This is a genomic window from Amycolatopsis sp. NPDC004378, from assembly GCF_053602455.1.
This window is the reverse complement of the sequence record NZ_JBSGDR010000043.1, coordinates 1-42,840: the sequence shown is the minus strand read 5'-3', so window position 1 is coordinate 42,840 and position 42,840 is coordinate 1. Positions and strand designations below refer to the sequence as shown.

The 42,840-nt window shown below is 72.4% G+C and carries 41 protein-coding genes and 1 pseudogene; 24 read left to right on the top strand and 18 right to left on the bottom strand.

From position 1 onward, the window contains the following. Window positions 1-96 precede the first annotated feature (96 nt). Window positions 97-2,955 carry an AAA family ATPase gene (locus ACWEN0_RS48775; RefSeq protein WP_451988580.1) on the bottom strand — a complete coding sequence of 953 codons (2,859 nt, stop codon included), beginning with the start codon at window positions 2,953-2,955 and terminating at the stop codon, window positions 97-99. Between the two features lie 634 nt (window positions 2,956-3,589). Between ACWEN0_RS48775 and ACWEN0_RS48770 the strand changes: the two genes are divergently transcribed. The 7 genes from ACWEN0_RS48770 to ACWEN0_RS48740 are packed head-to-tail and all read left to right on the top strand — an operon-like array spanning window position 3,590 to window position 12,771. Then, entirely contained in the window at window positions 3,590-4,450 is an 861-nt protein-coding gene (locus ACWEN0_RS48770) for a 3-hydroxybutyryl-CoA dehydrogenase (RefSeq protein ID WP_451988579.1), read from the top strand. Between the two features lie 16 nt (window positions 4,451-4,466). Then, window positions 4,467-5,675: an 8-amino-7-oxononanoate synthase family protein gene (locus ACWEN0_RS48765; protein ID WP_451988578.1), complete on the top strand. Its 1,209-nt coding sequence runs from the start codon at window positions 4,467-4,469 to the stop codon at window positions 5,673-5,675. Continuing rightward, entirely contained in the window at window positions 5,672-7,276 is a 1,605-nt protein-coding gene (locus ACWEN0_RS48760; RefSeq protein WP_451988577.1) for a carboxyl transferase domain-containing protein, read from the top strand. The genes ACWEN0_RS48765 and ACWEN0_RS48760 overlap by 4 nt, the downstream gene beginning before the upstream one ends. A 7-nt stretch (window positions 7,277-7,283) precedes the next feature. Continuing rightward, the gene (locus ACWEN0_RS48755) at window positions 7,284-9,230 is read left to right on the top strand and encodes an acetyl/propionyl/methylcrotonyl-CoA carboxylase subunit alpha (RefSeq protein ID WP_451988576.1); all 1,947 of its coding nucleotides are present in this window, start codon (window positions 7,284-7,286) and stop codon (window positions 9,228-9,230) included. 11 nt (window positions 9,231-9,241) lie between these two features. After that, complete coding sequence (locus ACWEN0_RS48750) at window positions 9,242-10,495, top strand: ATP-grasp domain-containing protein (RefSeq protein WP_451988575.1); 1,254 nt, start codon at window positions 9,242-9,244, stop codon at window positions 10,493-10,495. A gap of 11 nt (window positions 10,496-10,506) precedes the next feature. After that, on the top strand, window positions 10,507-11,544 hold the full coding sequence (locus tag ACWEN0_RS48745) for a 3-oxoacyl-ACP synthase III family protein (RefSeq protein WP_451988574.1): 1,038 nt from the start codon (window positions 10,507-10,509) through the stop codon (window positions 11,542-11,544). Window positions 11,545-11,556: 12 nt separating this feature from the next. After that, window positions 11,557-12,771, top strand: a complete 1,215-nt coding sequence (locus ACWEN0_RS48740) for an MFS transporter (protein ID WP_451988573.1) — start codon at window positions 11,557-11,559, stop codon at window positions 12,769-12,771. On the opposite strand, the gene ACWEN0_RS48735 is transcribed toward ACWEN0_RS48740, so the two are convergent. Beyond that, on the bottom strand, window positions 12,772-13,743 hold the full coding sequence (locus tag ACWEN0_RS48735; protein WP_451988572.1) for a helix-turn-helix transcriptional regulator: 972 nt from the start codon (window positions 13,741-13,743) through the stop codon (window positions 12,772-12,774). 91 nt (window positions 13,744-13,834) lie between these two features. Between ACWEN0_RS48735 and ACWEN0_RS48730 the strand changes: the two genes are divergently transcribed. Continuing rightward, window positions 13,835-14,239, top strand: a complete 405-nt coding sequence (locus ACWEN0_RS48730) for a VOC family protein (RefSeq protein ID WP_451988571.1) — start codon at window positions 13,835-13,837, stop codon at window positions 14,237-14,239. A 264-nt stretch (window positions 14,240-14,503) separates the two neighbouring features. Here the strand turns inward: ACWEN0_RS48730 and ACWEN0_RS48725 are convergent, their stop codons facing one another. The 7 genes from ACWEN0_RS48725 to ACWEN0_RS48695 all read right to left on the bottom strand — a co-directional run bounded on the left by ACWEN0_RS48725 (window position 14,504) and on the right by ACWEN0_RS48695 (window position 17,928). Beyond that, on the bottom strand, window positions 14,504-14,923 hold the full coding sequence (locus ACWEN0_RS48725; RefSeq protein WP_451988570.1) for an arsenate reductase ArsC: 420 nt from the start codon (window positions 14,921-14,923) through the stop codon (window positions 14,504-14,506). Between the two features lie 636 nt (window positions 14,924-15,559). Then, window positions 15,560-16,117, bottom strand: a complete 558-nt coding sequence (locus tag ACWEN0_RS48720; RefSeq protein ID WP_451988569.1) for an alkaline shock response membrane anchor protein AmaP — start codon at window positions 16,115-16,117, stop codon at window positions 15,560-15,562. Next, window positions 16,114-16,641, bottom strand: coding sequence for a DUF6286 domain-containing protein (locus tag ACWEN0_RS48715; RefSeq protein ID WP_451988568.1), 528 nt, complete (start codon window positions 16,639-16,641; stop codon window positions 16,114-16,116). Before ACWEN0_RS48715 ends, ACWEN0_RS48720 begins: the two co-directional genes overlap by 4 nt. Then, window positions 16,638-17,012: an Asp23/Gls24 family envelope stress response protein gene (locus ACWEN0_RS48710; protein WP_451988567.1), complete on the bottom strand. Its 375-nt coding sequence runs from the start codon at window positions 17,010-17,012 to the stop codon at window positions 16,638-16,640. The genes ACWEN0_RS48715 and ACWEN0_RS48710 overlap by 4 nt, the downstream gene beginning before the upstream one ends. A 3-nt stretch (window positions 17,013-17,015) precedes the next feature. Then, window positions 17,016-17,192 (bottom strand): hypothetical protein, encoded by a 177-nt coding sequence (locus ACWEN0_RS48705; protein ID WP_451988566.1) that lies wholly within the window; start codon window positions 17,190-17,192, stop codon window positions 17,016-17,018. A gap of 11 nt (window positions 17,193-17,203) precedes the next feature. Further along, window positions 17,204-17,479, bottom strand: coding sequence for a hypothetical protein (locus tag ACWEN0_RS48700; protein WP_451988565.1), 276 nt, complete (start codon window positions 17,477-17,479; stop codon window positions 17,204-17,206). Then, window positions 17,476-17,928, bottom strand: coding sequence for an Asp23/Gls24 family envelope stress response protein (locus tag ACWEN0_RS48695; RefSeq protein ID WP_451988564.1), 453 nt, complete (start codon window positions 17,926-17,928; stop codon window positions 17,476-17,478). Before ACWEN0_RS48695 ends, ACWEN0_RS48700 begins: the two co-directional genes overlap by 4 nt. A 183-nt stretch (window positions 17,929-18,111) precedes the next feature. Here ACWEN0_RS48695 and ACWEN0_RS48690 point away from each other — a divergent pair, with 183 nt between their 5' ends. Next, window positions 18,112-18,321: a CsbD family protein gene (locus ACWEN0_RS48690; protein ID WP_451988563.1), complete on the top strand. Its 210-nt coding sequence runs from the start codon at window positions 18,112-18,114 to the stop codon at window positions 18,319-18,321. Between the two features lie 142 nt (window positions 18,322-18,463). Beyond that, a complete protein-coding gene (locus ACWEN0_RS48685) occupies window positions 18,464-22,504 on the top strand; it encodes a DUF7507 domain-containing protein (protein ID WP_451988562.1) in 4,041 nt (1,346 codons plus the stop codon). 42 nt (window positions 22,505-22,546) lie between these two features. On the opposite strand, the gene ACWEN0_RS48680 is transcribed toward ACWEN0_RS48685, so the two are convergent. Further along, entirely contained in the window at window positions 22,547-23,380 is an 834-nt protein-coding gene (locus ACWEN0_RS48680; RefSeq protein WP_451988561.1) for a TIGR03620 family F420-dependent LLM class oxidoreductase, read from the bottom strand. A 98-nt stretch (window positions 23,381-23,478) separates the two neighbouring features. Between ACWEN0_RS48680 and ACWEN0_RS48675 the strand changes: the two genes are divergently transcribed. The 5 genes from ACWEN0_RS48675 to ACWEN0_RS48655 all read left to right on the top strand — a co-directional run bounded on the left by ACWEN0_RS48675 (window position 23,479) and on the right by ACWEN0_RS48655 (window position 28,775). Further along, on the top strand, window positions 23,479-24,360 hold the full coding sequence (locus ACWEN0_RS48675; protein ID WP_451988560.1) for a LysR family transcriptional regulator: 882 nt from the start codon (window positions 23,479-23,481) through the stop codon (window positions 24,358-24,360). Between the two features lie 64 nt (window positions 24,361-24,424). Then, window positions 24,425-25,207, top strand: a complete 783-nt coding sequence (locus ACWEN0_RS48670; protein WP_451988559.1) for an SDR family NAD(P)-dependent oxidoreductase — start codon at window positions 24,425-24,427, stop codon at window positions 25,205-25,207. A gap of 86 nt (window positions 25,208-25,293) precedes the next feature. Beyond that, window positions 25,294-26,163: a helix-turn-helix domain-containing protein gene (locus ACWEN0_RS48665; protein ID WP_451988558.1), complete on the top strand. Its 870-nt coding sequence runs from the start codon at window positions 25,294-25,296 to the stop codon at window positions 26,161-26,163. After that, window positions 26,160-27,059: an aldo/keto reductase gene (locus ACWEN0_RS48660; RefSeq protein ID WP_451988557.1), complete on the top strand. Its 900-nt coding sequence runs from the start codon at window positions 26,160-26,162 to the stop codon at window positions 27,057-27,059. The genes ACWEN0_RS48665 and ACWEN0_RS48660 overlap by 4 nt, the downstream gene beginning before the upstream one ends. 288 nt (window positions 27,060-27,347) lie before the next feature. Then, window positions 27,348-28,775 (top strand): MFS transporter, encoded by a 1,428-nt coding sequence (locus ACWEN0_RS48655; RefSeq protein ID WP_451988556.1) that lies wholly within the window; start codon window positions 27,348-27,350, stop codon window positions 28,773-28,775. Window positions 28,776-28,783: 8 nt separating this feature from the next. Here the strand turns inward: ACWEN0_RS48655 and ACWEN0_RS48650 are convergent, their stop codons facing one another. The 5 genes from ACWEN0_RS48650 to ACWEN0_RS48630 all read right to left on the bottom strand — a co-directional run bounded on the left by ACWEN0_RS48650 (window position 28,784) and on the right by ACWEN0_RS48630 (window position 33,194). Then, complete coding sequence (locus ACWEN0_RS48650) at window positions 28,784-29,494, bottom strand: DJ-1/PfpI family protein (RefSeq protein WP_451988555.1); 711 nt, start codon at window positions 29,492-29,494, stop codon at window positions 28,784-28,786. 207 nt (window positions 29,495-29,701) lie between these two features. Continuing rightward, window positions 29,702-30,511, bottom strand: a complete 810-nt coding sequence (locus tag ACWEN0_RS48645) for an alpha/beta fold hydrolase (RefSeq protein WP_451988554.1) — start codon at window positions 30,509-30,511, stop codon at window positions 29,702-29,704. A 146-nt stretch (window positions 30,512-30,657) separates the two neighbouring features. Next, a complete protein-coding gene (locus ACWEN0_RS48640) occupies window positions 30,658-31,461 on the bottom strand; it encodes an IclR family transcriptional regulator (protein ID WP_451988553.1) in 804 nt (267 codons plus the stop codon). 168 nt (window positions 31,462-31,629) lie between these two features. Continuing rightward, window positions 31,630-32,385: an MBL fold metallo-hydrolase gene (locus ACWEN0_RS48635; protein WP_451988552.1), complete on the bottom strand. Its 756-nt coding sequence runs from the start codon at window positions 32,383-32,385 to the stop codon at window positions 31,630-31,632. Between the two features lie 26 nt (window positions 32,386-32,411). Continuing rightward, the gene (locus ACWEN0_RS48630; protein ID WP_451988551.1) at window positions 32,412-33,194 is read right to left on the bottom strand and encodes an alpha/beta fold hydrolase; all 783 of its coding nucleotides are present in this window, start codon (window positions 33,192-33,194) and stop codon (window positions 32,412-32,414) included. Between the two features lie 100 nt (window positions 33,195-33,294). Here ACWEN0_RS48630 and ACWEN0_RS48625 point away from each other — a divergent pair, with 100 nt between their 5' ends. Continuing rightward, on the top strand, window positions 33,295-33,708 hold the full coding sequence (locus tag ACWEN0_RS48625; protein WP_451988550.1) for a MarR family winged helix-turn-helix transcriptional regulator: 414 nt from the start codon (window positions 33,295-33,297) through the stop codon (window positions 33,706-33,708). A 144-nt stretch (window positions 33,709-33,852) separates the two neighbouring features. Here ACWEN0_RS48625 and ACWEN0_RS48620 read toward each other — a convergent pair whose 3' ends face one another. Together ACWEN0_RS48620 and ACWEN0_RS48615 are read right to left on the bottom strand one after the other, a co-directional pair. Beyond that, window positions 33,853-34,461 (bottom strand): chorismate mutase, encoded by a 609-nt coding sequence (locus ACWEN0_RS48620; RefSeq protein ID WP_451988549.1) that lies wholly within the window; start codon window positions 34,459-34,461, stop codon window positions 33,853-33,855. Continuing rightward, window positions 34,458-35,408, bottom strand: coding sequence for an oxidoreductase (locus ACWEN0_RS48615; RefSeq protein ID WP_451988548.1), 951 nt, complete (start codon window positions 35,406-35,408; stop codon window positions 34,458-34,460). Before ACWEN0_RS48615 ends, ACWEN0_RS48620 begins: the two co-directional genes overlap by 4 nt. A gap of 151 nt (window positions 35,409-35,559) precedes the next feature. On the opposite strand from ACWEN0_RS48615, the gene ACWEN0_RS48610 reads away from it, so the two are divergent. The 5 genes from ACWEN0_RS48610 to ACWEN0_RS48590 all read left to right on the top strand — a co-directional run bounded on the left by ACWEN0_RS48610 (window position 35,560) and on the right by ACWEN0_RS48590 (window position 39,211). Next, a complete protein-coding gene (locus tag ACWEN0_RS48610; protein WP_451988547.1) occupies window positions 35,560-35,988 on the top strand; it encodes an organic hydroperoxide resistance protein in 429 nt (142 codons plus the stop codon). A gap of 84 nt (window positions 35,989-36,072) precedes the next feature. After that, entirely contained in the window at window positions 36,073-36,711 is a 639-nt protein-coding gene (locus ACWEN0_RS48605) for a TetR/AcrR family transcriptional regulator (RefSeq protein WP_451988546.1), read from the top strand. A 75-nt stretch (window positions 36,712-36,786) separates the two neighbouring features. Then, window positions 36,787-37,602 (top strand): alpha/beta fold hydrolase, encoded by an 816-nt coding sequence (locus tag ACWEN0_RS48600; protein WP_451988545.1) that lies wholly within the window; start codon window positions 36,787-36,789, stop codon window positions 37,600-37,602. A 2-nt stretch (window positions 37,603-37,604) separates the two neighbouring features. Next, window positions 37,605-38,324 (top strand): VOC family protein, encoded by a 720-nt coding sequence (locus ACWEN0_RS48595; protein WP_451988544.1) that lies wholly within the window; start codon window positions 37,605-37,607, stop codon window positions 38,322-38,324. Between the two features lie 143 nt (window positions 38,325-38,467). Continuing rightward, the gene (locus tag ACWEN0_RS48590; RefSeq protein ID WP_451988543.1) at window positions 38,468-39,211 is read left to right on the top strand and encodes a 3-hydroxybutyrate dehydrogenase; all 744 of its coding nucleotides are present in this window, start codon (window positions 38,468-38,470) and stop codon (window positions 39,209-39,211) included. A 21-nt stretch (window positions 39,212-39,232) separates the two neighbouring features. Here ACWEN0_RS48590 and ACWEN0_RS48585 read toward each other — a convergent pair whose 3' ends face one another. Continuing rightward, window positions 39,233-40,594 carry an FAD-binding oxidoreductase gene (locus tag ACWEN0_RS48585; protein WP_451988542.1) on the bottom strand — a complete coding sequence of 454 codons (1,362 nt, stop codon included), beginning with the start codon at window positions 40,592-40,594 and terminating at the stop codon, window positions 39,233-39,235. 161 nt (window positions 40,595-40,755) lie between these two features. Between ACWEN0_RS48585 and ACWEN0_RS48580 the strand changes: the two genes are divergently transcribed. The 3 genes and pseudogenes from ACWEN0_RS48580 to ACWEN0_RS48570 form a co-directional block, all read left to right on the top strand. Further along, on the top strand, window positions 40,756-41,325 hold the full coding sequence (locus ACWEN0_RS48580; protein WP_451988581.1) for a TetR/AcrR family transcriptional regulator: 570 nt from the start codon (window positions 40,756-40,758) through the stop codon (window positions 41,323-41,325). 136 nt (window positions 41,326-41,461) lie between these two features. Next, the gene (locus tag ACWEN0_RS48575) at window positions 41,462-42,028 is read left to right on the top strand and encodes a hypothetical protein (protein ID WP_451988541.1); all 567 of its coding nucleotides are present in this window, start codon (window positions 41,462-41,464) and stop codon (window positions 42,026-42,028) included. A gap of 5 nt (window positions 42,029-42,033) precedes the next feature. Continuing rightward, a pseudogene (locus ACWEN0_RS48570) lies at window positions 42,034-42,840 on the top strand (type VII secretion protein EccC); the annotation flags it as partial.

Below are 42,840 nucleotides of genomic sequence, written 5' to 3'. Positions count from 1 at the left end.
CGGGACGAGTTGGTCGCACTTCTCATCCTGCCGCCGAAAGACCCGTCCCTCGTCTCAGGCCCTCGCCCGCGTCACCAACGTCATGACCCGCAACAGCTAGCGGCTGATCGCCGCCGCATAGTCGAAGAGGGTCACGCGGTCGGGGAGCTTCGTCTTCGCCATCAGGCTGGAGACGTGCTTCTCGACCGTCTTCGGCGAGATCAGCAGGCGCCGGGCGATGTCGGTGTTGCCGAGGCGGTGCGCGAGCAGACGGAACACGTCGTACTCGCGCACCGTCACGCCCGCGTCGCGCAGCTCCCGGGGGAGCAGCTGGAGGCCGGGCCGTCGCTGGCGGACGGACTCGCCGGCCCGCCGCAGCAGCGCCCGGCACGCCCCGGCGACGGCCGGGACCGCGGCGTCGTGGAAGTACTCCTCCGCCGCGCGCAGCCACGGGACCGGGTCGCCCCAGCCGTCGGCCAGGGCGGCTTCGGCGACGAGCCGGGCACCGAGGTGCGCGGCCATCCGATAGGGACGCGCGGCTTCCCGCGCCTCCCGCACCGCGGCTTCCGCCCCGGCGACGTCACCCCGGCGGCCGCACGCCACCGCCCGCGCCAGTGCGGTGAACTGCCGGTTCCAGCGCACCCGGCCCGCGGGCGGCGCAGCCGGATCTTCCTCGCCCGCCAAGACGTCGAGCAGGATCCGGAGCCCGTGGTGCCCGGCCAGCGGCGCGCCGCCGGCGCGTTTCAGGTCGCGGCGGGCCTGGTCGCGGTCTTCCTCCATCACCGCGCAGAACGCCTGGCCCAGGCCGAGGCACCGGGCGAGGTCCGGGTGGTGGCCGCCCCCGGCGGCGCGCGCGTCGGCGATCGCCTCCGCCATGCCACCGCGGTCGGCCCGGTGCGCGGCGGAGATCGCGCGGAGGGCGTGGGTGTGCCGGACGACCGCGTCGAGCCCGTGGTGCGCGGCGCTCTCCGCGAGCCGCGCGAGTCGCGGCCCGGCGGCGTGCAGGTCACCACCGAGGATCAGCCCGTGCAGGATGAGCCCGGCTTCGGCCGCATGGGACGCGGCCACCGCCCCGACGCGTTCCGCTTGCTGCCTGGCCAACGCGAGCCCGCCGGTGTCGCCGTCGGCGAGGGCCGCCTGCTCGCCCATTCCGAGCAGGACGTGCGTGCGCCACAACGGGATCCGGTGCGTCTCGGTCAGGTGCCAGGCCCGTTCGAAGTGCCCGGTCGCCGCCGCCGGGTCCCGGTCCCGGGCGAGGATGCCCAACGCGAGGGCCGCCTGGCAGGCGGCGACCGGGTCGTCGTGCCGCCCGGCCTGCTCCAGCGCGCCGGTGGCGAGCCGGCCCGCGTCGTCCTCGTGGCCCGGGAGGCCGAGCAGCAGGTGCGCGTGGACGGCATCGACCGCCGCGCGCTGCCGGTCGCCGCCGGAGGATCCGTGGCGGGCGCGGGCCGCGGCCACCTGGACCAGCCCGTCTTCGGTCCGGCCGGCGAGGTGCGCGGCCCAGGCCACCCGCGCGTGCAGGACGGCGGCCCGCTCGGACAAGCCGACTTCGGAGAAGCGGCCCGTCAAGGCGAACGCGCGATCGGTCCGCCCCGTTTCGCCGAGGGCCTGGACCAGCGACTCGAGCACGGCGCCCCGCAGCGGCAGGTCGGGACTGTCGGTCAGCAGCGCGTCCGCGCGCTCCAGCAAGGTGACCGCGGACCCGGCGTCCGCCGTCTCGAGCGCGCGGTGCCCGGCGTCGGCGAACAGCCGCCCGGCCACGGCGCGGTCGCCCGCGAGCTGCCGCAGGCGCGCCACCTGCGCGCACCAGTCACCGGGCAGGCCCGGGAGCAGCAGCTCGGCGGCGTCGGCGGCCAGCCGGGCGAGGTCCGCGTGCCGCGTCGGCCCGAGCTGGGCGAGCACGGCCTCGACCGTCAACGGGTGCCGGAAGGCGTACCACCCGACCGCGGCCGGATCCGGCTCGAGGAGCTGCGCTTCGACTGCCGCGTCGAGGAAGACCGCCACCGTCCGGTCGTCGGCTCCGGCCGCCCGCTGCACCACCGGCGCGGCGAACCGGAGCCCGGACACCGCCGCGGCGGCCAGCAGTTCGGCCCCCTCGGGGCCGAGCCGGGCCATCCGGGCGGCGACGCTGCCGACCAGGGCCGCGGGCACCGCACCGGCGGACGTCTCCGCCAGGTGCCATCCGTCGGCGCGCTCGGTCAGCAACCGGTCGTGGACGAGCTCGTGCAGCAGCTCCTCGACCAGGAACGGGATCCCGGCGCTGAGCTGCCCCAGGTGGTCCGCGGTTGTGGCGGGCACCCGGGTCCGGTCCGTCCCGAGGCAGCCCGCCACGACGTCGTGCACCTCGCCAGGGCCGAGCCGGGGCAGCGTGCGGAGGGCGCAGACCCCGCGCCGGGCGGCCGAACGGGCGATCTCGCGGGCCGCGGACGGCTCGTCGCCGATCGTGCCGATCAGCAGCACCCGCGTCGACTCCAGGTTCCCGACCAGGTACTCCAGCACGAACAGGGTCTCCGCGTCGGCGTCGTGCAGGTCGTCGAGAACCAGCACGCAGCCGCCGGCGCGGCCGACCACGGCCAGCAGCCGCAGCACCGCCTCGGCGACGACCAGCAGCGGCGGCGCGGGGTCGTCCGCCGGGGTGTCGCGCCAGTCGGGCACGAGCACACCGAGGGCCGGCCGGTACGGGCCGAGTTCGCCCACGTCGACCGGTTCCGCCTCCCGCGTCAGCGAAAACAGCGCCTCGGCCAGCGGGCGGAACGGCACCACCGGGCCGACCGAGCTGCCCTGCCCGCGCAGGACCCGGGCGCCGCGCCCGGCCGCCCGCGCCGCGGCCTCGCGCGCGAGGCGTGACTTGCCGATCCCGCTCTCCCCGGCGAGGAAGACCGCTCTGCCCCGCCCGGCCAGCGCGGTGTCGAACGCCGTGGCCAGTTCGCGCAGCTGCGCGTCCCGGCCGACCAGCTCCGGCGACCGGATCAGCATGCGCGGCGAGCGGCCGCGAAAAAGGAATAATCGTATTCACGCATCGAATTGAGCCCCCAGCTCTCCGGCCCCTCCGGACAGGCTCTCCCTTGGATACACGAAGGCCCGGTCCGCGCCAAGGCGGACCGAATACTGGAATGGTGGTACCGCGATACCGGCCGGTCTGGGGAAGGTTCCCCCGGATTCGCCCGGACGGGCCGCGGGGCCGGCGGGCCCGTCGCTGGTCCGTTCGGTGGTTTACAGGACCCGGGGCGTTTGCGTCCCGGGTCGTCGCGACGTGACGCTTGCCGCACAAGTGGTCCGGACCTTCGGTATCTACCACGAGGTAGTGCCCGGTTTCAGCTGGTCACGGCGAAGGCGGGACTTCCGGCCGAGCGTCCGCGGAGAAAGGTGGGGGAGTTGCCCCTCTAGCGCCGCCGCGCTCGCGATGTGCAGACTGGCGAAGGCCGCGGACTGGGGTGAAGTAACCGGGGCTCGGGGGTACCACAGCGGAACGCGACGCGGGGTGAGCCGCGCCCGGTATCCGCTCGACCACGTTTCCCTCGATGGGCGAAGTGCCCTGAAGGGTGCGCGATCGGACATTCGGTTCGGGAAAAGAACCGGTCATTCACGCGAAAGAATGCGGGGAATACAAGTGGGTGCGAACGGAATCACCCGGGTCGGCGTGGTCGGCTCGGGCACGATGGGCGCGGGGATCGCCGAGCTCTGCGCGACCCGCGGGCTCGACGTCCGGCTGGCCGTCTCGCGGGAGTCGTCGCTGACCTCGGCCCCGGCTCGGATCGCGGCCTCGCTCGGCCGGCGCGTCGACAAGGGAAAGCTGACGCCGGCCGAGCGTGACGCCGCGCTGGCCCGGATCAGCATCGGCACGGACCTCGCCGAACTTGGCGACCGCCAGCTCGTCATCGAGGCGATCCCCGAAGACGAGCAGCTCAAACTCGGCCTTTTCGCCACCCTGGACAAGATCGCCGGCGACGACACCGTGCTGGCCAGCACCACCTCGGCGATCGCGATCACCCGGCTCGCCGCGGCGACCACGCGCCCGGAGCGCGTGCTGGGCCTGCACTTCTTCAACCCGGTCACCGCGATGCGGCTCGTCGAGATCGTCCCGGCGCTGGCGACGGACCCCCAGGTGACCGGCCAGGTGACGGCCTTCGCGGAGCGCACTCTGGACCGGCAGCCGGTCACCGTCGCCGACCAGAGCGGCTTCGTCGTCAACGCCCTGCTGATCCCGTACGTGCTCGCCGCGATCCGCATGGTCGACACCGGCTACTGCCCGGCCGAGCAGGTCGACCTCGCGATGGAACTGGGCTGCGCGCACCCGATGGGGCCGCTGCGGCTGGCCGACCTGATCGGCCTCGACGTCGTCGCCGCCATCGCGGCGGCGCTGCACGACGAGTTCAAGCAGCCCCTCTACGCCGCCCCGCCGTCGCTTTCCCGGCTGGTCGAAGCCGGCCACCTCGGCCGCAAGACCGGCCGCGGCTTCCACACCTACTGAGCTCGAGGAGAAAACTGTGCACTCGTTCCTGAACATCAAGAAGTCGGCCCGGATCAGCGACGACTTCTGGGACGTCACCGACAAGGCCGGCCTGTTCGACGTCGTCGTCGCCGGCCTCGGCGACGGCCGCCACCGGGCCCTCGCCGACGGCCACGAGTTCGTCAACATGTCGTCCTATTCGTACCTGGGCCTCGACACGCACCCGAAGCTGGTGCGGGCCGCGGCCGACGCCGTGCTCGCCGAAGGCGCGCTCAACACGTCGACGTCCCGGATGCGCGTCCGCTTCGGTGCCCTGAAGGACGCCGAGGCCGCCCTGTCCGAGCTGTTCGACGTCGAGGCCGTGACGCTCAACTCGTGCGCCGCCGCCGCGTGGGCCGCGCTGCCGCTGGTCGCCTCCGGGATCTTCACCGAGGGCGAGCCGCCGCTGATGGTGTTCGACAAGAACGCGCACTTCTGCCTCAACGCGATGAAGCCGAGCGTCGCCGACGAGACCGAGGTCGCCGTGGTGCCGCACAACGACGTCGAGGCCCTGGAAGCGTTGTGCAAGCAGCACAAGCGCGTCGCCTACGTCGCCGACGGCGTCTACAGCACCGGCGGCCAGGCCCCGGTGAAGGAACTCCTCGCCCTGCAGGAGAAGTACGGCCTGTTCCTGGTCTTCGACGAAGCCCACGGCATCTCGACGGTCGGCCACCGCGGCCGCGGTGTCGTTCTCGGGGAACTGGGCCAGATCAACGACCGCACGATCATCATCACCTCGCTGAACAAGGGCTTCGGCGCGTCCGGCGGCGCGATCTTCCTCGGCAAGCGGGGCTCCCAGTGGCGGCTGGACACCGCCCAGCGCAACGGCGGCCCGCTGATGTGGTCGCAGCGCATCAACACCGCGGGCCTGGGCGGGCTGCTCGCGTCCGCGGAGCTGCACCGCACCGACGAGCTGACCGCGTTGCAACAGCGGCTGCAGGACAACATCGCGCTCTTCGACCGCCTGGTGGAGACCGGCGAGCGCGGCGACGGCCTGCCGATCCGGTTCGTCCGGGTGGGGTCGGAGGACGCGACCGTCCGGCTCGCGCAGGACCTGTTCCGCAACGGCTTCTACGTCTCGCCGATCTTCTTCCCGATCATCGGCCGCGGCAAGGCGGGCCTGCGGGTCATGCTGCGCGCCAGCATGACCACCGCCGAGATCGAGCAGTTCGCGGGACTGCTGACCTCGCTGAGCGCAGCGGCATGACCGCGCTGCTCTCGCACGTCGACATCCGGTCGGACGCGTTCCGCCGCAACACCGAAGACTTCGCGGCCAACCGGGACGTCATCGCCGCGGCCCGGGCCAAGGCGATCGCCGGCGGCACCGAGAAAGCGCACCGCAAGCACGCCGAACGCGGCAAACTGACCGCGCGGCAGCGCATCGCGCGGCTGCTCGACCCCGGTACGCCGCTGCTGGAGGTCGGCCAGCTCGCCGCACACGACGTCTACGACGAGCCGGTGCCCTCGGCCGCGCTCGTCGTGGGCGTCGGGATCGTCGCCGGACGCCCGTTCATGGTCTTCGCCAACGACGCCACGGTGAAGGGCGGCACGTACTTCCCGCTCGGCGTCCGCAAGCACCTGCGCGGCCAGAAGATCGCGCGGGAGAACGGCCTCGGCTGCATCTACCTCGTCGACTCCGGCGGTGTTTTCCTGCCACTGCAAGAAGATCTGTTCCCGGATGAAGACCACCTGGGCCGGATCTTCCGCAACATCGCCGAACTGTCCGCCGAAGGACTGCCGCAGCTGGCGGCGGTGATGGGGTCGTGCACCGCGGGTGGCGCCTACATCCCGGCGATGTGCGACGAGACGGTGATGGTCCGCGGCACCGGCACGGTCTTCCTCGGCGGCCCGCAGCTCGTGCGGGCGGCGACCGGCGAGATCGTCGACGCTGAGACGCTCGGCGGCGCGGACCTGCACACCCGCGTCACCGGCGTCGCCGACCACCTCGCCGAGAACGACGACCACGCCCTCGACATCCTGCGCGACCTCGCCGCGCGCAGCCCGCGGCCGCCGCTGGCCGCGCCGTCCCGCCCGCCGCGTCCGCCGAAGTACGACCCGGCCGAGCTGGCCGGCGTCGTCAGCGCCGGGCTGAAGGAGCACATCCCGGCGCGGGAGATCCTGGCGCGGCTGCTCGACGACAGCGAGTTCACCGAATACCGCGCCCGCTTCGGCCCGACGATCGTCTGCGGGACCGGGCACGTCGGCGGCTACCCGGTCGGCGTGCTGATCAACGACGGCGTGCTGTTCTCCGAAAGCACGCAGAAGGCCGCGAACTTCATCGAGGTCTGCGCGCAGCGCGACATCCCGCTGCTGTTCCTGCACAACATCAACGGGTTCATGGTCGGCGCCGAGTACGAGGCCGGCGGTATCACCAAGCACGGCGCCAAGCTCGTCAACGCCGTCTCGTGCGCGAAGGTGCCGAAGTTCAGCCTGGTCGTCGGCGGCAGTTACGGCGCGGGCAACTTCGCGATGTGCGGGCGGTCGATGGGCTCGCAGCTGATGGCCATGTGGCCGAGTGCTCGGTCCACTGTGGTCGGTGCCGAGCAGACGGCGAAGGTGATGACGCAGATCCGCGCCGACCAGCTCGCCAAGGAGGGCCGCGAGCTGACGCCCGAGGAGGAGGCAGCGATCCGCGAACCGATCCTCAGCTCCTACGAGCGGCAGGCGCAGCCGCTGTACTACGCGGCCCGGCTGTGGGTCGACGCCGTCGTGGACCCGGTCGAGACGCGGGACTGGCTGACGTTGTGCCTGGCCATGGGCGCCGACGCGCCGAAGCGGGAGACCCGCTTCGGGGTCTTCAGGATGTGAGGGGACGATGCCGAAACGTGTGCTGATCGCCAACCGCGGGGAGATCGCCCGCCGGATCGCGCGCACCTGCCGCCGGCTGGGCGTCGACCCCGTGGCCGTGTATTCGGACGCCGACGCCGGCGCGGCCCACCTGGACGACGCGGTCGAGTCCGTCTACATCGGACCGTCGGCGGCGCGCGAGAGCTACCTCGACATCGACGCCGTCGTCGACGCGGCCCTGCGCACCGACTGCGACGCCGTCCACCCGGGGTATGGCTTCCTGTCGGAGAACCCGGAATTCGCGGCCCGCGTCACCGAAGCCGGGCTGGTCTACATCGGACCGGACGCCGTGACGATCGAAGCCATGGGGGACAAGGCCCGTGCCCGGGAGCTGATGGCCGCGGCCGGCGTCCCGGTCCTGCCGGGCTCCGAGCACGCCACCGAGTCGGCGGACATCCTGCTCGCCGACGCCCGCCGGATCGGCTTCCCGGTGATCCTGAAGCCGGTTGCCGGCGGCGGCGGCAAGGGCATGCGGGTGGTGCACACCGAGACCGCGCTGCCCGAAGCGGTCGAGGAGGCCGTGCGGCTGGGCCGCGCCGGGTTCGGCGACGGGCGGCTGCTGGCCGAGCGGTACGTGGCCGCGCCTCGGCACATCGAGGTCCAGGTCTTCGGCGACCGCCACGGGAACGTCGTCCACCTCTTCGAGCGCGAGTGCTCGCTGCAGCGGCGGCACCAGAAGATCGTCGAGGAGGCCCCTGCGCCGCACCTCCCGGCGACGACCCGCCGGGCGCTGCTGGAGGCGGCGGTCCGCGGCGCCACCGCGCTCGGCTACGTCGGCGCGGGCACGTTCGAGTTCATCCTCGACGGCGACGGGCGGTTCTTCTTCCTCGAGGTCAACACCCGGCTGCAGGTCGAGCACCCGGTCACGGAAGAGATCACGGGCCTCGACCTGGTCGAATGGCAACTGCTCGTCGCCGACGGCGAGCCGCTCCCGCTGCCGCAGTGGCAGATCCGCGCCACCGGGCACGCGATCGAGTGCCGCGTCTACGCCGAAGACCCCGAGCACGGGTTCCGGCCCGCGCCGGGCCACGCCGAAGTCGTCCGCTGGCCGGCGGGCGTCCGCGTCGAGGCCGCGTTCGACGAGTCCGGCGCGGTGCCGGGGTTCTACGACCCGATGGTCGCGAAGCTGGTCGCCGCCGGTCCGGACCGCGCCACGGCGCTCGCCGGCCTCCGCGCGGCGATCGAGGAGACCACGCTCGTCGGGCTGACCACGAACCTCGGCTTCCTCGCCGAGCTGCTCGCCGAACCGCGGGTGGTCGAGGGCCGGGCGGACACCCACCTCGTCGACGCCTTCACCGCCCGGCCGGCGCCCCACTGCCGGGACGCCCAGGCGCTCGCGTGCGCGGCGGCCATGGCCGTGCCTCTCCAAGGAGCTTCGCCGTGGACCGGCACGCTCGGTGCGTTCGACCGGGCGGCGCTCGACCCGGAGGCGCCGCTCGGGCGCATCGTCCTGCGCTACGACGGACGCGACCGCGAAGCCCGGCTGCTGGCCCGCGACCGGGCCGGGCTGCACGTCGAGACCGACGGCCGCCGGTACGCCGTCCTCGCCGAGCGCGGGCCGGACGGGCTGGTCCACGGCCGGATCGGGACCACCCGCTGGACGGGGTTGCCCACCGCGGACGGGTACGAGATCGTGCTCGGCGGCCACCGGGTCGCCCTGGCGCGCCGCACCTTCGACGAAGGCGGCGGCGACGCCTCCGACGGCGCGGTGCGCACGCCGATGCCGGGGGTCGTCGTCGGCGTCGCGTGCGAACCCGGGGCCCGGGTCGAACCGGGGGAGCTGCTGGTGGTCGTCGAGGCGATGAAGATGGAGAACCGCATCGTCGCGCCGTTCGCCGGGACCGTCGACCGGCTTTCCTGTGCGCTCAATGCAAGCGTCACCGCCGACCAGGTCCTGGTCACCCTGAAACCGTGAAGGAGACACCCATGCCCGAAACCCTGCTGTTCGTCGGCGGCGCCCGGCCGCTGAGCTTCAGCCTCGACATGGCGGCCGAGGCGCTGGCCCAGGCGGCGGCGCGCGGCCTGCGCGTGCACGTCACCAATACGGCCGAAGTCCTCGCCGCCACCGAAGACGTCATCGGGAAGGCGTCGGAAAAGTCCACTGTGGACGTTCTCAAGCCCGGGGAGTCCGCGGCGTGGGCGAAGGCGCAGGACGAGCACTTCGACGCCGTCTACGCGCTCCAGGAGCTGGCCCAGGTCGCCGTCGCCGAAACCGCCGAAGCGGTCGGCGCCCCGGGCAACCCGCCCGAGGCCGTCCATCGCGTCCGGACCAAGGACGCCTGCCGGGAAGCCCTGGCCGCCGCCGGGTTCCCGCAGCCGGTCGTACGGTTGTGCGCTGACGAAGCCGCGGCCGAGGCGTTCCTCGGCGAGTACGCCGGGCCGTGGATCGTGAAGCCACGCGACGCCATGGGCAGCACCGGCGTGAGCCTGGTGACCGAGCCCGGGCAGCTGCCGGCGGCGATCGCCCTGCTGCCGGATGCGAAGCCGTTCCTCGTCGAACAGTTCGTCGAGGGCCCGGAGTTCAGCGTCGAAGGAGTCTTCCTCGGTGGTGAGCCGAAGATCCTCGCCGTGACGGCCAAGGAAAAGGTGCCGCCGCCGTTCTTCGTCGAGACCGGGCACGTGCTGCCCGCGCCGCTGCCGGACGCCCGGCGCCGGGAGATCGAAGAACAGGTGTCGAGCGCCCTGAAGACGCTCGGGCTGCGCGTCGGCGGCTTCCACGTCGAGCTGTGGCTCACCGCGAGCGGTGTGGTGCTCGGCGAAGTGCACGGCCGCTTCGGCGGCGACTGGATCCACCGCATGCTCGCCCACGCCATCCCCGGCCTCGAGCTGTACGGCCTGGTCTTCGACGACATGCTCGGCCGTCCGGGCAGCGGCGTCCCGCTGACGCCGAGCCGCGGCGCCGCCGTCCGGTACCTGACGCCGCCGCCCGGGCGCTTGGCCGCGGTCGAAGGCTGGGACGAGGTGCTCGCGCACCCGGCCGTCCTGCACGCCGAGCTCGGTGTCGGACCCGGGGACGAAATCAAGCCCCTGCATCGCTCCGGCGACCGCGTCGGCCTGATCGTCGTCGGCGCCGACACGCCCGAGGCCGCGAGCGCGCTGGCCGCCGACCTCGTGGGCTCGGTGAAGTTCGTGCCCGAGTCCGAACCCGACCGCCTGCCGGGCCTGTGGGCCCTGCGCTGACCGAGGACGACATGACCCACATCGGCATTCTCAGCACCGGCTCCTACCTGCCCGACCGCGTCGTCCCGAACGCCGAGATCGCCCCGGCGGCCGGCGTCGACGCGGCGTGGATCGAACGCAAGACCGGCATCCGCGAACGCCGCCACGCCGCACCCGGCCAGGCGACGTCCAACCTCGCGGCGATCGCGGCCGACCGGGCCCTGCTCGCCGCGGGCCTGAGCCCGGACGACGTCGACCACATCGTCGTCGCCACCTCCACCCCGGACCACCCGCAACCCGCGACGGCCAGCCTCGTCCAGCACCTGATCGGCGCCCGCTCGGCTTCGGCGGTCGACGTCAACGCGGTGTGCAGCGGGTTCGTCTACGCGCTGGCGATGGCTCAGGGCCTGGTGCGCGACGGCGGGCACGCGCTGGTGATCGGCGCCGACATCTACTCCCGCATCCTGGACGTGCGTGACCGCAGGACCGCGATCCTGTTCGGTGACGGAGCGGGGGCGGTCGTGCTCGGCCCCGTTCCGGCGGGAGGGGGCGTCATCGGCACGCGGCTGCGCGGACACGGCGACGCCCACCGCCTCATCGGGGTGCGCGCGGGCGGCAGCCGCCTCCCGGCGTCGGTGCGCTCGGTGCTGGCCGGTGAGCACTTCTTCCGCATGGACGGCCGGGGCGTGCGCGAGTTCGTCACCGGGCACGTCCCCGACGCGATCGCCGGAGCGCTGCGCGAAAGCGGCCTGCCCGCCACCGCCGTCGACCATTTCGTGCCGCACCAGGCGAACGGCGTCATGCTGCGCGAACTGGGGGAGGCGCTCGACCTGCCGAACGCGGCCCTGCACCTGACCGTCGACCGCTTCGCCAACACCGGCGCGGCGTCGGTGCCGGTCACGCTCGACGCCGCCCACCGCGCCGGCGCGCTGAACGTCGGCGACGTCGTGCTGCTGGCCGGGTTCGGCGGCGGCATGAACCTCGGCGTCGGCCTGTGCCGGTGGACCGCCACGCCGCCGCGTCCCGAAGCCGGCGTCGAGGACCGCGCCGCCACCCTGTCCCACCACTGAGAAAGGCCTGCCATGCCCGCGCTCCTGCCCCGCGGCGGACCACCCCGGCTCCTGGCCGTGGCGACCCTGGTCACGATGACCGGCTACGGCGTCTACCTGACCGCCGGCGTCCTGTACTTCACCCGCGTCGTCCAGCTGCCGGCCGGCCAGGTCGGCGCCGGGCTGACCATCGCGGGCGCGTTGTCGCTCGCGGCCGGGATCCCGTTCGGCCACCTCGCCGACCGCCACGGCGCGCGGACCGTCTACGCGCTCACGCTCGTGCTCGGCGCGATCTCCATGACCGGACTGTGCCTGGCGCAGGACTTCTGGACGTTCGTGGCCTTCGCGAGCCTCGGCGCCGCCGCGCAGACGGCCGGGCCCGCCGCTCGCAGCCCGCTGGTGCAGGAGTACGGCGGCGACCGGCCCGCCGAGTTCCGCGGCTACCTGCGCTCGGTGACCAACCTCGGCATCGCGGTGGGCGCATTGCTGGCCGGCTGGGGTGTCGCGGCCGACACGCGCAACGCGTACCTGCTGCTCATCGGCGGCAGCGCGCTGTCCTACGCGGCGAGCACGGCGATCGTGCTGTTCCTCCCGGCGGTCCCGCCCAAACCGGCGGGCGTCGGCCCGAGGTGGGTCGCGCTGCGGGACCGGCCGTACCTGGTGCTGACGCTGCTGGACGGCGTGATGGCGATCCAGTACCGGGTGCTCACGGCGGCCGTCCCGCTCTGGCTGGTCGCCCGGACGACCGCGCCGAACTGGACGGTGTCCGGCGTGATGGTGGTCAACACGGTGATCGTGGTGTTCTTCCAGGTCCGGGCGAGCCGCCGGATCGACACGACCCGCGCGGGCGCGGTGGCGTTCCGGCGCGCCGGCTTCGCGTTCTTCGCGGCTTGCGTGGCGATCGCGGCGATGGCGGGCGCCCCGACGTGGCTGGCGCTCGTCTTCCTCTTGGCCGCGGTGGTGGTGCACACGGTCGGCGAACTCTGGCAGGCGGCGGGCGGTTTCGAGCTGTCGTTCACCCTGGCGCCCCCGCACGCGGTCGGCCAGTACCAGGGCCTGTTCGGGATGGGCCTGGGACTCGGCGTCACGCTGGGACCGGCGGTGCTGATCGCGTTGTGCATCACGTGGGGAACCCCGGGCTGGTTCGTGATCGGCGGCATCTTCGCCGCCACCGGCCTGGCTGTCCCGGCGGTGGTGCGCTGGGCCGAGCGCGACCGCTCGCGGCAGGTCGAGCCGCAAATCGCGTGATCAGACGTCCGGTCGCGCTCGGGCGTAGCCGGCGAGCCGCCCGGCCAGCGCCTGCACCAGTTCGCGGAGAGCGTCGGGTTGCTCGACGACGAACGGCCGGTCGAGTGCCGCGAGCAGGGGCGGTATCCAGTCGAGCCGCTGGGCGCGGATCCGGGCCCGCACCCAGCCGGGATCGATTTCCGCCAGCGTGGCGACGGACGGCGGGAGCACGGAACGGATCTGTTCGGGCGTCGACCGGATCCGCACGGCCACCTCGTGCCGGTACGGCGCCTCGGCGATCGCCGTCAGCACCCGCTCGGCGGGGTCGAACCCGGCCGGTACGTCGAACGTCCCGGCTCGCATCACGACGGTCGTGATCCGGTCGGCCCGGAACGTGCGCACCTGCTCGCTGGCGGAGTCGAAACCGGTCAGGTACCACCGCCCGGAGTGCGCGACGATCCCGTACGGGTGGACGACGCGGTCGCTGGCCCCGCCGTGGCCGGCGACGTAACCGAGGTCGATCGGGCGGCGGTCCCGCGCCGCCTCCGCGACGGTGAGCAGGACTTCGGCCTCCGCGCTGAGGGCCGGCCGGGCGGGCGCGGTGAAGTCGGCGATCTCCAGGAGCGCGTCGAGCCGCCGGCCGAGCGCTTCGGGGAGTACCCGGCGGACTTTCGCGGCGGCGCTCTCGGCAGCCGCGACCGAGGTGCTGATCAACCCGGCGCGCCGGCCCGCGACCAGGCCGAGCAGGACGGCGAGGGCCTCCTCGTCGGTGAGCATCAACGGCGGCATCCGGTAGCCCGGGGACAGCCGGTACCCGCCGTGCCGGCCGCGCACCGAGCGGACCGGGATGTCCAGGTCGACGAGGTGGCCGACGTAGCGGCGGACGGTGCGCTCGTCGACGTCGAGCCGCTCGGCCAGCTCGGCCAGGGTCCGGGTACCGCCGCGCTGGAGGATCTCCAGCAACGCCAGCACACGAGCGATCGGCCGGGTCACGTCCGAAATTCTGACAATACCGGGCGGATCCTGTCCACTATCGCCTCTAGCGTGTCCGGTGTAGCCCCCTTCAGTGGAGAAAGGAACCACCGTGCAGCTTGTTTCCGTCCGCGTGATCACCCACGACGTCGACCGGCTCGTCGAGTTCTACGAGCTGGTGACCGGGTCCGCCGCCCGCCGGCCCGCCGAGCAGTTCGCCGAGTTCGTGAGCCCGTCGTGCACGCTGGCCATCGGCAGTGCCGAGACGATGGCGCTGTTCAGCGCCGGGGCGGCCGTCCCCGAGTCGAACCGGTCGGCGATCCTCGAGTTCCTCGTCGAGGACGTCGACCGCGAGCACGACCGGCTGACGAGCCTGGCACCCGGCTTGGAGGTGGTGCAGAAGCCGACGACGATGCCGTGGGGCAACCGCTCCCTGCTGGTCCGCGACCCCGACGGCAACCTGGTCAACTTCTTCACCCCGCTCACCGACGAGGCCCGGGCGAGGCTCGCCCGCTGACCGGAGCGCGGCGCCGACGCCCGCGAAAGCCACCGCGCCGCCCGGCGAGGAAGAGGGGCACCGAGGCCGGGGCGATACCGGCGAAGGTGTCGCTGAACATGCGGCCGATCGTGATGGCGGGGTTGGCGAATCTGGTCGAGCAGGTGAACCAGCAGGCGCCGACCGCGGCCGGAGCGGGAGAGGATCACCAGGATCAGTTCCGCGGCGGGTGGCGCTGACGCTGCCGACGAACTCCGCGACCAGCTGGCGACAACGGCTGCTTCATCAACGCTCCAGTGCGCCGAGCTCGTCGAGCAGGCCCCGGACGCGTCGCTCGATTTCGTCGCGCACCGGGCGGACGTCCTCGACGCTCTTGCCCGCCGGGTCGTCGAGTTCCCAGTCCAGGTAACGCTTTCCGGGGAAGATCGGGCAGGCATCGCCGCAGCCCATGGTGATCACGACGTCGGCGGCGCGGACGATCTCGTCGGTCCACCGCTGCGGGGATTCGGCGGCGATGTCGATCCCGCGTTCGCGCATCGCGGCGACTGCCGACGGGTTGACTTCGTGGCCGGGTTCGGAGCCGCCGGAGAAGGCGAGTGCCCGGTCGCCGGCGAGGTGCCGGAAGAAGCCCATGGCCATCTGGCTGCGCCCGGCGTTGTGCACGCAGAGGAACAGCACCGTCGGCTTGCCGGGGAGGTCGGTCATCGGTCAGTACTCCGGGGAGGTAGGCGGCAGGTGCCAGCCGGGTGGTCCGGTCGGAGAGGTCGTCGAACGCGGCGCCGAACACGGCGTCGGTGCCGGCGCGGGCCGGGTCGGGGATCGACCTGTGCAGCCGGTCCCCGGCCGCGAATTCTACAATCCGCGGTGTTGTCTACGCCACCTGAGTGAGGTGGGCCGTCAGCTGTTCGGGATAGAGGGCGAAAATCCCCCGGATTCCCCTTCGATGTTCAAGGGAATAGTGCTGATTATATCAACCTTTTCCGAAGGAGTCGGCGAATATCACGTACGGGTACGCGCTCGAGATTCGCTTCGCCTCGATTCTTAGTTGCTCTAACGGGTAAGGGACTGCAGCGGAAGATATTCTGTCGGCAAGGGTGTCTCGCCGTGCCAGAACACGGTCGCGCCCTGTGATTTCGAGTCTATTGAGGCCTGAACAAAGCTACCCAGGTCAGCCCGCCCAGGTCTGCGCGCCACTACGGCTGACGCGATCGTGCCCACCGCCGAAAACCCCATCGACTACGCGCCCGGAGGCGGCGAGGTCTGCACCAGGGTAAGCGGTCAGGAGTGCGCCGGGGTACTGGAAACCATCGCATCGGGTCTGCTACCCCGCGCGCAGGACCGTCAGGCGACGCGGGACCGTTCTGCGGTGGTGAAGCGCAGCTCGACGCGGGTGGGCAGCGAGTCGAGGTCGAGTGCCTGGCACAGGCGCGGCACACCCTCGTCGCGGATGCGGTCCCGGATCCCGGCGGGGTCGCCGTCCTGCTCGACCGAGACGACCGCGAGCAGCTCGGGGCGCTCGCGGTTCCCCGTGAGCGACGCGGACGCGGTGCGCACGCCGGGGTAGCCGCGCAGCTCCTCGGTGAACGGGCCGACGGCTGCGCTGGTGGCCAGTTCGGTGCTGCCCGCATCGGCTTCCCAGCGCCAGGTGCGGTTGCCCGGCTTGCGGACCAGCTGGGCGGCCAGCCAGCGCAGCCCGGCCAGCGCGACGACGATTCCGGCGGCCGCGATCACGTACCGCACCCAGGTCGGGGGCAGCTCGGTGCCCGGCACGAGCGGCCGGTCCGGGCCGAGTGCCGGGAGCCAGTGGAAGCGGATCGCGGCCGGGAGCGCGCCGGCGGCGAGCAGCAGCAGTCCGAAGACCGCGAGCAGGGTCCGGTTGAGACCGGCGGGACGGTTCACGACGTGCTCCTCACTGCGCGAAGACGGACCTTGACCTCGGGACGGCGGACCGGGTCGATCCGGTCCAGCCGGGCCGCGACCGCGACGCGGACCGCGTCGGCGATCCCGTCGGGATGGGTGCGGCGGGTCTGCACCCGGACCCGGACGCTGCGGCGCCGCAGTTTCAGCCGCACTTTCTCCACGCCGTCGACCCGCGCCGCGGCCGCCCGGAGGGTGGAACCGAAGCTGCGGCGCGAGGCACCTGAGTCCAGTTCACCGCGCAGCGGAAGCACTGTGAGCCTGCCCGGCAGCACGGCCGCGAGCACCAGGACCAGGCCGAGCAGGGCGACGACCCCGCCGGTGATGACGACGGGGAGGTCGGCCCAGCGGACGTCGTGCAGCCGCCGGGCGGTGGCGCCGTAGTCCAGCCACGGGCGCTCGCCGAGGATCAGCTGGATGGCGACGACGGCGGCGAGCGCACCGGCGGCGGTCACGACGAGCGCGGTCAGGACGGCCGGGGTGCTGCGGCGGGGGCGGCGTTTCACGAGACCCTCCTCGAGGACGTGGCCGGCGGGTGCAGCGCGGTGACGGTGATGTCGACTCGGTCGACGTCGAGTCCGGTCAGTTCGCCCACCCGCGTGCGCAGGTGGGCCCGGGCGCGTTCGGTGGTGCGCGCGACCGAGGCCGGGTAGGTGATGGACAGCCGGGTGGCCAGCCGCACCCGGTCGCCGTCGACGTCGGCGTCGACCTTCACCGGGCGGTCGGCGTCTTCGCCGCCGAGCGCGACCCCCAGCACGCGCCCGGCGGCGCCGCCGACGTCACCGATTTCGCGGGCGGCGTGCGCGGCGATCCGTTCGACCGCGTGGCCGGAGATGACCAGTTCACCCCGCTCTTCGGCGGGCACGGTGGCGGTCACGGGTCAGCCCCGGTCCCGGCCGAACAACTGCGCGAGGTCGATCTTGCCGTCGAGGTGACGGCCGATCAGGAAGCCGATCGCGCCGAGGACGAGGACGGCGAGGAACGCGCCGAACCCGCCGAAAGCGAGGGCGAGGCCGAGCACGAGACCGGTCAGCAAACCTGTCCTGGTGGCATTCATGGGTACCTCCGTCAAGAAGTGGTGGGTGTGGCCACGTCGCCGATGAACACGCGGACGGGCCGGTCGAGGGGGCCGACCGCGGCGCGGACCGCGGCCGCCGCCGCGGACGCGGTCACCGGGTAGCGGAGCACGACTCCGACGGTCACTTCGTCGTCGCCGACGCGGACCCCGGCGACGCGCCGGCCGGGCAGCAGCGTCGCGATTTCCCCGATCCGGCCGCCGTGCGGGCCCGCCACTTCCGGCAGGCCCGCCACGGCAGCGGCGATCGCGACCGCGTCGGGTGTCACTGCACCCGGCCGGTGTCGGAGCCCTGGTCGTCGCCGTCGTCGCCGGGCAGGTTGAGGTCGCCCACGGCGATGTTGACCTCGACCACTTCCAGGCCGGTCATCCGCTCGACCGCGGTGATCACGTTGCGCCGCACCGACCGGGAGAGGTCGGCGATGGACACGCCGTACTCCACGACGAGCTGCAGGTCGACCGCGGCCTGCTTTTCGCCCACCTCGACCGACACGCCCTGGCCCGCCGAGGCGGTCGCACCCGGGATGCGTTCCCGGATCGCGGAAAAGGCGCGGGCGGCGCCGCCGCCGAGGGAGTGGACGCCGGGCACCTCGCGGGTGGCCAGGCCGGCGATCTTCTGCACCACGGTGTCCGCGATCGTGGTCGCGCCCTGGCTGGTGACGAGGGCGCCGGTCGTCTCCGCGGCGGTGGCGGGGGTCTTCGTGGTCGTCTCGGCCATGGTGTTCCTCCTGCGTCGAGTGGACGGTTGTGCCGGGAGGACCCGGGGTGGGCCGGAATCGTCACGGCCCCGTTCGTGTGAACAGGGTCACGCGGACGTGGCAATGACGAACGGGGCACCGGGGTGTCCTGATGAACAGAACCGTCCACGAAGGACGGTGACCGACACCGGAGGTGCAGGAAGATGTCGTTGGGCGACAAGATCGAGAACAAGGCCGAAGACTTCGGCGGCAAGGCCAAGGAGACGGCGGGCAAGGTCACCGGGGACGACCAGCTGCGCGCCGAGGGCCAGGCCGACCAGGCCAAGGCAGGACTGAAGGCCGCGGCCGAGAACGTCAAGGACGCGGTCGGTGACGCGGTCGGCAAGGTCAAGAACGTCCTCAAGAAGGACTGATTCCGGTCCGTGACCGCCGTTCAGCAGTAGTTCCGCACATCCGGGCGCCACGATCGATTGAATGATCATCTTTCCGCCAGCCGTTTTGCGGTCGTCCACGCACGATGGCGTGGAGCAGCAGCCGAGGCGGAGGTATCGGTCGATGAGTGGCGTGTCGCGGCGGAAGGTGCCCGCGCTCGTGGTGATCGCGGCGATGCTCGCGCTCTTCGTGGCCGGCTTCGGACCAGCTGCGCGAGCCATCGCCGCGACCCGCGACTGCGGGTTCGCCGCGGCGGGCACCGGCACCTACGCGCGGACGTTGTGCTGGTTCGACCTGTCCGGGTACGACGCCGCGGAGGCCACTTCCGCGGCGGGCCAGCGGCTGACTTTCACGCTGCCCGGCGGTTACCGGCTCGCGGTCACCCTCAAGGTGTCCGGTGGTCCGGTGGCCGCGAACCGGCTGCCGACCTATTCCGCGGCCTACCTGGGCAACTCCGGGCACTACACGGGAGTGCCGGGACAGCCGGCGCTGTACCAGACCGCCTTCGGCACGACGACGGTCGCCGCGCTCACCGACATCGTCGCCACGGACAGCGCCGGAGCGGTGGTGCACGGCTACGGGCTCGTCGGCGCCGACGCCGAGTCGACCGACGCCGGCGAGTCGATCGAGTGGACCTCGTCCTCGCCGCTCGAATCGCTGACCGCGACCGGGTCCGATCCGGGGATCGGAAACGCCTGCGGCGGTGGGTACACCGGCATCGGCACGCGGACGGTGCGGTGCGCCGGCCGCACGGGCGCCAACAAGACCGGCACCGCGATCATCTCCGCCGAAGACCCCACGTCGTTCAGCCAGCGCATGGTCGGCGGCGGGCGCCAGGCGGTCGGCTTCGGCGTGCTGGTCTCCAGCCTCCAGCTGACCAAAAAGGTCGTTCGCGGCTTCCCCGGCGACTCCTTCGCGGTCTCGGTCGCGGCGCCGGGGGGAAGCGTGCTCGCCTCGGCCGACACCGGCGGCGGCGCTTCGGCGAGCACCGGTGAAGTCACGGTGCTGGCCGGCGCCCGCGGCGGCGACTACGCGCTGCGCGAGACGGCGACCGCGGGGCTGCAGTCCAATTACGACAGAGCGTGGTCCTGCACCCGCAACGGAAAGACGGACGGGGAACTGCCCTCCGGCGACGCCGGTGCCTCGGCACAGGTGCACGTCGACGTCGGCGACTTCGTGTCCTGCACGGTCACGAACACCGGGAAACCCGCGACGCTGAAGCTGGAGAAGCACGCCGCCGCACCGGTCGACGTCAACGGCAACAGGATCACCGACGCGGGCGACACCATCGGGTACACGTTCACCGTCACCAACACCGGCGCGCTCGAACTGCACGACATCGCCGTGACCGACGCCAAGGCCGGGCCGGTCACCTGCCCCCGCCCGAGCCTCGCACCGGGGGAGTCGCAGACCTGCACCGCGCAGGCGCCTTACGTGATCACCCCGGCCGACGAGAACGCCGGGGCGGCGGTCAACACCGCGACCGCCTCCGGGCTGCCGCCGGGCAACACCACCCGCGTGACGTCCGACCCGTCGTCGACCCGCACCCCGACCGAGAAGCCGGCCCCGGCCCTCACACTGACGAAGTCGGCCTCGCCCGACAACCCGGACGCCTACACCGCCGGCCGGCCGATCACCTACTCCTTCCTGGTGACCAACACCGGCAACGTGCCGTTGAACGGGATCGGGGTCGAGGAGACCGCGTTCTCCGGCAGTGGTGTCCTGTCCGCCGCCGTCTGCCCGGTCGCCACGCTCACGCCCGGCGCGAGCACGACCTGCACCGCCACCTACGTGCTGACCCAGGCCGACGTCGATGCCGGCCGGCTGGACAACACCGCCACCGCGCACGGCAACCAGCCCGGCTCCGCCGACCCGACCACGTCGAACCCCTCGAGCGTCTCGATCCCGACGCCCGCGCACCCGGCGATCACCCTGGTCAAGACCGCCGACCCGACGACTGTCGACCGTGCCGGCCAGGCCGTCGGCTACACGTTCGTGGTCACCAACACCGGCGACGTGACGTTGCGCGGCGTCGGCGTCGCCGAGACCCGGTTCACCGGCTCCGGCCCGGCACCCGTCGTCACCTGCCCGGCCGCGGTGCTCGCCCCCGGCGCCGCGCAGACGTGCCGCGCGACCTACGCGGTCACGCAGGCCGACATCGACGCGGGCGCGGTGGAGAACACCGCCGTCGCGCGCGGGACGCCGCCTCGCGCGACGGAACCGATCACGTCGGCGCCGTCGTCGGCGAAGGTGACCGCCACCCGCTCGGCCGGCCTGACCTTGGCGAAGTCCGCCGACCCGGCCACGGTAACGGCCGTCGGGGAGCTGGTTCGCTACTCGTTCACGGTGAAGAACACCGGAACCGTGACCCTGACCGGAGTGACGGTCACCGAGGGCGCCTTCAGCGGCAGCGGACCGCTGTCCGCGATCACCTGCCCGCCCGGCGGCGCGGTGCTGGCGCCGGAGCAAGTCGTCACCTGCACGGCGGAGTACGCGGTGACCCAGGCCGACCTCGACGCCGGCCGGCTCACCAACAGCGCCACCGCGGCGGGCACGCCGCCCCCGGGCTTGCCGAAGGTGACGACGCCGCCGGCGACGGCGGTCGTGACGGCCGGTGGCGGGGCCGAGCTCACCCTCGTCAAGTCCGTCGAACCGGCCACCGTGGCCGGCGCGGGGGAGACCGTGGCCTACCGCTTCGCCGTGACCAACACCGGAAACCGCACCCTCACCTCGGTGTCCGTGCGCGAGACGGCGTTCAGCGGCACCGGCCCGGCGCCGGTCGTCGAGTGCCCGTCGCGCACGCTGGCGCCAGGACAGGCGCAGACCTGCACCGCCACCTACACCCTGTCCCAGGCGGACGCCGACGCCGGCGCGGTGACCAACACGGCCGAGGCAACCGGAGCCGGTCCCGGCGGCGAACCGGTCACCTCCGGCCCGTCACAGGCGAAGGTGACCGTGCCCGGAAAGCCGGGGCTGTCCCTGGTCAAGTCGGCAGACCCGGCCGACGGCGGCCACTTCCGCGCCGGCCAGACGGTCACCTACTCCTTCGTGGTCACCAACACCGGAAACCGCACGCTGACCGCGGTCACGGTGCGCGAAACGGCGTTCTCGGGCACTGGCCGGCCGTCCCCGCTGTCCTGCCCGGGCGGTAGCGCGACGGTGGCCACGCTGGCGCCGGGGGAACAAGCGGTCTGCACGGCCGCTTACGTGCTCACCCAGTCCGATGTGGACGCCGGGAAGGTCGTCAACACGGCCGTCGCCACGGGGAACCCGCCCCAGGGCGAACCACCGGTCTCGGATCCGTCGACCGTAGTCGTGCCGACACCGCCGGACGCCGCGCTCACCTTGGCGAAGACGGCCTCACCGGGGACGGTTTCCGCCGCCGGGCAGGAGGTCACGTATGCGTTCGTGATCACCAACACCGGCACCGTGACGCTCACCGCGCTGTCGGTCCGCGAAACCCGCTTCACCGGCAGCGGCGGGCCGCCGGCTCCGGTGTGCCCGGCCGGATCCCTGGTGCCGGGGCAGCACGTGACGTGCACGTCGACCTACCGCGTCACCCAGTCCGATGTGGACGCCGGGCGGATCGACAACACCGCCGTGGCATCGGGAACCCCGCCGGCGGGCGGGCCACCGGCGGAGTCGGCGCCCGCGAGCGCGACCGTGCGGGTCACCGCCGCCGCGGCCCTCGCGATCACCAAGGCGGCACGGCCGGTCGACGTGAACGGCGACGGCGTGATCAGCGCCGGGGACCGGATCGAGTGGACGGTCACGGTCACCAACACCGGCGCGGTCACGGTCCGGGCGATCCGGGTCGACGACCCGTCCGCGGGCGGGGCCACCTGCCCGGCGACCGCGCTGGCGCCGGGTCAGGCGATGGCGTGCACGGTGCCCGCGCACACGGTCACCGCCGCCGACGTGGCCGCCGGGCGGGTGCGCAACGTCGCCACCGCCGCCGGAACCGGGTCCGACGGAGCGCCGGTCCCCGCCGGTCAGGCGGTCGCCGAGGTCCCGGTCGTTCCCGCACCGGCACCGACCGGCGGCCCGCACCGGCTGCCCGACACCGGCACGGACGTGGGCAGGCTCCTAGGCCTGTCGAGCGTGCTCCTCCTGGCCGGAGCGGCGCTTTGCGCGGCCGGCAGGCGACAGCACCCGACCCGGTGAGCGAGAGCGGCCCCGTCACCCCGACGTCGGCTGATCCGTCCGCTACGCCTTCACCACGCGGGCCGCGTCGGCGATCGCGCGCAGAACGCTGATGGGGTTTTCGCTCACCGCGTGCACGCCGACGTGGTCCGCCCCCGCCGCCAGCTCCGCGCCGATGCCGGTCGCGATGGCCGGTGCGTCGCCGTGCAGGACTAGCGCGTCGATCAGGCGGTCGCTGAAGGGAGCCGTCAGGTCCTGGTCGGTGTAGCCGATCCGCCGGAGGTTGCCGGCGTAGTTGGCGATGCCCAGCATGGGGCGGACGGCGGCTCGGCCGGCCGCGCGGGCACGTTCGACGTCGGCGTCCAGCACCACGCCGTGCCCGGGCATCACCAGCTTGCCCGGACCGAGGACCTGCCGGGCGAGGCGGGTGTGGTCGGGCGTCACCTGCAGGGTGAGGGTGCCCGCCGCGCGGTCGGCCGCCAGCCGGAGCATCTTGGGGCCGAGCGCGGCCAGCAGCACGCGGTCGGCGGGGACACCGGCCGCGGTCAGCGCGTCGAGGTAGCTCGCGACCTTGGCCAGCGGGGACGCGTAGCCGGCGTCGACTTCCCGGTGACCGGCCCCGATGCCGATGAGGAGCCGGCCGGCGTGCTTCCCCGCGATCCGGTGGTAGGACTCCGCGACGGTGCCCGCGTCGGACTGCCACACGTTGAGCACGCTGGTGCCGATCACGATCCGGTGCGTGGCGTCGAGCAGCCGCTCCGCCGAGCGGAGGTCCGCGGTCGGTGACGCGGCCAGCCAGATCGCGTCGTAGCCGGCTTCTTCCAGTGTGACGGCGTCCGCCGCGGTGGCCTCGGCCGCGGTCAGGTAAGCGCCGAGCGGTCCCAGTTCGATGGTCATGATCACGACCTCAGCACCGGGTGGTCGCGCGAACCAGCGCCAATCGGCACGTGCTGCGATAAGCTTTCCTTATCGTCGAGGTCAACCGGGGTGGGGCCGTGGAGCTGCGGGCACTGCGCTATTTCGTCGCCGTCGCGGACGAGCTGCACTTCGGCCGGGCGGCCGAGCGGCTGCACGTCGCGCAACCGGCCGTCAGCCAGCAGATCGCCCGGCTGGAGCGGGAGCTCGGGGTCCGGCTGCTCGACCGGTCACCCCGGCGGGTCCGGCTCACCGCGGCCGGGCAGCGCGTGCTCGCCGCGGCGCGCGGCACCCTCGCCGCGGCCGGTCAGGTGCGGATCGCGGCGCAGCAGGTCGTGCCGACCGTGCGCATCGGCACGGCCGCCGGCATGACCGCCCGGCTGGAACGTGGGATCGACGCCTTCCGCGAGCGGGCGCCGGAGTTCGAGGTCGTGCTGGCCGATCTGCCGGTCGAGGCCAGGCTCAACGCTCTGCGGCAGGGTGACCTCGACCTGGCGCTGACCCGGGGTGTGCGTTCGGTGCCCGGGCTCGAGGTGCTGCCGGCCTGGACCGAACGCCTGTACGCGGTGGTGTCCCGGCGGCACCCGGCGGCGGACCGCCGAGCCGTCGGCCGGACCGAACTGGCCGACGGCACGCTGCGCCTGCCCGCCCGCGAACACGACCCGCCGCTGCACGACGCCGTGGCCCGCGTGCTGAGCGACACGGGGTGGCAGCTGGCGGCCGGCCGCCCGACGGGCACCCTGCAGGAGACGATCGTCGAAGTCGGCTCGGAGCCCCGGAGCTGGACGGTGCTGCCGGCCGACCAGGTCGCCGAGATCCGCTCGACCCGCGTCCGCGCGATCCCGCTCGAGCCGCCGGTCACTATCGCGGGCAGCATCGTCGTCGCGCCGGACACGGCGAACGGCGCGGCCGAGTGCGCGGTGGCGGCCTTCGGTGACGAGGGTGTCCCGCACCGTCCATAGTGGACCCCGGGGTGGGGGTATCACTCCCTCCCACGCCGGCCGAAGCGCTCGTACCGTCGAGCTCATGATCAGTCAACCTCAGGCCGGTGGTCCCCTCGCCGGCACAGCAGCCCTGGTGACCGGAGCCAGCAGCGGCATTGGCGAAGGCACCGCGCTGGCACTGGCCGCGCTCGGCGCACGGGTGACCGTGGTCGCCCGCCGAGCGGACCGCCTCGACGCGCTCGTCGAAAAGATCACGAGCACCGGTGGCCACGCTCTCGCCGTGAGTGCCGACATCACGGACGAGGAACAAGCTCAGGCCGCCGTCGCCCGCGCCATCGAGGTGTACGGCCGCCTCGACACCGTGGTGGCCAACGCGGGCGTCATGATCCTCGGGCCGATCACCGGCGCGGACACGACCGACTGGCGCCGGATGATCGAGCTCAACACGCTCGGGCTCATGTACACCGCGCACGCGGCCGCCCCGCACCTGCTCGAGGCCGCGGCCGACGGTCCCCGCCGGGTGGCCGATCTCGTCCTGGTCAGCAGCACCGCGGGCCGGGTGGTGCGCGGTGGCGGCGGTGTCTACAACGCGAGCAAGCACGCCGTGACCGCGTTCGGTGAAGCTCTCCGCGGCGAAGTCACCCGACGCCATCTGCGCGTTTCGCTCGTCGAGCCCGGTTCGGTGGAAACCGAGCTGCCCCTCCAGAACCACCCCGACGTCCAGGAGCGGATGTCCGCGCGATACTCCACTATGGAGCGACTGCGTCCCGCGGACGTGGCGGACACCATCACCTTCATCGTCACCAGGCCACGCCACGTCGCCGTGAACGAGGTCTTGGTCCGGCCGACGGAGCAGCAGGATTGAGCGCCGCGACGCCGGAGCGCCGGCTCGGCCAACGTGGGTGCGCTGCACCCACGCGCCGGGTGCCGGTCCGCATTACTGTCGTCGGTGTGGACAGTGACAACGAGCTTGGTGACTACCTGCGAGCGCGACGGGCGCTGGTCCGGGTGCAGGAGGTCGGTCTGCCCGACGACGGTCCGCGGCGGGTGCCGGGGCTCCGGCGCGACGAGGTGGCGCTGCTCGCGGGAGTGAGCACGGACTACTACGTGCGGCTGGAGCAGGGCCGGGAACGGCACCCGTCCGATCAGGTGCTGCGATCGATCGCCAGTGCGCTGCAGCTGGACGACGACGCCGCGGCGCACCTGTTCCGGCTCGCCCTGCCGCTGTTCGGGGCGCGTGCGGCCACCTCGCTGACCGTCGCTCCGGAGCTGGTCCGGCTGATGGACGGCATGCCGGACGTACCCGCCTTCCTGGTCGGTGCGGCACAGGACATCCTCGCCGCGAACGCGATGGCCCGTGAGCTCTACCGCGGGTTCGCCCGGTACGACAACCTGCTGCGGATGATCTTCCTGGACCCGTACGCGAGGTCCTTCTACGGTGACTGGGATGCCGCGGCGCGGCTCGCGGTGAGCAACCTGCGGGCGTCGTCTTCGCAGTTTCCCGCGGACGAGCGCATCGAGCGGGTCGTCGGTGAAGTGAGCTTGCGCAGCCCGGCGTTCGCGAACCTGTGGGCCCGCTACGAGGTGCGGCCGCGGACCAGCGAGCTGAAGCACTTCGTGCACCCGCAAGTGGGGGAGCTGAGGCTGCACTTCGAGACGTTCGCCGTCGCCAGCACCCCTGGGCAGCACCTGTCCGTGTACAGCGCCGAACCCGGCAGCGCCAGTCACGACGGTTTGGTCCTCCTACGACGTCTGGCCGAGCAAGCGGCCACCGGCTCCGACGACGCCGAGGCTCTGGAGAAAGGTGACACCCGATCATGACCACCTCGCTCGCGGACAGCGTGGGCACCTTCGAGATCGCCGGGAAGAAGGTCGCCCGGTTGGGTTTCGGCGCCATGCGGCTGACCGGGCTCGGGGTGTGGGGCGAGCCTGAGGACCGCGCCGAGTGCGTGCGGGTCGTGCGGCGGGCCGTCGAACTCGGCGTGCAGCTCATCGACACCGCCGACTCGTACGGTCCCCACATCAGCGAAGAGATCATCCGGGAGGCGATCCACCCTTACCCGGATGACGTCCTCATCGCGACCAAGGCGGGTCTGACCCGTAACGGCCCGGACACCGTCAGGCGGGGCGGCGAACTGGTGCGCCTCGGCCCCCGAGCCTGGCCCCCGGTCGGTCGTCCGGAGTACCTCCGCCAACAGGCGCAGCTGAGCATGCGCCGGCTCGGCGTCGATCGGATCGACCTGTTCCAGCTCCATCGCGTCGACCCCGCGGTTCCGCTGGCGGACCAGGTCGGCGAGTTGAAGAACCTCCAAGACGAGGGCAAGGTCGTCGCAATCGGACTGTCACAGGTCACGGTCGGTCAGATCGAGCAGGCGCGGCTGATCGCCGACATCGCCACGGTCCAGAACCGGTACAATGTCGCTGACCGAAGCTCCGCCGACGTCTTGGACCACTGCACCCGGCATGGCATCGGGTTCATCCCCTGGGCGCCCGTGGCCGCGGGGGAGCTGGCCCGCCCCGGCGGGTCGGTCGACCACATCGCCGCGGCGCACGGCTGCACTCCGTCCACTGTGGCGCTTTCGTGGCTGCTGCACCGATCCGACGTCGTCCTGCCCATTCCCGGCACCTCGAAGGTCGCCCACCTGGAAGAGAATCTGGCCGCGTCCCGGGTCCGGCTCACCGAAGCGGAGCTGGCGGAACTCACCGCGGCCACGTAACCGACGCTCGGTCTGCGGACTTCCGCCTACCGCGGGCACACGCCAGGTGTTGGAGCGGCATGGGACCGACTGCCCCTGTGCGATCGCCGGCGAACTCGACATGCCCGGATTTTCGAAGGCAGAGCGGTTCTGAACATCGTCTTCGTGATCTGCCGGGCAACCGGAGAAGAATTCCGGTTCGACCACGACTACTACGGACGCTTGCTCCACCGATGAGGCGGTCGTAACCGAAAGCGAGACCAAGTAATGACTTCGACATCGAAAACGGCGACCAGGACGTGGGTAGGCGTGGTCACACTGCTGGCCGGCACGCTGCTGCCACCCTTGGATTTCTTCATCGTCAACCTCGCCATCCCGTCGATCCAAGACGACCTCGGCGGCGGCGACCTCCTGGGCCAGCAGATCGTGGCGAGCTACGCCGCCACCTACGCGGTGGCGCTCACCCTCGGTGGCCGGCTCGGCGATCTGTACGGGCGGCGGCGGACCTTCCTCACCGGCCTCGTCGGATTCGCCCTTGCCTCGCTGCTGTGCGGTGCGGCCGGCGAACCCTGGCTGCTCCTCGTCGGACGCATCCTGCAAGGCCTGACGGCCGCGCTGATGGCGCCGCAGTCCTTGGCCCTCATCCGCGCGAGCCTCGACGGCCGCGACCAGACGGTCGCCCTGGGCTTCCACGGTGCGACTCTGGGCCTCGCCGCGGTGATCGGCCAATCCCTGGGCGGCCTCCTCGTCACCGCCGACGTCTGGGGGCTGGGCTGGCGGGTGATCTTCCTCCTCAACCTGCCCGTCGCGGCCCTGGCTCTGGTGGGCAGCCTGGTCCTGCGTGACCCGCCCACCCGGGGCGAGGAAAGGCTCGACTGGATCGGTGCGATCCTGCTCTTCACTGGCCTCGCCGGGATCGTCATCCCCCTGGTCGAGGGGCGCGCCCTGGACTGGCCCTGGTGGTCCTTCGTCGTGCTCGTCGTCGCCGCCGGCCTGCTGCATCGCTTCTGGCGCTACGAATCCGCCCTCGGCGCCGGTCGGCGACGTGGTCGCGGCCTGCCCCTGGTACCACCCCGGGCGGTCACCGCGCCCGGAGTGCGGAGCGCTCTCGTGGCGGTCGCCCTGTTCTACTCGATCGCCGCGTTCTTCCTCGTCTTCTCGGAACACGAGCAGGCCGTCGGCCGCACTCCACTGCAGGCAAGCCTGGACATCCTGCCGCTGGGGATCGGTTTCCTGATCGGGCCGCTGACCGTGCCGCACCTCATGCGGGTCATGCCACGCCGGATCGCCGCGCTCGGCCTGCTCCTGGAGACCATCGGGTTCCTCACCTTCGCCGGGCTCGTCGCCGCCTTCGGCCAGACACCGTGGGCGGCCGCGCCGCTGGCGCTCATCGGCTTCGGCCAAGGGCTCGCCCTGCCGTCGCTGATCCGCATCACGGTCACGCACATCCCGCGCGCGTTCGCCGGGCTGGCCAGCGGTCTGGTCAACGCGACCCTGCAGATCAGCGCGGCCCTGTCTGTCGCGATCTTCGGCGGCATCTTCTACGCGACCGCCGGGGCGTACGGCTCGGCCCGGGCCATCACCACGGTGTCGATCCTCATCGCCGCGCTCTTGTTCGCATCCTCCTTGCTGTCGCTGCGAGCCGAACGTGTCCCGTCCCTCGATACGCCCTCACCGATCGAGGAAGCACACGATCGCCCGGTGAAGGTGAAGCGCGCCGCGAGGGTGGCCAGGTAGCGGGTGGGTCACGGACGGCGCCACACCGCTCCGCGTTGCTCGTACTCCAGCACGGATTCCGCGCCGACGGCGGCGTCGGCGCCGAGTTCCCGGGTCACCAGCCAGAGCGCGAGGTCCAGGCCCGACGTGACCCCGCCCGCGGTGACGAGGTCGCCGTCGTCGACGACGCGGGCGTCGATCACCCGCGCCTGCTGGGCGGCGAGGTCGGCCTTCGCGAGGTGGTGCGTCGTGCACGGACGGCCCTTGGTCAGGCCCGCGGCCGAAAGCACCATGACGCCGGTGCACACCCCGGCGACGACGGCGTGGCGGGCGCGGCCGAGGTCGTGAAGGAAAGCGCTGTCTTTGATCAAGGCGTTGACGCCGGGACCGTCCTTCGCGGCGTACCCACCGCCGGGGACGATGAGAACGTCGTCGGCGGCGTTCGGGTTCCACGCCGTGGACACCCCGAACTTCGTGCCGAACGTGCCGGTTACGACGCCCGGCGCACCCCGGTTGACCAGCGTCACCTGGACCTCACCCTGCTGGTGCCCGGCGTGGCCCAGCACGGCGAGGGGGCCGATGACGTCCTGCTCCTCGACGCCGTCGAAGAGCAGGATCTGCACGCGGAGCGTCCCGCGTGCCGGCTGGGCGGCCGAAGCGGTGCCGGTGGTGGCGAGCGAGGCGAGGGCGGCGGTGCTCGTCGAGGCGGCGGAGAGCCGGAGGAAGTCCCTGCGTTCCATGGGGGACGCCTTTCTGTCGGGGGTCTCGCTCCAGCAGTCGTGCGCGCGGGCGCCGGAGTTCCACGACATTTGTCGGGCAGGGCGCTGCGTCGTGAGACTGACCTTTGTGGACTGTCCACGGCGCCGTTCGCCGGACCAACGCCGAAAGGTGTGCGCAGCCGCTGAATGCGGTGGCGCACACCTCTCGCGGGCCGGCGAGCAGCGGTGCTAGCGACCGGCCGCCTCTTCGATGACGGAGGTCACCTTGTCCGGATGCGAGATGTAGACGACGTGGCTGGACCCGGGGACCTCGGTGATCTTCGCGTTCGCGCGCTGGTACATCCAGCGCTCGAGGTCGGGGTTGGAGACCATGTCGGACCCGGCGACGATGCCGTAGCTCGGCTTGGTCTTCCAGGCGGCCGTCGTCACCTTCTCCTCGAGGATGCTCGCGGAGACGAAGACCTGCGACCGGGCCATGAAATCGGCCTGCCGGGCGGGGAGATCGGCGGCGAAATCGGCGTGGAACTTCTGCGGATCGAGCATCAGGAACCCATCACCGGCGGGCTTGATGTCATTGGTCGGTGAGGGGATCTTCTGGAGGAGTTCGCCGAGGGTCTCGCCGGCGTCGGGTACGGACGCCGCGGCGTAGACCAGCGCCGTCACCTTGGGATCGTCGCCGGCCTGGGTGATGACCTCACCGCCGTAGCTGTGGCCGACGAGCACTACGGGCCCGTCCTGCATGGCGATGACGCGGCGCGTCGCCGCGACGTCGTCGGCCAGGCTGGTTTCGGGTTCCTGGACGATGCTGACGTTGTAACCCTTAGCCACCAGGCGGTCTTGCACAGCCCGCCAGCCCGAGCCGTCGGCGAACGCGCCGTGCACCAGGACGACGTTGTGGACCTTGGGCTTCGTGTGTTCGACCTGGACCGGCGACGCCGTGGCGCCGGTCTTGGCGTCGGCACTCGCCGGCGAGCCCAGGATCGCCGTCGCCACGATGCCGGCCAGCCCCAGGGTGACCGCGGGAAGGATCTTTTTCATTGTCTGGCTGTCTTTCTGCTCAGTGATCGTTCAGCTCGAGATCCATCGTCGGCCGCGGCCACGACCCGAGCCAACGCAAGATGCAGGATGTGCAACCAACGGAAAAATGACCTACGTCATGGCCGAGGGCGGGAATATCCGGGCCGTCATTCGCTGTCGAGCACGTCCTGAACCGGCACATCGAGCGATTCGAGCCGGATCGAGGCGCTCGATCCGAGGATCGTCGCGAGGCGGGCGCCGAGTTCGGCGCAGGCGGCGAGCAGCGGTGCCGCGAGGCGGTGCAGCACCGGGTCGGGCAACCGCGAAGCGTGGCCGGCGATGGCGACCGATCCCAAGGCGTGGCCCGAATCGGGGTCGAGCACCGGTGCCGCGATGCCGTTGAGCTCCGGGTGGTTGACCGACCGCGAGATGGCGTAGCGCCGGCGGCGGATCTCGGCGAGCTGCTCCGGCACCTCGGTTCGCGCCGCCCGGCCCGGCTGGGCGAGGAGGACGTCGTCGACCTGGTGGGCGGGGAGGAACGCGAGGATCGCCGTTCCCGCGCACCCCGAGGTCAGCGGCGAGCGTTCGCCGATGTGCGCGATCGGGTGGGCGGCGGTGCCGGGCGGGCCGGCGCTGAGCACCATGACGCGGTGGGCTCCGCTGCGGAGTTGCAGGCTCGCCGTCTCGCTGGTCTCGGCGGCGAGCCGGACGAGTGCCGGGCGGGCCCGGTGCAGGAGGGCCGGGCGTGGCCCCACGAGCGAGGCCAGGGCGACCGCGCGGGCGCCCACCCGGTAGCCGCGGCGTCCGATGTGGTCGACGTACCCGTGTTCCTGCAGGTCCCGCAGGACCCGGTAGGCCTTGGTCGAGGGCAGGCCCGCGCGCTCGGCGATGGTCTTCAACGCGGCCGGCTGGTGCAGGGCGGCGAGCGTCTCGAGGATCCGGAGCGCGCGGATGTGCCCGTCCTCGGCCACTGGCGCATCCTTTTCCGTACGGGGCGCCAACGGGTTTTCTCGTGCGGCGCACAGACGGAGGTGGTGGCAGCCGCCTCGAGCATCGCACTTCACGACACCTGCGTCAAGACCGAACGTTCTATCCGATGGCGCTCCTCGAAAGGTGGACCCGCACCCTGTCCGGGCCGGCTACGGGACGACCACCCGGACCCCGGGCAGCGCGATGCGCACCTCGACGTCCGGCGCGAGGCGGGCGACGGCGTCGGCGTAGTGCCGCGGGTCCTGGTCGCCCTTGGTGATCAGGCGGTCGCCGAGGTAGCCGCTGTGGAAGGCGTAGTGGTGGGGGATCGCGAGCGTCGGGCGCAGCACGGCGGTCAGCTCGGCCGCTTGCTCGGCGTTCATCACCACCTGGGCCAGGTCCGCCGGTCGGATGCAGAGGCCGTTGGTGGGCAGGATCGTCAGGTCGACCGGCCCGAGGCGATCGGGGATCCGGTCGAGTTCGGGCACCCGCAGCGAGTCGCCGCCGAAGAACAGGGTCCGGCCGCCCGCCTGGAGCACGAACGTCACCTCGTGGACGCCGTGCTGGCCGGGGGTGGCGGTGACCGTGAGGTCGCCGACCCGGGCGGACTCCCACGCCTCGACGGTGTGCAGGGTGGTGAAGCCCTTGGCCTTCGCGATGGCGGTCACGGTGCCCGGCCCGACGAGCGGGGTGGCCGGGTCGAGGCCGCCGGCGAGGAGGGCGTCGAGGTCGCAGTGGTCGTAGTGCTCGTGGCTGATCACGACCGCGTCGAGCCGGCCCAGTGCGGACACGGGCATCGCGACCCGTTCGCCTTGGTGGTACGTGGCTTTTTCGGTGAACCACGGGTCGGTGAGGATCCGCAGGTCGCCGAGTTCGATCAGCTGGCACGCGTGGGCGATCCGGGTGACCGCGAGGGAGGTGCTCATGTCGTGGTGGTCCTTTCCGGGAAGGGTCAGAGCTCGGTGATGGCGCCGAGGAGTTCTTCGGGCGTCTCGACCTGTGGCAGGTGGCCGGACCGGGGCAGCACGGTGAACTTCGCCATCGGGATGGCCGCGGCGTAGGCCTTGCCGTACTCGGTGCCGACGATCCCGTCGCTCTCGCCCCAGATGACGTGGACGGGCAGGTCGATCGCGTGGAGCCGGTCCAGCAGGGTCGGGTCGGACATGGCCGGTCCGGTGTAGGAGAGCAGCGCCTGGATGTCCGGGCCCGGTCCGGTGCCGCCGGCCGCGGGCGGTGCGGGCGCCTTGCTCGGGTCGTGGAAGGACAGTTTGCTCAGGTCGGCGGGCGCGAGACCGGCGACGCTGGTCACCGGGTGCCCCTCGACCTCGATCCCGACGCCGTCGACGATCACCGCGCCGCCGACCCGGGGGCTGCCCAGGAGCGCGATCTCGGCGGCCAGCCAGCCGCCGAACGAGTTGCCGATCACCGTGACGTCGCTGAGGCCGAGCTCGTCGAGCAGGCCGACGTAGGCGGCCGCGAGGGCGCGGGTCGAATCCACACCCGGCACCCGCGGGGTGCCGGCGAACCCGGGGTGGGTCGGCGTCAGTACCCGGGAGTGCGTGCGATGGGCGAGCAGGTCGGCGAAGCCGGTCACCGTCGCCGGGCCACCTCCGCCGTGCAGCAGGAGGAAGGTCCGGGTGTGGTCGCGGTCTTCGACGGTGACCACACCGCCGGCGGCCGGCGCGCTGAGGGTGCGGATGGGCCGGAGGCTTCCGGCGGGGACGGAGTTGCTCATGCGATCTCTCCTTGGTGGGGTAGGCTATGTAAACAACCTTATATAAACATACTTAGTTTGGCAAGTGGGAGGGTCGCGGATGGTGGGTTACGCTGCGTCGGTGTCACCGTCGCTTCAGGAGATCGGGCTCGCTGTCAAGCGGCTGCAGTGGAGGCACCACCGCGAAGCCAACCGCAGGCTGGCCGAACACGGGCTTTCCTTGGTGCAGTGGGACGTTCTCCGGCACCTGCACCAGCAGCCGGACGCCACGCTGCACACCCTGGCGGATCTGACCTTCCAGACCGACCAGTCGATGGGGGCCCTCGCCAAGCGCATGATCGAGCGGGGCCTGCTGAAGCGGGTGGACGGCCCCGGCCGGGCCACCCGTCATCACCTGACCGGCGAAGGCGAGCGTGCCTTCGAGGCCGGATCGTCCGTCCTGGAATTCGTCCTGGCCGAGACCGTCGGCACGCTGACCGAGGCCGAACAGGCTGTCCTGTACGAACTCCTGATCAAAGCGGCCGGGTCGCGGTGACCGTGCGCGGGATCACGTGCCCGGCCGGTCGAATGCGAGTTGCCGGATCTCGGCGCCTGAGAAGATCCACGGCTTGCGCATGCCCAGGCGGTCGGCGGGTGGCCGCTGGACTTCGCGAGCGGCTTCGTTGTCAGGGCAGGTCGGTCACGCCGCGCAGACGGAGTGCACGGCGGTGCCGAGCGCCTGGCGGTGCAGCGCGTCCAGCCGATCCAGGACCACCGCCGAGCCGGTCGCCAGGACGAGCTGCGCACCGCACGGGATCCGCTCGGCGCGGATGTCCACAGTGGACGCCAGGCGCGTGAGCAGGTCCGTGGTGAGCCGGTCGAGGCGCGTGCGGATCCGGCCCAGGTCCGGCCGGGTGGTGGGGGCCTCGTCCGGGTGCGCCGTCCAGCGGGCGAACAGCCCGCGCTGCACCACCTTGCTGGCGGTGATCTGGTCGCGGAAGAACGCCGCCGCCGCGTCCGGGTCCAGGCCGATGGCCGCGGCCTGGGCGCGCACCTGGTTCAGCACCTGCTCCTCGCGGGCGGGGTCGTCGATCGGTGAGTCGGTGCCGAACTTGGCCGCCGCCACGTCGTCGCCGACGCGCAGGCGTTCGACGACGAGGTCGGTCAGCGGGCCGAGCCTGCCGAACGAGCCGTTCGCCGTGAGCGCGGCGGGAACTTCGGCGGCCGCGGCCGCGGGAACGGTCAGCGTCATCGCGCCGGCCACCGTGAGTGCCGTGGCGGCGATGCCGCGGGCCACCTTGCTGGTCAACTGCTTGCCTCGCTTTCCTGGAGGGGGAGGTAGGTGACGTCGGTGAGGTGTTCGGACGCCGCCCACAACCGCCGCCGCAGGCGGTCGTCGTGGGACAGCGAGCTAGCGGTGACCAGCTCGGGGTAGCCGGTGCGCCCGCGCGGGCCGAAGTAGTCGCCACCGCGGGCGTGCGGGTCGGTGGCGGCGCGCAGCGGCCCGAGTGCGCCCTTCGCCGCGCTCTGGGACAGGGCGAGCGCGAGCGGGTTGACCTTGGGGTTGAGCGCGGCCCGGACCAGCGCGTTCAGTTCGCGCCCGCCCTCGGTCCGGGCGAGGCCCGGGTGCCCGGCCACCGCGATCGCCGGGCTCCCGGCGGCCCGCAGGCGGCGGTCGAGCTCGTGGGCGAACAACAGGTTCGCCAGCTTGGCCCGGTTGTAGGCCGCCATGAACCGGTAGGCGGGACCGGGCTCGGGGTCGAGGTCGGCCGGGTCGATGGTGCCCTGGCGGTGGCCGTTGCTGCCCACCGTCACCACCCGCGCCCCGGTGGTGCCGGTGAGCAGGTCCAGCACCAGGCCGGTGAACGCGAAGGGGCCGAGGTGGTTCACGGCCATGGTCGATTCGAAGCCGTCTTCGGTGACCGCGTACCGCACGCGGAAACCGCCGACGTTGTTCACGAGCAGGTCGAGGTGGTCGTACTCGTCGTGCAGCCGGCGCGCGGCGGCGCGGACCGACGCGAGCGAGGCGAAGTCCACCAGCAGGGTGCGGACGACGGCGCCGGGGGAGACGGCCCGGATCCGGTCGGCCGCCGCGGCCGCCCGGCCGGGGTCGCGGCAGGCCAGGACGACGTCGGCGCCGCGGCGGGCGAGGGCGTCCGCGATCGCGAAGCCCAGTCCGGTGCTGGCGCCGGTGACGAGGGCGGTCCGGCCGTGCTGGGCGGGGATGTCCTCGAAGGACCAGCGTTGCCGTGTCACGGAAGCACCTTTCTGCTGTATGTAGCGATCACTCTAACACAGTAAAGATAGAACGTTCGGTCTTGACGCGCCGGCCGAAGGCTCGCATAGTGGAGAGCGATAGAACGTTCGGTATCGCGGACTGGTCCGCGATCGTGAAGGGATTCCCGCCATGACCAAGCCTCTGTACCTCGGCATCGCCACCTCGACCGGCGACGGCCGCGCGGGAGGGCAGGCGCGGACCGACGACGGCCTGCTCGACATTTCCCTGGCGATCCCCAAGGAGATGGGTGGCCCTGGCGGTGCGACCAACCCGGAGCAGCTGTTCGCGGCGGGCTGGGCGTCGTGCCTCCATTCGGCGTTGAAGGCTGTGGCGGCGCAGCGGAAGGTCAAGGTCGCCGACTCCGCCGTCGTCGCGGAGGTGCAGGTGCACTCGACCGACGAGGGTGGCTTCACGCTCAGTGCGGCGCTGCACGCGGAACTGTCCGGTGTGGACCAGGCGACCGCCGACCAGCTCGTCGAAGGCGCGCACGCGATTTGCCCGTACTCGAACGCGACCCGGGGCAACATTCCGGTGACGGTCGACGCGACCGTCGCCTGAGCCGGGGTGGCCGGGCCGGCGGAAGACTCCCCGGCCCGGCGCGCCCGGTGCGGAGCGGGCCCGGTGCGGACCTATCATGGCCGGATGGCGAGGGATTCCAGCTCCGCACCGACGGCCGCCGGCTTGAGCAGCCAGGAGGTCATCCTCGACGCGGCTCGCGCCCTCGTCGGGGAAAAGGGCTACGACGGCATGGCGATTTCGGACCTGAGCGCCCAGTCCGGGCTGCCGCCGAGCTCGATCTACTACCACTTCGGCAACAAGCTCGGCGTCCTCGCGGCGCTGCTGGAGCGGACGTTCGACGAGCTGCACGCGCTGTTCCCGAACCCGTCGTCCTACGACGAACTGGCGCCGCTCGACCGCCTCGAAGCGTGGTTCTCCGCGGCCTGTGACTCCCTCGACCGCCGCCCGGACTACCTGCAGCTGCTCGTCGCCATCAGCGTCGGCCCGCAGAAGGACGCCGAGGCGGTGCGGGCGACCGTGCGCCGCATCCGCGACTACGCGCACGCTTCCTGGGTCGCCGCGCTCACCCCGATCTTCGCCCCTCGCGGTGGCAAGAACAACGAAGCCCTCGTCCAGGAGCTGGCCGTCCTCGGACGGGCCTTGACGGACGGGCTTTCGGTGGCCAACAGCTTCGACGGCATGAGCTACCGCTCGCAGGTCGCCCCGTTCGTCGCCCTGATCCGCGGCCTGGCGGACCAGCGGGGGCCGAAGCGCAAGCGCTGACCACGTCCGAACGGCCTTGATAACACCGCGGCCCGTTGTATAGTGAGCGCTACATACAACGAATGGGGCGGCACAGTGACGAGCACTCTGGATGTCGGTGACGCGCGCCTGGCCTACACCGAGGCCGGTTCGGGCAGCCCGGTCGTGTGGCTGCACGGCTCGGGGCCGGGCGCCACCGGCATGAGCAACTTCGGCGGTAACCTGCCCGCCTTCGCCGACCACCGCAACATCGTGGTCGACCTGCCGGGCTGGGGTGCGTCCCCGCGGCCCGGGACCGACGAGCCGCTGATCTTCCATGCCGCCGAGCGCGTGTCCCGCGCGATGACGGCGCTCGGGATCGAGCGGGCCCACCTGGTCGGCAACTCCTACGGCGGCGCCGTGGCCATGCGGATCGCGATGCGGTACCCGGATCGCGTGGACCGGCTCGTGCTCATGGCGCCGGGCGGGGTGCTGCCACCGGAGGCGCCGCCGTGGCCCGCCGGGCTCGAGCGGCTCTTCGGTTACATGGCCGCGGAAAAGCCGTCGCGCGAGGCCATGGCCGAGTTCGTGCGGCTGATGGTCTACGACGAGTCGCTCGCCACCGACGCGCTCATCGACGAACGGTACGAGTCCAGCCTGCGGGCTCATCCCGAGCTGCCGATCCCGCCGAACTTCGGCGACCTGACCCCCGACCTCGGCCGGATCGCCGCCCCCACGCTGCTCGTGTGGGGCCGGGAGGACCAGACCGTGCCGCTGACGTGGGCGGCCAAGATCCTCGACGGCATCCCGAACGCGGAGCTGCGGGTGCTGCCGCACTGCCGGCACTGGGTCCAGTACGAGCGCTCGCCCGAGTTCAACCACCTCGTCCGCGAGTTCCTGCGGGGCGGCGCGGCCGCCGCGGCGGAGGGATGACCGTGGGGATCAGGAAGCTGGGTTACGTCGGTCTCGACGTCACCGACGTCGACGCGTGGACCGACCTGCTCGTGCGCACGCTGGGCGTCGGCGTCACCCACGCCAAGTCCGGCACCGACGAGGTCGTCCTCGCCGAGCTCGACGAGTTCAAGTACCGTCTCGCCCTTCATCCGTCCACTGAGGACCGTCCGCGCGAGCTGGGCTGGATCGTCGACTCACCCCGCGAGCTCGACCGGCTGACCGGGCGGCTCACCGGCGCCGGGTTCGCCGTCGCGGACGGCTCGGCCGAGGAGGCGGACCTGCGCGGTGCCACGCACCTGCGCTGGTTCACCGACCCGGTCGGCTACCGCGTGGAGCTGGCGGTCGGCGAAGCCAAGGTGCGCCTCGGCGCAGAGCGGCCGGCGGGCGGGCCCGGCGTCACCGGCCTGGGGCATTTCGTGCTTGCCAGCCCGAAACTCGAGGAACTGCGCGAACTCTACGAGTCGGTGCTCGAATTCAAGCTGACCGACTACCGCGCGCCGGGCCTGTTCTTCTTCCGCTGCAACCGGACCCACCACAGCATCGCGCTCGCGAACGCCGAAACCGCGTCGATCCACCACCTGGAGCTCGAACACGGCTCGATCGACGACGTCGGGCGGGCCTACGACCGCGCCCAGGCCAACGACGTGCCGATCTCGATCAGCCTGGGCCGGCACAGGAACGACAAGGCGATCTCCTTCTAGGTCCGCAACCCCAGCGGGTTCCACCTGGAGATCGGCTGCGGCGGCATCGACGTCGGCGACGACTGGGTCCCGCACGACTTCGGGCGGTCGGACGAGTGGGGGCACCACCACGCGGAGGCCAACCCGTTCGCCGCCCCGAAGTCGTGAGCCTTTCGGGCCGCCGCGCCCTCGTCACCGGCGCGGCGAGCGGGATCGGCCTGGCCGTGGCCACCCGGCTCGCCGGGCTGGGCGCCCACGTCGTGGTGTGCGACATCGACGCCGAGGGGGCGGCGCGGGCGGCCGAGGTGGTCGGCGGCGAAGCGCTGGCGGTCGACCTGAGCGAGACCGGCGCTCTCGCCGAGCGGGCGTTCGACGCCGACATCCTGGTGAACAACGCCGGGGTCCAGCACGTCGCGCCGGTCGAGCGCTTCGAGCCCGAGCGGTTCGCGGCCATGACCCGGCTGATGCTGGTGGCGCCGTTCGTGCTCAGCCGCGCCGTGCTGCCGGGCATGTACGCGCGCGGCTGGGGCCGGATCGTGCACGTCTCGAGCATCCACGGCCTGCGGGCCAGTGCGTACAAGTCCGCTTACGTCAGTGCGAAGCACGGCCTGCTGGGACTGTCCAAAGTGCTCGCGCTGGAAGGCGCGGCCCGCGGCGTCACCAGCAACTGCGTGTGCCCCGGGTACGTGCGGACCCCGCTCGTCGAGAACCAGCTGGCCGACCAGGCGGCGGTGCACGGGCTGAGCACCGGCGAGGTGCTGTCGGAGGTGCTGCTGGCGAGGACGGCGGTCAAGCGGCTGATCGAGCCGGGCGAGGTCGCCGGCGCGGTGGCGTACCTGTGCTCACCCGAAGCCGCTTCGGTCAGCGGGACCGAGCTGGTCCTGGACGGAGGCTGGAGTGCCTCCTGACCAGGTACCGGCCCGGTGCGGTCAGCTCATCGGCAACGGCGTCGCGGCGAACACGCCATCGGGGTCGACGGCGGCCTTGACGCGCCGCAGCCGCGGCAGGTTGTCGCCGTAAGCGTGGGGGATCTGGTCGGTCGCGTCCGGGCCGAGCAGGTTGGCGTACCCGCCGGGGAACGCGTGCCCGGCCAGTGCGTCCGACGCCGCGTCCGCCCAGCCGCCGACGTCTTCCCCGATACCGAGGATCTCGGCCATCAGGTGCGGCCGGCGGAGACCGAACGCGGTGTCGGCGGCGGCGACCCGCGCCGCGGCGCCGTGGAAGTGGTGCAGGCTGATCCCGGACTGCGGCGTCGGCAGCCGGCCGCCGAACCGCTCGACGACGGCGGCGACGCCCTCGTCGAGCCCGGGCACCGAGCGGGTCCGGATGGTGACGTGCCTGCCGTCGGGGAACATCGCGTCCCGCCCGGCGATCGCGGTCGCGTGGGGCACGGTCTCCAGCTGGGCGAGCAGGGGGTCGCCGAGGCGGGTCAGCGCGGCCACCGGTCCCGACGGGTCTTCGCCGGTGCCGACGTCGCCGGCCCAGGTCGGCAGCACGAGCAGCGCGGGCGAACCGTCCGGTGCGGCGATCACGCCGGTCTGGATCGTCAGGTCGTCGGGCGCTTCGAGCTGCGCCTCGCGGACCCGCGCCAGCACCTGCCCGGCCTGGTGCCAGGGGTAGAGCACCAGGCCGGTCACCACCGCCGGCACGGCGTGCAGCCGGACGGTCATCGCCGTGACGACGCCGAAGTTGCCCCCGCCGCCGCGCAGGGCCCACAGCAGGTCCGGGTCGTGCCGGGCGTCCGTGCGCACGATCGTTCCGTCGGCCGTGACGACCTCGGCGGCGAGCAGGTTGTCCGCGGCGAGGCCGATCCGCCCGGCCAGCGGTCCGTAGCCGCCGCCGAGGGTGAGCCCGGCGACCCCGACCGTGCCGATGGTGCCGGTCGCGCCCACGAGACCGTGCTCGCCGGCCGCGGCCAGCAGGTGGTTGGCGGACGCGCCGCCCCCGACCTCGGCGGACCGGGTGGCGGGATCGACCCGGACCCCGTGCAGCGGCCGTATGTCCAGGGTGAGACCCCCGTCGGCCAGGGCGCGGCCGGCCCAGTCGTGGCCGCGGGAGCGGACGGAGAGCGGCAGGCCGAACTCGCGGGCGGTCCGCACGCCGAGCACGACGTCGGCGGTGGTGGTGCAGGTCAGCACGAGGGCGGGCCGGTGGTTCACGGCGCCGTTCCACAAGGCGACGCCGTCAGCGTATCGCGGGCCGGATGAGTGCACTTGGCGGTCCGGGACGGCGGTGCGCAGCGCGCGGTGGGCGTCGGCGAGGGAACGGGCGTGGTCGCGGGTGTGGGACATGGGTGTCCTTCATCGAGTTAGAGGAGTACCGAACGTTCTCCTCTTTGAATGTAGCGTTCACTCTAACGCGCGTTCTGTCGAGTGTGAGGGTGACTTGGCGTAGTGATACCGATCGTTCTATCTGCTAAACTCGCAGGATGGTGCTCAACGCTCGAGGTCAGGTGTCGGAAGCGCGGTCGAGGTTGCTCGCGACGGCCACGCGCATCTTCTACGCCGAGGGCCTGCACTCCGTGGGGATCGACCGGATCGTCGCGGAGGCCAAGGTCACCCGCGCCACGCTGTACCGGCACTTCCCCAGCAAGGACGACCTGGTCGTCGCGTACCTGGAGGGTGTCCACGAGATGGAGCGCGAAGGGATCGACAAGGTCGTCGCCGGGGACCTGCCGGCGGCCGACGGCTTGCGGGCGATCGCCAAGACGATCGCCGACGGCATCGGGTCGGCCCACTTCCGGGGCTGCGCCTTCCTCAACGCGGTGGCGGAGTACCCGGACCCCGCCCACCCCGTGCACCGGGCCGTCCTCGCGCATCGCGAGTGGTTCCTCCGCACGGTCACCGACCTGCTCGCGCAGGTGGGCGAGGCTCCGGCGGAGCCGGCGGGGCGGCACTTCGTGATGCTGCGCGACGGCGCGATGGCGGCGGGCTGCCTGTCGGATCCGGCCGAAGTCTCGGACACGTTCCGCCAGGGTGTCGACGGGATCCTGGAGCACCGGCTCGCCTCCGCGAGGAAGTGACCCCCGCTTCCGGGGTAGAACGTTCGGTCTTGACGAGTGGCGGGCTCGTCGCTACGGTGGGTTGTGTACTGATCGCTCCATACAAGGAGCGACCCGGGCTCCGCGTCGGCGGGCCCGCTCACCGAAGGAGACCTCCGTGAGTACCGCCCCCAGTGCCCTCGCACCGTCGCTGCGGCGGCTGTACTTCACCCGCTTCGCCTTCGCCCTCGTTTGGGCCGCGCTGCTGATCGCCACGGCGTCGGGCCTCGGCCCGGCGGCCGTCACGCTGCTGGTGCTCTACCCGCTGTTCGACGTCGCCGCGGCAGCCGTCGACGCGCGGGCGGCGAAGGCGACCGACTCGGTGCTGGCGCTGTACGTCAACGTCGCGGTCAGCTTGCTGGCCGCGGCCGGGGTGGCCGTCGCGGCGACCTCCGGCATCCCCGGCGTCCTCCGCGTGTGGGGGAGCTGGGCCATCGTCTCGGGCCTGGTGCAGTTCGCGGTCGGCCTCAGCCGCCGCCGGTTCGGCGGCCAGTGGCCGATGATCGTCAGCGGCGCCCTCTCGGTCGTCGCCGGGACCTCGTTCATCCTCCAGGCCGGGCGCGACGGCGCTTCGCTCGTCACCATCGGCGGTTACGCCGTGCTCGGTGGCGTCTTCTTCCTCGTTTCGGCCCTTCGGCTCGGTGCTGTGGCGAAGAAGGCCGGTCTCAGCGCCGGCACCGTCTGACGCGGATGAGCACGCTGCAGTTCAAGCGCTCGCCGCGGCTGGCGGCGCCGCGCCCGCCGGGCGGGGAAGTCCACCTCGAGCCGCCGCCCGAGGTGCCCCGCGTCATTCCCGGCAACATCGTGCTGAAGGCGCTTCCGGTCGTGATGATCGTGGCGTCACTGGGGTTGCTGGTCTTCTTGTTCACCGCCAGCCAGCGCAACCCGCTGACGATCGCCCTGGGCGCCACGACGGTCGTCGGGACGCTCGGGATGATGGCCGGTGGTGGCGGCAAGGGCGGCGGTGCCAAGCGCGCCGAGATGGACGAGGACCGCAAGGACTACCTGCGCTACTTGGGGCAGATGCGTGACCGCGCCCGTGAGGCGATGGTCGACCAGCGCGCCGCCCTGGAATGGGTGCACCCGGATCCGCAGTCGCTGTGGTCGCTCGCGGCGAGCCGCCGGATGTGGGAGCGGCGGACGAACGACTCGGATTTCCTGCACCTGCGCGTGGGGCGGAGTTCGCACCGACTGGCCACGCGGCTCGTGCCGCCGCAGACGGGCCCGGTGGACGAGCTGGAGCCGATCTCGACCCTGGCGTTGCGCCGGTTCGTCCGGGCGCATTCGATCGTGCCGGACCTGCCCACCCAGATCGCGTTGCGGGGCTTCGCCGCGGTGTGCCTGCAAGGGGACCTCGAACTGACGCGGGGTCTGGTCCGCGCGATGCTCGCGCAGATCGTTTCCTTCCACAGTCCCGACGACGTGCTGATCGCGGTCGCCACCGCGGGCCGCGCGAAGGAGGAGTGGGAGTGGGCGAAGTGGCTGCCGCACGTCCAG

Bases quoted from the DNA above. Each gene is read 5' to 3' on its own strand.
- ACWEN0_RS48775 (WP_451988580.1), bottom strand. From the start codon at position 2,955: ATGCTGATCCGGTCGCCGGAGCTGGTCGGCCGGGACGCGCAGCTGCGC.
- ACWEN0_RS48760 (WP_451988577.1), top strand. From the start codon at position 5,672: ATGACCGCGCTGCTCTCGCACGTCGACATCCGGTCGGACGCGTTCCGC.
- ACWEN0_RS48755 (WP_451988576.1), top strand. From the start codon at position 7,284: ATGCCGAAACGTGTGCTGATCGCCAACCGCGGGGAGATCGCCCGCCGG.
- ACWEN0_RS48750 (WP_451988575.1), top strand. From the start codon at position 9,242: ATGCCCGAAACCCTGCTGTTCGTCGGCGGCGCCCGGCCGCTGAGCTTC.
- ACWEN0_RS48745 (WP_451988574.1), top strand. From the start codon at position 10,507: ATGACCCACATCGGCATTCTCAGCACCGGCTCCTACCTGCCCGACCGC.
- ACWEN0_RS48740 (WP_451988573.1), top strand. From the start codon at position 11,557: ATGCCCGCGCTCCTGCCCCGCGGCGGACCACCCCGGCTCCTGGCCGTG.
- ACWEN0_RS48725 (WP_451988570.1), bottom strand. From the start codon at position 14,923: ATGACCGACCTCCCCGGCAAGCCGACGGTGCTGTTCCTCTGCGTGCAC.
- ACWEN0_RS48705 (WP_451988566.1), bottom strand. From the start codon at position 17,192: ATGAATGCCACCAGGACAGGTTTGCTGACCGGTCTCGTGCTCGGCCTC.
- ACWEN0_RS48695 (WP_451988564.1), bottom strand. From the start codon at position 17,928: ATGGCCGAGACGACCACGAAGACCCCCGCCACCGCCGCGGAGACGACC.
- ACWEN0_RS48690 (WP_451988563.1), top strand. From the start codon at position 18,112: ATGTCGTTGGGCGACAAGATCGAGAACAAGGCCGAAGACTTCGGCGGC.
- ACWEN0_RS48685 (WP_451988562.1), top strand. From the start codon at position 18,464: ATGAGTGGCGTGTCGCGGCGGAAGGTGCCCGCGCTCGTGGTGATCGCG.
- ACWEN0_RS48680 (WP_451988561.1), bottom strand. From the start codon at position 23,380: ATGACCATCGAACTGGGACCGCTCGGCGCTTACCTGACCGCGGCCGAG.
- ACWEN0_RS48670 (WP_451988559.1), top strand. From the start codon at position 24,425: ATGATCAGTCAACCTCAGGCCGGTGGTCCCCTCGCCGGCACAGCAGCC.
- ACWEN0_RS48660 (WP_451988557.1), top strand. From the start codon at position 26,160: ATGACCACCTCGCTCGCGGACAGCGTGGGCACCTTCGAGATCGCCGGG.
- ACWEN0_RS48650 (WP_451988555.1), bottom strand. From the start codon at position 29,494: ATGGAACGCAGGGACTTCCTCCGGCTCTCCGCCGCCTCGACGAGCACC.
- ACWEN0_RS48645 (WP_451988554.1), bottom strand. From the start codon at position 30,511: ATGAAAAAGATCCTTCCCGCGGTCACCCTGGGGCTGGCCGGCATCGTG.
- ACWEN0_RS48635 (WP_451988552.1), bottom strand. From the start codon at position 32,385: ATGAGCACCTCCCTCGCGGTCACCCGGATCGCCCACGCGTGCCAGCTG.
- ACWEN0_RS48630 (WP_451988551.1), bottom strand. From the start codon at position 33,194: ATGAGCAACTCCGTCCCCGCCGGAAGCCTCCGGCCCATCCGCACCCTC.
- ACWEN0_RS48610 (WP_451988547.1), top strand. From the start codon at position 35,560: ATGACCAAGCCTCTGTACCTCGGCATCGCCACCTCGACCGGCGACGGC.
- ACWEN0_RS48605 (WP_451988546.1), top strand. From the start codon at position 36,073: ATGGCGAGGGATTCCAGCTCCGCACCGACGGCCGCCGGCTTGAGCAGC.
- ACWEN0_RS48585 (WP_451988542.1), bottom strand. From the start codon at position 40,594: ATGTCCCACACCCGCGACCACGCCCGTTCCCTCGCCGACGCCCACCGC.